Source organism: Gordonibacter pamelaeae (assembly GCF_003340385.1).
In the GTDB taxonomy this organism is placed as follows: domain Bacteria; phylum Actinomycetota; class Coriobacteriia; order Coriobacteriales; family Eggerthellaceae; genus Gordonibacter; species Gordonibacter pamelaeae.
The window spans coordinates 1-55,858 of sequence record NZ_PPTS01000005.1; the positions used below are offsets into that span (position 1 = coordinate 1).

A 55,858-nucleotide genomic window follows, 5' to 3' on the forward strand; every position below is an offset into this window, starting at 1 on the left:
AGGGCCGCGTGCGCAAGATCGACCGCCACAAGCGGATGGCCTACCTCCGCTTCGACGAAGGGGGCGAGGGCGACTGCGTGCTGCAGGCCGCCCTGAACGTCCCGGTGAAGAACTAGCACGACCCCGGGTTGCCACGAGGTTGCGAGAACCTTCTACGCGCAGGGCGCGAAACCCCCGAGGTTTTTGAGCCGTCCCTTGTGCTCCCGTCAGCCGTATGCAGAAAGAGCCCTCGCGGCCGGTACCTGGCCGGCCGTCTACAGGAACAGCTCCGGCTCCTTGCGCTCCAGGCAGTTGCCCTCGAGCATGGCCACGATGGCTGCCGCCTGCTCGCCCTCGAAGCGCTTCGCGTCCTGCGGGCAGCCCTTGACGCAGGCGTTGCACTGCAGGCAGCCGTCCGCCACCTGGGCGGGGTCGTCGGCATCGATGATGCCCATGGGGCACAGCTTCACGCAGATGCCGCACTTCGTGCAGGCGTCCGTGGTCGCGGGGCGCGCGCCCGTGTCGGGCATGCCGTCGCGGTAGGGGCGGTTGCCCTTGATGGCGGGCGTTTCGGTCGCGCCCTGCTCGATGAGGGCGGCCACGTCGTGCCCGAACTGCGCGGCCACGGCCAGATCGTCCGCGTCGGGGCGGCCGGCGCCCACGCGCGGCGCCATGGAGTGCTCGCCGATGAACGCGCCGGCGGCGATGACCTTGAAGCCGCGCTCGCCCAGCAGGTCGGCGGCCTCCAGCAGCGCATCGTCGTAGTGGCGGTTGCCGTACACGCCCACGACCACGGCCTTCGCCCCGTCGCCCTCGAACTGGTCGATGCAGTCTATGAGCACGGCGGGAACGCGCCCGCTGTACACGGGGAAGGCGAACAGGAACACGTCGTTCTCCTGGCCGCCGGCGCGCACGGGGCGGCTCTTCGGCTTCGTCAGGTTGATGGCGATGCTCGTGAGGTCGCGGTCCGCCGCGATGGCGTCGGCCACCTCGTAGGCGATCTTCTGGGTCGCCTTCGTCGGGCTGAAGTACACGTTGTAGATCGAGTTGCGAACCGGATGGTCCTTCATGATTTCCCCCTCATATGCCTCTCTGCCTTTGCTGCTGTCGGCGCAGCTGCCTTGCGGGCCTGCTGCGCTGCGTGTCCGATGGTACCCCTTTCGGCGCTGTCTGGCTATGGTGGGCGCGGCGTTTTGCCCGGCGACTCCGTCTCTGCGCATTGCGCGGGCCCTGTCGGTGCGCTCCGCGCGCCTTCGCGGGCGCCTTGAGCGCCGGGCCGGTTATACTGGTGCCGAAGGCGGGACCCGGCGAGGTCTGCGCGCCCTCGGCGCCGATGCGCCGGTCACGGCGGAGAGGAACCCCATGGGAGAGCAGCGTTATTTCGAATACGACGAGCAGGCGATAGCCTACCTGAAGGCGCGCGATGCGCGGCTGGCCGAGGCTATCGATGCTATCGGGCCGGTGCGCCGCGAGGTGACGCCCGACCTGTTCGCGGCGCTGGTCAACTGCATCGTGGGGCAGCAGATATCCACGAAGGCGCAGGTTACCGTCTGGAAGCGCCTGACCGACGCGTTCGGCGACGTGACGCCCGGGGCCCTGGCCGCCTGCCCCGACGACGAGCTGCAGCAGTTCGGGCTGTCGTTTCGGAAGGTGGGCTACATAAAAGGCGCGGCCGAGCGCGTGCTGGCCGGCGAGCTGGACCTGGAGGAGCTGGCCGACCTGCCCGACGACGAGGTGTGCCGCCGCCTGTCGGCGCTGCCGGGCATCGGCGTATGGACGGCCGAGAGCTCATGACGTTCTCGATGCAGCGGCCCGACATCATGAGCTACGGCGACCTGGCCATCCAGCGGGGCCTGCGCATGCTGCACCACCATCGCCGCATCACGCCCGAGCTGTTCGCGAAGTACCGCCGCCGCTACTCGCCGCATGGCTCCGTGGCGAGCCTCTACCTGTGGGAGATCGCCGGGGGCGCCGTTGCCGGCCTGCGCGACTGGGCGCCGAAGGGCGGCGAGGCGAAGCGACCGCGGCCGGGCGGGGCGAAAGGCGGGCCGCGGGGGGACTAAACGGGCGGTTGACGATCGTAACGGTTTCATTGCTCACGTGCACAAAAGAAGCCGAAAGGGTTCAGTTTGCAGGGAAAAGAGCCTATAATCGGGCTTGTCCGACAGTAGAACCAAACGCAATGGTAAACGGAAAAAGACTATCTTCGCCAAGTACAGTCTCGTGATGATTGCGGCGCCGCAGAGCGGCAGGGCTTGTGGGTGAGCTACGTTGAGGATACGCCAAGCACGCTGTCGGCATTCCTTTCGATGAGGCCGGGGTTTCCCCGGCCTCATTGTGCTCACCTTCGGCCAGCCGCTCGCGACGCCTGCGTTCGAGCCGAGCCGCCCTGCGGCGCTCGTTCACCCGGTTGTTTCCGCGACCGGTCGAGGCCGCGAGGAGCCGGCACTGCTCCCGAGGCGCCGCAGCCTGCGGGGCAACTCGGTAACGCCGGGAAAACGTGGGCGGTTAATCCGACGAAAAGGCTTACACTTGGTGCCTCTAAGATGAAGCCGCCGGCCGTTGCGCTCGAGCGGGGGCCGGTTGACGATACGATGGGAGGGCGCTCATGCAAACCGCGCTTCTCTGGGCTGCGTCGGGCACCGGGTTCACGTTCTTGATGACCACGCTGGGCGCGGCCTCGGTGTTCCTGTTCCGCAAGCGCAACAGCATGGCCATCCAGCGCGCGTTTCTGGGGTTCGCGGCCGGCGTCATGATCGCGGCCTCGGTGTGGTCGCTGCTCATCCCCGCCATCGAGCGCGCCGAGGAGGCGGGCCAGGTGGGCTGGATACCCGCGGCGGGCGGGTTCGTCATCGGCGTGGCGTTCCTCATGGTGCTGCACCAGCTGCTGCCGCATCTGCATCCGGGCGAGAGCAAGCCGGAGGGCCTGCCGAGCAAGTGGGAGCGGCCCACGCTGCTGTTCACGGCCGTGACGCTGCACAACATCCCCGAGGGCATGAGCGTGGGCCTGCTGTTCGCCATGGCCGCGCAGAACGGAGGCGATCCGGGCATGTTCGGCATGGCGGTGGCGCTGGCCATCGGCATCGGCATCCAGAACATACCGGAGGGTGCCGCCGTGGCGCTTCCCATGCTGCAAGAGGGCATGAGCGCGCCGAAGGCGTTCGGGCTGGGGGCGCTGTCGGGCCTGGCCGAGCCGGTGTTCGGCATCCTGGTGGTGCTGTTCGCGGGCCTTATCTCGCCGTACATGCCGTGGATGCTGGCATTCTCGGCCGGCGCCATGATGTACGTGGTGGTGGAGGAGCTGATCCCCGAGGCGCACCTGGGCGAGCATTCGAACGTGGGTACGCTGGGCGTCATGGCGGGGTTTTTGGTCATGATGGTGCTGGACGTGGCGCTGGGATGACAGAATGGCGGGCCTCCTGACGGCTGCGATGCACCCGCGCCTGTGCTCCTAGCAGTGAGGGGCGCGGCACGGCAGGGGCCAAATATATAAGCTATAGAGCCATGGACAAAAACACGCCCTAATCTATAGATTCCATCCCTTGTCCGGCCATATTGAAGAAGACCTTTCCGGAAACTGCTGGTGAGAGTTGCGTAATTCAAATTATCCAATTACAAGGATAAAGAAAAGACGGTGTTTTTGTCCAAGGGAGTGTTGGAAGTGTTTGCCTTCGCCAGGGAATGCGGTTGCGGAATACCTCCTTGTGGAGAACCGCTATAAGTGACAATTACTTCTTTCGCGCGGCGGTTGCGTTTGCTATAATGCAGGCGAGCCGCAGGGAGCTGCTAACTCCCCACGGCTCTCGGATCGTCTTGGCGGTTCGGATGTTATGTGCTGTGCCCCGGATCGTCCTTGTCGGACGACCGGGGCAAATCTTTCGACACGAGCTTGACGACAAGCCCGGCCGCCCCGAGCAGCACGTTCAACAGCGCAACGTGCAGCCCGAGAACCTGCAAGATCGCTCCGGTAAGGGCAAGCAGCATATCATCCATAGAGGGTCACCCCCCCCCCTTCCAAAATCGGAAATGGGTGTGAGGGGTGTCGGTCCTCCCCGCCTGGACGAATCCGTGCGGCTATCTTAGCTCCGCAACCTTGCCGCTCGACCGCAATTCGAACGTTGCGGTACCGCGCCGACCTTGCGCGTTCCTTGCATTCCGGCCGTGCGAACCTTGCGGGGATCTTGCGACGTTCCAGCACCTCCCTTGCGTATTTTCGCCGCCTCCGCTTGCAGCCGCCGCCCGGCCCGGCATCCGGCGAACGTGGCGCATGCGGGGGCGGGGGAGCGGTATACTGGTTGGCCAACGACGAAGGCTTGCGGAAAGGACTGCTGCCATGGAGGATTTCGAGTTCGTATCGCCCACGCATTTCGTGTTCGGCCGCGGGGTGGAGGAGCAGGTGGGTGCGAAGCTGGCCGAGCGCGCCGCGCGCCGCGCCCTCGTGCACTTCGGCGGGCAGAGCGCGGTGAAGAGCGGCCTCATCGACCGCGTGAAGGCGTCGCTCGACGCGGCCGGCATCGAGCACGTGGAGCTGGGCGGCGTGCGGCCGAACCCGGAGATCGGCCTTGCGCGCGAGGGCATCGCTCTGTGCAAGGAGCACGGCATCGACTGGGTGCTGGCCGTGGGCGGCGGTTCGGTCATCGACTCGGCGAAGGCCATCGCCGTGGGCGCGCACTACGACGGCGACGTTTGGGACTTCTTCGAGACGAAGCAGCAGACGGACGACGTGCTGCCCATCGCCGTGGTGCTCACCATCCCGGCCGCCGGCAGCGAGGCATCGAAGAACACCGTGATGAGCAACGACGAGCTGGGCCTGAAGTCGGGCTATCCGAACAACGCGCAGCGCCCGAAGCTCGCGTTCATGAATCCCGAGCTCACGTTCACGCTGCCGGAGTACCAGACGGCGGCCGGCCTCACCGACATGTTCTGCCACCTGCTGGAGCGGTTCTTCGACGACGTGGGCGCCGTGCCCGTGACGGACAACCTGTGCCTGTCGCTCATGAAGACGGTGCGTGCCGAGGCGCCGCGCGTCATGGTTGAGCCGGACAACTACGACGCGCGCGCGAACGTCATGTGGGCGGGCATGCTCTGCCACCAGGGGCTCGCGGGCGTCGGCCGCCACGAGGACTGGGCCACGCACGGCCTGGAGCACGAGCTTTCCGCCCTGAACCCGGGCATCACGCACGGCGCGGGCCTGGCCGTGATGTTCCCCGCGTGGATGGAGTTCGTCTACGACGCGAACCCGTCGCGCTTCGCCCACTACGGCCGCGAGGTGTTCGGCCTGGCGCCCACCGGCGACGTGGAAGCCGACGCGCTGTCGGCCATCGACGAGACGCGCGGCTTCTTCGCCTCGCTCGGCATGCCGGTGACGCTCGACGAGCTGGGCGTGGGCGAGGACGACATCGAGCGCATGATTCCCACCCTCAAGGAGAACAAAGGCGAGCCCTTCGGCAGCTACAAGAAGCTCACCATGGACGACGCGAGAGAAATCTACCGGATCGCGCTTTAGGGTTCCGTCGGCCTGCCGGCCGCCGGAACGACTCGACGCTGCGAAGCCCCCTGGCACCCGATCTTGCCGCGATCCCGGAGGTTCGCGTACCGCAGTACGCTTCACCTCCGCGATCCCGCCAATCTCGGGTGCCAGGGGGCTCCTCGCTGACTTACTACGCCAACCTGCGCGGCCGTTATGCGCCCTCCGGGCGCATGGGCGGGTCGCTTCGCTCCCGCCCGGTCAACTTGGGGGTGGATGCCGTCGCTTGCGTGCCGCTCTGTTCCTTTGGTGAAACCCCCAGCGTGGATGCCGGGGGGAGGGCGGCCTGCGGTACCATGACCCCCATGGAAACCATCAAGCGACATGACACGGGTGCTGCCGTCGAGGACGTGCAGCAGCGCCTGGCCACCATCGGGTTGCTCGACCAGGCCGCCATCGACGGCGCGTTCGGCGAGCAGACTGCCGCCGCCGTGCGGGCGTTCTGCATCCAGGCGGGCCTGCCTGCGGGCGAGGACGTCACCGGCAAGGTGTGGTCGGCGCTCGTGGACGCCTCGTACTTCCTGGGCGACCGCACGCTGTACCTGCGCATGCCCCATTTCCACGGCCATGACGTGGAGGAGCTGCAGCAGGCGCTCGGCGCGCTGGGCTTCGCCTGCGGGGCGAACGACGGCATCTTCGGCGCGTACACGGAGCTGGCGCTGCGCAAGTTCCAGCTGAACCTGGGTCTGCCGTCCGACGGGATCGCCGGCGCGTACACCTACGCGGCCATCCGCAACCTCCACCATTCGTGGGAGGGCAAAGAGGCCGTGCACGAGGCCGTTCACCTGGGCTTCGCGCGTGCGGCCGACGTGCTGGAGAGCAATGCGCTCTGCCTGTTCGGCACGCATGAGTTCACGCGCAGCGTGGCGTCGCGCATGTCGAACCTCGCGCTGGCCACGAGCCCCGCATCGAAGATCGTGAGCGCCGACTCGCTTTTGGTGAAGCCCGACCAGGAGATGCTGCTCGTGCACATCGTGCTGGCCGAGGAGGCTACGGCCGAGGCCGTGCCGCGCGTGAGCTTCGACGACGAGGCCACGCTGCCCCTGCGCCTGGAGACGGCCATCGGCGTGGCCGATGCCGCCGCCTCGTCGCGCATCGCCGTGGAGCTGCCCGGCACCATGTGGGAGGATGCCGGCGAGGGACGCTCCGCCCAGCACTTCGCCATCACCCTGCTTGACGCCCTCTGCTCCGCGCTCTCGTAGGTTTCGTCGGCCTGCCGGCCGCCGGAACGCTGCTGGTGCGGTGGCCTGGCAGCGCTGTCTCGTGCTCCTACACCAGAGGGAGTAGCCAACGTGTCAGTTCGATGACGGATTTGCCGGTCGAAGCGGGGGTGCGCTAGGAGGCTTTTATACTTGCTGGCAAGCAACTTCGATGAAAGCAGGTTCATTATGGCCGATGATACGAACAACACCGATCAGGGCATCCCCACGCCTCCCGCATGCGATGCTCCCGAGCCGGTTCCTCCCGCGCAGCCGCAGCAGCCGCCGACGGGCCAGCAGATGCCGCCGCAGCAGCAGCCCTACCAGGCCCCGCAGCCGGGGTATCAGCCGCAGCCGCAGCCGATGTACATGCCGGCGCCGCTCATGCAGCTCACCGGCGGCATGAAGTTCGGCTGGTTCGTGGTGGGCGCCCTCATGGGCATCCCGGGCATCGTCATCTCGTGGCTTGTGAACGTGGACAAGCTGCCGCAGGTGAAGAGCGAGGCCCTGAAGTGGACCATCATCGGCTTCGTGGTGTGGATCGTGCTGGGAATCCTCATCAGCCTGGCGATAGGCGGCATGATCACGGCATTGGTTGCGGGGGCCATGGGCTCGGCCGGTTACTATGGCTACGACTACCACGGCTCCTGGTAGGCCGGCCTGACGGGCGCCGTCGCGGCGAAACATGGAAAATCGCTTCACAACGAAGAGCCCTTCGGGGCTCTTCTCTTTTGCGTGGTAAAGCGAGTGCTACAATGGTGGGCGTTTTCCACCTGCCCGCGCCTCCGCGCGGGTTCGCACGGCCCACCGCAACCAAGGAGCAGCCCATGCCACGTCCCATGACCATGGCGGAGAAGATCCTCGCCGCCCATGCGGGGCTCGACGAAGTGGAGCCGGGTCAGCTGATCGAATGCGATCTCGACCTCGTGCTGTCCAACGACGTCACCGCCCCCATCGCCGTCAAAGAGTTCCGCAAGATCGGCGTCGAGAAGGTGTTCGATCCCGAGAAGATCGCCCTCGTTCCCGACCATTACGTCCCCAACAAGGACATCAAGAGCGCCGAGCAGGCCAAGATCGTGCGCGACTTCGCGCGCGAGCAGGGCATCACCCACTACTACGAGGTGGGCTGCATGGGCGTCGAGCACGCGCTGCTTCCCGAGCAGGGCGTCGTCGGCGCGGGCGACCTCATCATTGGCGCGGACAGCCATACCTGCACGTACGGCGCGCTGGGCGCGTTCGCCACGGGCGTGGGCTCCACCGACGCCGGCGTGGGCTACGCCACCGGCAAGGCGTGGTTCAAGGTGCCCGAGTCTCTGCTGTTCAAGATCGAGGGCGAGCTCGCCCCCGGCGTCACCGGCAAGGACGTCATCCTGCACATCATCGGCATGATCGGCGTGGACGGCGCGCTCTACCAGGCCATGGAGTTCACCGGCAGCGCCATCCGCACCATGGGCATGGACGAGCGCATGAGCATCTCGAACATGGCCATCGAGGCGGGCGGCAAGGCCGGCCTCATCGAGGTCGACGACGTGACGCGTGCCTACATGGACGGCCGCACCGAGCGCCCCTACACCGAGTACCACTCCGATCCGGACGCGATGTACGCGAAGGTGTACGAGATCGACGCCGCCTCCATCGTGCCCACCGTGTCGTTCCCGCATCTGCCGTCGAACACGCGCCCGGCCGCCGAAGCCCGCGACATCAAGATCGACCAGGCCGTCATCGGCTCCTGCACGAACGGCCGCATCGTCGACATGCGCCAGGCCGCCGACGTGCTGCGCGGGCGGAAGATCCATCCCGACGTGCGCTGCATCGTGATCCCCGCCACGCAGGCGGTGTACCGTCAGTGCATGGAGGAGGGCCTCATGGACGTGTTCCTCGATGCGAACTGCGCCGTGTCCACGCCCACGTGCGGGCCGTGCCTCGGCGGCTACATGGGCATCCTCGCCGCGGGCGAGCGCGCCATCGCCACCACGAACCGCAACTTCGTCGGCCGCATGGGCGATCCCACGAGCGAGGTCTACCTGTCCTCGCCGGCCATCGCCGCGGCAAGCGCCGTGCTCGGCCACATCGGCCTGCCGGAAGACTTGGACTAGGAGGGACTGCGACCATGCAATTCAAAGGAACCGCGCACCGCTACGGGCGCGACATCGATACCGACGTCATCATCCCGGCCCGCTACCTGACCACGTCCGATCCGGCCGAGCTCGCGAAGCACTGCCTGGAGGACCTCGACACGTCGTTCATCGAACGCGTGCAGCCGGGCGACATCATCGTGGCCGACGAGAACTTCGGCTGCGGCTCGTCGCGCGAGCACGCGCCCATCGCCATCAAGGCGGCCGGCGTCGACGTGGTCGTCGCCAAGAGCTTCGCGCGCATCTTCTACCGCAACTCCATCAACACCGGCCTCGCCATCATGGAATGCCCCGAGGCGGTGGACGCCATCAGCCAGGGCGACGTGGTGAGCGTGGACGCCGACGCGGGCGTCATCGTGGACGAGACGACGGGCCAGACCTTCCAGGCGCAGCCCTTCCCCCCGTTCATCAAGGAGATCATCGAAGCCGGCGGCCTCATCAACCGCACGCGTCAGAAGCTGGGCGAGGAGTAGAACCATGGCCAAAACCTACAACATCTGCCTGCTTCCCGGCGACGGCATCGGCCCCGAGATCATCGCCGAGGGGTGCAAGGTGCTGGACGCCGTGGGCGCGAAGTACGACACGGCGTTCTCCTGCACCGAGGCGCTGCTGGGCGGGTGCGCCATCGACGCGACGGGCACCGCGCTGCCGGACGAGACGCTGCGCGCGGCCGAAGCCTCCGACGCGGTGCTGCTGGCGGCCGTCGGCGGCCCGAAGTGGGACACCACCGATCCTGCGAAGCCGCGCCCCGAACAGGGCCTGCTCGGCATCCGCAAGGCGCTCGGCCTGTACACGAACCTGCGTCCCGTGCAGATTTTCGCCGCGCTGGCCGATGCGTCCACGCTCAAGCCCGAGATCGTGGACGGCGTGGACATGATGATCGTGCGCGAGCTGACCGGCGGTTTGTACTTCGGCCGTCGCGAGCGCTTCTACGACGAGGAAGGCTGCGGCATGGACGGCGCCGCCGGCCAGCGCGCCTACGACACGCTCGAGTACCGCGAGTACGAGGTCGAGCGCATCGCGCGTCAAGCCTTCGAAGCCGCGCGCAAGCGCCGCAACAAGGTGACGAGCGTTGACAAGGCCAACGTGCTGGAGACCAGCCGCATGTGGCGCGAGATCGTGCACCGCGTCCACGACGAGGAGTACGCCGACGTGGAGCTCGAGGACCTGCTCGTGGACAACACGGCCATGCAGCTCATCAACCGCCCGGCCGACTTCGACGTCGTGGTGACCGAGAACATGTTCGGCGACATCCTCTCCGACGAGGCGGCCCAGATCACGGGCTCGCTCGGCATGCTGGCCAGCGCCAGCCTCGGCGACGGCACGGCGCTCTACGAGCCCAGCCACGGCAGCGCGCCCGACATCGCGGGGCAGGGCATCGCGAACCCGCTCGCGCAGATCCTGTCCGTCGAGATGATGCTGCGCTACAGCTTCGACATGCAGGATGCGGCCGACGACGTCCGCCGCGCGGTGACCGCCGTCCTCGACGAGGGCTGGCGCACCGGCGACATCAAGGGCCCCGACACCCCGGCCGACAAGGTGGTCGGCACCGTGGCCATGGGCGACCTCGTGGTGGAGTGCCTGTAGAAAAAAGGCGGCCCGGCGGATCGGCAGGTCCGGCGGTACAGCAGGCACGGACAGGGCGGGGCCCGATCTGGCGGCAGATCGGGCCCCGTTTTCCGTTATGCGGGTCGGATGTTTCGTCGGATGTTTCACGTGAAACATCCGTTCGTGTGCTAGCCGCTGGGCTACTCCTTAGGAGCGCGGGTCAGGTCGGTCTTCGTCACGTCGTCGGGGAGGCCCGCCTTCGGCATGTCGAGCGTGCCCGCCTTCTCGCGGCGATGCAGGTCGCGCAGCATGAAGGCCGCCACGACGATGAAGGCGCTGCCGCCGACGACGCCGACGGGCAGGGGGCCCACGAACGGATTGCCGCCCGTCACCGAGAACAGCAGCGCCGCGCTCACGAACCCGTTGATCGCCCCGTGGCCGATGGCCGCCGCCAGGCAGCTGCCCGTGCGCACGGTGACGTACGTGAGGAAGATGCCGACGACGACGCAGAACAGGCACATGGCCGCGATGCCGCCGAGGGGCCAGGTGGGATAGCCGGTGCCGTAGTTATGCCCGATGACGGTGAGCGGCGCGTGCCAGAGTCCCCAGATGACGCCCGTGATCAGCAGCGTGGGGACGATGCGCAGATGCGTGGACACCTTCGGCACGAGGTAGCCGCGCCAGCCCCATTCCTCGCCGAACGTCGTGAAGATGTTGAGCACGGGCGCCAGGAAGACGGCGAACGGCAGCTGTGCGAGCAGCATCATGGTGACGGTGTCGGCGGGCAGCTCCGAGCCGGTCGTCGCCGCTTGCTGCTGCGTCGAGGCGACGAAGGCGCTCATGGAGGGGTCGAAGTCCTGGGGGAACACGAGGAAGTACACGGCCGCCCCGATGACGGACAGGATGGCCGGCCCGAACCAGGCAACCGCGAACCACGGCAGAGACTTCTTGACCCCGCGCGGTTTGATGACGCTGTTCTTGAATCCCTCCCGCGTGACGAGGCGCGTGACGAGCACGCCGATGGCGGGGAAGAACATGGCCGCCCCGGTGATGAACTGCGTGGCGACCGGCGGGATGCCGGTGAGCGCCCCCGACGACGCCGGATACACCACTCCGAACTCATATGCCCACGTTAGGGCAAAGGTGACTGCCAGAAAAATCGCTATGCGCTTCATGGTCGTGCTCCTTCTCTCCTCATCTCCCGATGTTTCACGTGAAACATCGGTTCGCGCAAACAAATGTTTCACGTGAAACATCGGGACCCGTTTGTGATTCCTCCTTGCGTTCTTGTTCCATTTGTTATAGCATAAATATAACAAACAGGCAAGGAAAGGAAGCGACATGGCATCTCCGGTATTGTCAGTCAACCATGTAGTGAAGACGTTCGGCGCGAAGCGCGCGGTGGACGACGCGACCCTCGACGTTATGCCGGGGGACATCTTCGGCTTCGTCGGCCATAACGGCGCGGGCAAGACGACGCTCATCCGCTCCATCGTGGGCGTGACGGGTTTCGACGAGGGCGACATCCGCATCGCCGGGCAATCGGTGCGCACCGACGCGCTCGCCTGCAAGCGCGTCACGGCCTACGTGCCCGACAACCCCGACATCTACGAGTTCCTCACGGGCATCCAGTACTTGAACTACCTCTCCGACATCTTCGAGGTGCCGGCCGACGTGCGCGAGGCCCGCATCCGCCAGTTCGCCGACCGCCTGGGGCTCACCTCGGCGCTCGGCGACCTCGTGTCCTCGTACTCGCACGGCATGCGGCAGAAGCTCGTGCTCATCGGCGCGCTCGTGCACGAGCCGACGCTGCTCGTGCTTGACGAGCCCTTCGTCGGCCTCGACCCCGAGGCGTCCTTCCAGGTGAAGGAGATGCTCCGCGAGCTGGCCGACGGCGGGTCGGCCGTGTTCTTCTCGAGCCACGTGCTGGAAGTGGTGGAGAAGCTGTGCGACAAGGTGGCCATCATCAAGCAAGGGCAGCTGCGGGCGTGCGGGCGCACGGCCGAGGTCGTGGGCGACGAGAGCCTGGAAGACGTGTTCCTCGACATGATAGACCGCGGCGCGACGGCGTCGGCCGCGGGCGCACGATAGGGGGCGGCGAGCATGCGTTCGTTCATCCTTCTTCTGAAAATCCAGCTGCTAGGGCTGTTCGGCATCAACAAGACGCTGCACGCCGATCCGGCGAAGGCGAGGCGCACCCTGGCGCTTGCGGCGTTGGCCGTGGCCGCCATCGTGCTGTTCGCCGCGGCGTACTCGTCGGGCGTCGCGCAGGCGCTCGTGGAGATGGGGCTGCCCGAAGCCGTGCTGCTCGTCGCGGTGCTCGTGGGCGCCGTCGCCGGTGCGGTGGCGGCGTTCCTCAAGACGAACGGCGTGCTGTTCGGCTTCAAGGACTACGACCTGGTGATGTCGCTGCCGGTGCCCACCTCGTCGGTGGTGCTCTCGCGCATCGCGTCGCTGTACGCTATGAGCTTGGCGTTCGGCCTGCTGGCGATGGTTCCGGCGTTCGCCGTGTACGCGGCGAACGCGAGCGTGACCGCGGTCGGCGTCGCGTGCATGGCGCTTTCGGCGGTGCTGGCCCCGCTGCTTCCGCTGGCCGCGGCCATCGTGCTGGCGGTGCTCATCGCGGCGGTGTCGGCGCGCTTCAAGCATGCGAACGTCGTGGTGATCGTGCTCACCCTGGCGGCCATGCTTGCCGCGGTGTTCGGTTCGCTGGCGTTCTCGTCGCAGGCCGACGACATGGCGGCCATGACGGTGCTCGGCACCGAGCTCGTGTCCCAGCTGGCAGCCGTGTTCCCTCCGGCGGCGTGGGCGACGGCCGGCATCGTAAAGGGCGATCTCGCGGCGTTTTTGGCGTTCGCCGCCGTGAACCTCGTGGCGGCGGGTGCGGTGCTCGCGCTCGTCGTGCGCCTGTTCGTGCCGGTGAACTCGCTGCTCATGTCGTCGCGCCCGCGCGGGACGTTCTCCTTCGACGGCAAGGGCGCTGCGGCGGCGAAGGCTGGCTCCCCGCTGCGCGCGCTCATGGCGAAGGAGGCGCGCCTTCTCGTGGCCACGCCCATCTACTTCATGAACGCCTGCATCGGGTACGTGCTCGTGCTGGTGGCGGCTATCGCCGTGGCGGCGGGGACGCTCACGGGCGCGCTGTCGCTCGACCTGCTGCCGCCCGAGCTGGTTCCCGTCATCGGGCTCGTGCTTCCGTGGGGCCTGGCGTTCTTCTGCAGCATCTCGTCCACTACGGCCGCGTCGGTGTCGCTCGAGGGTTCTTCGCGCTGGCTCATGCTGACGGCGCCCGTTCCCGCTTCGACCGTCCTGTGGTCGAAAGCGGCGGTGAACCTGGCCATCGGCCTGCCGTTTCTGCTGGTGTCTGCTGTGCTCGTGGCGGTTTCGCTGCCGCTCGACGCGCTGTCCGTCGCAGCGTTGTTCGCGGTGCCGTCGGCATCGTGCTTGCTGGCCACGAGCTTGGGGCTGGCGCTGGACGCGCGCCGTCCGCGCTACGACTGGACGACCGTGTACGAGCCGGTGAAGCGCGGCATGCCGGTACTCGTGGTGGTCTTCGCCGGCATGGGCCTGGTGGCGGCGGGCATGGCTGCGGCCTTGTTCCTGGGGCAGGCGGGATCGCTGCTGGCGGCGTGCGCGGTGGCTGCGGCGTCGGTCGCGCTCTACCGCAGCACGGCGAAGCGGGGGCTTTCCGCGTAAATCGGGGCGGGAAGCGAAAGCATCATCGGACGGCGAACGAAAGGCGGTATCATGGGAGCAAGAGAGAACGGGACGCGTCGCAACCGGGGCACGGTGCTCGAAGGACGGAGCGGGCTCGTGGCGGCGATCGTGCTGGGAGGTGCGGCGGTCGCGTTGGCCGCGGCCCAGTGGGTGCTGCTGCCTGACCAGGTGGCGACGCATTTCGGCATCACGGGAGAGGTGAACGGCTGGTCGCCGAAGTGGTTCCCCGTCCTCCTTTCGGGAGGCTTGGGGCTGTTCGGCTCGGTGTGGCTGGGCGTCTCGCGCGAGAAGCTGGGGCTGCTGTTGGCCGTCATCGGCGTGTTGATCGGGGTCATCGACCTCGCGGTGAACGGGTTGATGATGTAGCGAAGGAGGATGCTCGTGATCGTCCGCATAGACCAGAAGTCGGAAGAGCCGCTGTACCTGCAGATTCGCAGCCAGATTATCGCGGCCATCGCGCGCGGCGAGCTGGTTCCCGGAACCGCGCTGCCGTCCGTGCGGTCGCTCGCCAGCGATTTGGGGATCAACCTGCATACGGTGAACAAGGCGTACGCGGTGCTGCGCGACGAGGGCTACGTGCTCATGCGTGGCCGCAGCGGCGCCTACATCGCCGACCCGTGCGAGGAAGACCGCGCCGATCGTGCGCAGATCGAGTTGGCGAAGATGGAGGACGCCCTGTTCGAGCTGGCCTTGGCGCATCGCGCCCGCGGTGGGTCGCGCGGCGAGTTCCTGGAGTGCGCGAGCGCCCAGGCCGCCCGCGCCTACGCCGCCCTCGAGCGCGCCGATGCCGACTCTGTGCCATCCACCCAGGCTGCGCGGGCGGCCGGAGCCGGCAGGCTTCCCATCGAGGCCGGCTTCGCCCCTGCTTGCGGAAAGGACGCGTGACGCGCCCATGGAGGGAAACGCAACCGAGTTCGCTGCGACGATGCTCGCCTTCACCGTCGCGCTCGTCCCCTTGACGGGCATCATGACCATCGTAACGCCGTTCCTCATGAGGCGCGGCGAGGTGTTCGCCGTCACCGTGCCCGACACGGCGGCGCACGACCCCTACCTGCGTCGACTCAAGCGGCGTTACGCCCTGCTCATGGCCACGCTCACCGCCGTCCTCACCGCGGTAGGCGCTTTTGGGGCGTTCACGGGCGATGCCGGTTTGGCGTTGGCCGTGCTGTGCGTGGGCATGCTGCTGCTGTGCATCGGGAGCTACGGCCTCATGCTGTATTTCCGGTCAAAGGTGCGGTCCTACAAGAAGGAGCAGGGTTGGCAGGCCAGCGCACGGGAGTCGGTGGCCGTGGTGGGCGACGCGCCCGTGCCGCGCGCGGTCTCGCTCAAGTGGAACCTGCTGTACCTGCCCGTCATTGCCGTGACGCTGGCCATCGGCGCCGTTGGGTACGCGCAGATGCCCGACTTGATCCCGCAGCACATGAACTTTCAGGGCGAGGTGACGGAGTACATGGAGAAAACCCCGTTCACCATACTCGTTCCTGCGCTCATCGTGGCGTTCGTAGCGGCCTGCATGGCGTTTGCGCACTGGACCATCCTGCGCTCGAAGAGGCCGTCGAACCCATCCGCACCTGCCACCTCGGCGCTGGCCTACGGCATGTTCGCCCGTGCCCAGAGCATCTTGCTGGTGGCAGGCGGCCTGGCTCTCAGCGTGTTGGGTCCCGTCATGGAGCTGTCGTTTATCGGCGTGATAGGGTTGGAGCAGGCAGGCGTGTTCGTGGTGGCCTTGGCGCTGGTGATAGTGGTGGGCTCCATCGTTGTCAGCCTGGTTTACGGTCAGGGGGGCTCTCGCGTGTTCTCGCGCATGGCCGCTTCCGAAAGGCTGCTGGCCGACGATGACGAACATTGGAAGCTGGGTGTGTTCTACTACAATCCCGACGACGCCAGCCTGTTTCTACCCGAGCGCTTCGGCATCGGTTGGACCATGAACTGGGCCCGTCCTGCCGTCTGGGCCATCATGCTCGCCGGCCTCGTGCTGACGGTGGCGTTCGTCGCGGCAGTGATGACGCTGATGTAGGAAGCGGGACGGGGCGTTTGGCCGGGGAGGGCGGCGCTCCGTCCGGCGCTCCTACAAATTGTCTTCCAGGTCCATCTGCATGAGGGCCACGTTCTCGCGCAGGCGCTTGTACGAGGCGCGGGGCAGCGATCCGTCCTCGTAGCTTGACTGGATGGCCTCGAGCTCGAGCCGCAGGCCCGCGCGCTTGATGTCCGCCGCCTTGTCCACCGAGGTGGCGAGCGCGGTGATGGAAGGGTTCGCGGCGCGTGCCGTCTGCACGAGGCGCTGGTATTCCAGCAAGAGCGCGCTCAAATGCTCGGCAGGCTCCTCGGACGTCGGGGAGGCCAGCTCCGCCTGCAACTTCTCAATGACGTGCTCGTTGCTGCGCACGCGGAGGTCGCGCTCGGCCAGGACGCGCTCGGTAAGGTCGTCGCCGGGCAGCGCCTCAACGAGCCGGTGCCAGCCCGCATGCGCGAGCGTGCGCAGGCGCAGGTAGACGATCTGCAGCGATATGCGGTCGGCATGGTGCTTCAGCAGGTTCTCCGTGCGCGAGAGGCGCTTGAGGTACCGGTATCCTGCCAGCTCGTCGACCTCCTCGCGCTCCAGCAGGTCGAGCACGAAGTCGTGTTCCCATCGGTTCGCCCGAAGGCGCAGCGGGGTCATGGACTCGTTCGTCACGTCGCCCTTGTTCTTCAAATGCGCGATGCGCTCGTTGTAGGCGCGTATGACCATCTGGGTGGCAGCGCGGTTCTCGCTGGTCTGGCGCGCGGCCAGCTCTTCCACCACCGAGCGGAGCATCTCGATGCTGGCCTGCTCCTCGTCGAACCGCTCCACGTCTTCGGGCTCCTTCTTCGGGGCTATGAGCGGCACCACGAAGGTGGCCAGCAGCATGGTGACCACGATCACGCCGCACGCCAGGAACAGCAGCAGCTCACGTTGGGGGATGGAGAAGGGGATGGTGAACGCCACGGCCAGCGTGATGGTGCCCTTCGGCCCGGCCAGGGTCATGATGGCCGTGGACCGCAGCTCGTCGAGGGTCATGCGGCCGGTGCGCTGCCGGTGGAGCCGTTCCATGGCGAACACCCACACGAAGCGGACGGCGAGCATGAGCGCCGTGATGCCCAGGATGTAGCCGATGAGCACGCCGTTGTCGATGGTGACGTTCTCCCAGGTGCGCTGCATGGCGCGGGGGAGCTGCGTGCCCAGGAGCACGAAGACGATGCCGTTGAGGGCGAAGGCCAGCACGCGCCAGACGCTCGTCGACACGATGTTCATGCGCGACACGGACGGCCCGATGGTGCGCGGCGACACGACGTTCAGGATGCCGGCCGCCACTACGGCGATGATGCCGCTCGTGCCCAGGGCGTTGGCCACGAGGTACACGATGAACGGCACGAACACCTCGAACAGCACGTGGAACGTCGTGTTCTCGAGCCCCCACGACCGCACGCGCCGCACGATGAAGTTGCCCAGGTAGCCCAGCGCCACGCCCACGAGGATGCCGCCCAGGAAGGCGAAGAAGAAGTTCGCGGTGGCGCCAACGAGCGAGAACGTGCCCGTGACGGCGGCGGCGATGGCGAACTGGAACGACACGATGCCCGAGGCGTCGTTGATGATGGACTCGCTTTCCAGGATGTTGCGGGACCGCGCGGGAATCTTCACCTGCTTGGCCAGCGAGGCCACCGACACGGCGTCCGTCGGCCCGAGCGCCGCGCCCAGGGCGAACGCCGCGGCCAGCGGGATGGAGGGCACCAGCCATTTGACGGCGAATCCCACGATGAGCGCCGAGGCGATGACCAGCCCCACGGCCAGCGACAGCACGGGGCGCTTGTTCTCCCAGAGCGCCTGCTTGTTGAGGTTCTTGGCCTCGTCGTACAGAAGCGGGGCTATGAGCAGGACCAGGAACAGGTTCGGGTCGAGGTCGATGTTGATCTGCGTGCCCATCACCACGGCGATGGCCAGGCCCAGCCCGATCTGGATGAGGGGTGACGACACCTTGGGCACGAGCTGGTCGATGACGGACGAGAGCAGCACCGTTGCCAGCATCAGCAGGGAGAGTTCGAGGAGTTCCACGAAAACGCCTCCTTCGGAAATGTTCGGGGGCTTGGTCCTATTGTAACGTAACCGTTGGTTGAGGCCGCCGGCGTCCGTGCAGTTTTGCGAATGGGAACGCCGCGCCCGCGCTGTTTCGCTATCATGGGGAGCGAACGTTGGCGAAGAAGGATGGACACATGGCGTTTCTGCTGGGTTGCGAGAAGGTGCGGGTGGAATTCCCCACGAAGACGGTGTTCGACAGCGTGTCGCTGGGCGTGGAGGAGGGCGACCGCATTGGCATCGTGGGCCGCAACGGCGACGGGAAGTCCACGTTGCTCGCCCTGCTGGCCGGCACCCTGGAGCCCGACGACGGGCGCGTGCTGAAGAACGGCACGGTGCACGTGGGCGTGCTGGGGCAGGCCGATGCGCTCGCCGACGACGACACCGTGGAGCGCGCCGTGGTGGGCGATCTGCCCGAGTACCAGTGGGCGGGCGACGCGCGCGTGCGCGACATCATCGCGGGGCTGGCCGCGGACATCCCCTGGGACGCGCGCGTGGGCACGCTCTCGGGCGGGCAGCGGCGGCGGGTGGACCTCGCGCGGCTGCTCATCGGCGACTGGGACGTGCTGGCGCTCGACGAGCCCACGAACCACCTGGACGTGCGCGCCATCACGTGGCTGGCGGGGCACTTGAAGGCGCGCTGGAAGCAGGGCGCGGGCGCGCTTCTGGTGGTGACGCACGACCGCTGGTTCCTCGACGAGGTGTGCACGCGCATGTGGGAGGTGCACGACCGCGTGGTCGACCCGTTCGAGGGCGGGTTCTCGGCCTACATCATGCAGCGCGTGGAGCGCGACCGGCTGGCGGCGCTGGCCGAGCAGAAGCGCCAGAACGACCTGCGCCGGGAGCTGGCCTGGCTCTCGCGCGGGGCGCGGGCGCGCGCGACGAAGCCGAAGTTCCACGTGGCCTTGGCGCAGGAGCTCATCGCCGACGTGCCGCCCCTGCGCAACGAGCTGGAGCTCAAGCGTATGGCCATGGCGCGCCTGGGCAAGCAGGTGGTGGACTTGGAGCACATGACCGTGCGCTTCGACGGCGAGGACGGCCCCGGCCGCACCGTGCTGGACGACGTGGACTGGATCATCGGCCCGGGTGACCGCTACGGCATCGTGGGCGCGAACGGCGCGGGCAAGACCACGCTTCTACGGGTGATCCAGGGTTTGCAGAAGCCGAGCGCCGGTCTGGTGAAGATAGGGAAGACGGTGCGTTTCGCCGTGCTGTCGCAGCACTTGGACGACCTGGCGCGCTTCGGCGACGACCGCGTGCGGCAGGTGGTGGGCCGCTACAGCCGCCGCACGATGCTGGACGGCAAGGAGGTGACGCCCGGCCAGCTGCTGGAGAAGCTGGGCTTCACGCGTGCCGATCTGAACGAGCCGGTAAGCGACCTGTCGGGCGGTCAGAAGCGCCGGCTGGCGCTCATGCTCATCCTGCTGGACGAGCCGAACGTGCTCATCCTCGACGAGCCGGGCAACGACCTGGACACCGACATGCTGGCCTCGGTGGAGGACCTGCTGGACGGCTGGCCGGGCACGCTGCTTTTGGTCACGCACGACCGCTACCTCATGGAGCGCGTGACCGACCACCAGTTCGCCATCTTGGACGGGAAGGTGCGCCACCTGCCGGGAGGCGTGGACGAGTATTTGAGGTTGTCCGACGCTTCCCCCTCTTCCATGGCGGCCGGCAATCCCGCACGTCAACGACCTGCGCATGCCGCCGATTCGGGCTTATCTGGGACAGAAGCATCCCCCGAAAGCTCCCGCCTCTCCGGCGGCGAGATCCGCACGCTGCGCAAGCTCATGCAGTCGAACGAGCGCAAGACGGAGACGCTCAACGGGAGGATCGAGGACGTGCGCGCGCAGATGGCCGCTGCCGATCCCACCGACTTCAGTGCGCTCGGCGACTTCCAAGCCCAGATCAACGACTTGCAAGCGCAGATCGACGCTCTCGAGGAAGAATGGCTTGAAGCCGCCGAGAAGCTAGGAGAGTAGGGCGCTGCGGGCGCCGAACCCGCAGCTGCCCGCGCAAGCGTCCGCTGCGACTACTTCCAGGCCGGCCGGTCGGGACTGCTTTCCTGCTGCTCGGGGCCGCGGGCCCAGGGGTCTTCCTTGGCATCGCTCTGCGCGTACTTCAGCCAGGCGTCCTCCTGCTTGGCCTCGGCTATCCAGTCGTCCGGCGACTTGAAGGCCACGCTGCCCACCAGGCACACGATGCCGCACAGGATACCGCCCACGGCGAACGCGATCCAGCTGACCGCGAACCCGCCCTGGCCCGAGCGTATGGCCTCCTTCAGCGCGAACTTGTCGATGCCGTCCCAGCCGCCGATCTGGTTGAACAGCGGCACGAAGCCCCACACCAGGAACACGATCAAGGCCAGCAGCATGATAACGCCGCAGGCCACGCCCATGATGCGTTCTGCACGCACCTGCTCGGGCGACTTGACCACAGCCGTGGACGGCAAGTCGGCCCCCAGCTCGCGGCGGTGCCCGATGTAGGTGAGCTCGGACAGGTCGTACTTCGACTTCTGCAGGCAGGCCCACATGATGAGGCCCACGCCCAGGGCGATGGTGAGCATGAACGGCAACAGCAGCAGCTCTTCCAGATGTACGCCGCCTACCAGCGCGTAGGCATCGTCGGGCGAAGCACCCACGAGGAAGATCACGGCCAGCAGAATGAGACCCACGCCGCCCGCGATCATGAGGGGGAAGCGGCGGCCGAAGCGGTCCAGCACGTCGGCGGGGTAGCGCGGCTCGATGGAGGGGTTGCGGCGCTTGAACTCGCCGTGGTTGAGCGCACCCATGATGAGCACCATGACCCCCACCACGACGAACGCCAAGAACACGGCCGCCTGGAAGTTGTCGCCGAATACGTCCACCGCCTCGATGACCGACTGCACGCCCACGCCCGCCAAGATAAACGCCACGCCCGCCACCATGGACAGGCTGTGGCGGTTCATGTGGTGGTCGTAGCGCTCGGTATCGCCCTTGTTCGCCACGTGCACGCTGCCGCGCATGAGATCGTCGAGGTTCGTGTGGAACAGGTCGCAGAGCGCCAGCAGCTTGTCCATCTCGGGATAGTTCGTGCCGGCCTCCCATTTGCTGACGGTCTGGCGCGACACGCCCAGCTGCTCGGCAAGGCCCTCCTGTGTCACGCCGTAATGCTGGCGCAGGTAGACGAGGTTGTCGGCGAAGCTCATGATAGGTTCCTTTCGTTATCGGTAAGCATCATACCCGAACGCGACGGTGCCATGGCTGCGATGCGCGAGCTCGCCGGCCGGCTTGCTTGCAGGCGTGCGGAATAGGTCGCCCCGCGTTCTCCCGCCCCTCCGTTTCGGTGCCCCCATAGTGCCGTTGCGGGGCCGCCCGCTCCACCACCTTGAGGGTGCGTTTCGCTTTTTTTCGCGCACGCTGAGGTTGCGGAAGCCAATGATCTGCGGTTTTATATTTCGGCAGGACAAGCGGCATCTGATTTGGTAAGGTGCGTTGGAGTCGCGCGAGCGAGTGCGGGAAGCGGGGGCGAAAGGAGCGTCGCATGGCGGAGCTGGAGCTGGACGCGCGGCAGGTGCGAAACTTCAGGCTGCAGGCGCACCATCTGGACGCGTTCTACGGCCGCGACGACGCGCTCGCGGCGGTGGGCGCCTGTGGCATGCAGAACTCGCCTCCTGGCGCGTGGGAGGCCGCGCTCTTCAACCGCGTGCCCGCGTGCGGGGCGGCTGACCGCGACCGCATGCTGCTGGAGGAGCGGACGCTTCTGCAGGCGTGGAGCTTCCGCGGCGCGCCCATGGTGTTCCCGACGGCCGACGGCGCCGCGTTCCTGTCGGCGCTCGCAGCGGAAGGCGACGAGCCCTGGATATACACGCGCGGCATCGGCCTGGCGCTCGACTTCCTAGGCGTGGGGTTCGACGAGCTGCTTGCCCTGCTTGAGCAGGTCATGCCCCGGCTGGACGGACGGGCGGTGGTAGGCAAGGCGGCGCTCGACCAAACCCTGGCCGCGTGGATGGAGCCGCTGCTGCCTGCGCGGAAGCGCTCCTTGTGGAACGAGCCGTCGATGTACGGCAGCCCCGACAAGCAGACGGTGGGCGGCGCGGCCGTGTCCTTCCTGCTGCGTCCCTGCTCCTTCAAGGGCCTGGTGGTGTTCGGCGCGCGGGAGGGAACGAGCCCTGCGTTCTCATCGTTTCGCACCTGGCTCGGCCGTCCCCTGGAGCCTGATCCGGAGGCGGCTCGCAAGCTGGTGCGGAAGTTCCTCCACTGCTACGGGCCGACCGCGCCCGGTGGGCTGGCCGCGTGGCTGGGATGCTCCGGCGCCCAGGCGCGCCGCTTGTGGAGGGCGGCCTCGGACGAGATGGAGCCGGTGAGGTTTCTGGGCAAGAAAGCGTACGTCCTGTCCGCCGACCGGGAGCGACTGATGGCTTCCGAGCCGCCGCAACGCGAGCTGTTGCTGCTGGCCGCGCACGATCCCTACCTCGACCAGCGCGACCGCGCCGTTCTGCAGCCGGACAAGGCGCTGCAGCGCCGGATATGGCGCACGGTGGCCAATCCGGGCGCCATCGTGCGCCGCGGCGAGGTGGCGGGCACGTGGACCGCCAAGAAGAAGGGGGCCGGCCTTGAAGTGAGGGCGGACTGGTGGGACAACGCCGTCGGCGAGCAGCAGGTGCGCGCCCTCGCCGAGCAGTACGCTGCCTTCCGCGGCCTCGAGCTGGCAGGATTCGAAAGGGGCTGACGCCCAGAGGCGCCCCATGCGAAGCCAGGCCGTGCCGCGGGGCTGCCTGCCGGCTGCCCAGTTGTCGGCTTGTTCAAATTCCTGCAAAGTATCGGTGGAGAGACGGTACGGGGCGGAGGCGGGCCGTACAATGACCGGGAAAGCGGAGGCTGCGGGGCGAACGGCCCGGACGGTGCGGCTCCGCCCGCAGGCCGCCGCCCGCGTGGCCGCACCCCAACGAAGGAGGAGGCATCATGCTCAAGCTCATCGCCAGCGATATGGACGGCACCATGCTCGACGCGAACGAGTGCGTGCCCGACGGCACGTACGAGCTCATCCTGCGCCTGCGGGAGGAGGGCGTGCGGTTCGCGGCCACGTCGGGCCGGCGCTTCGATACGCTGTGCGAGCTGTTCGAGCCCATCGTGGACTGCATGGACTTCGTGGCGTCGAACGGCGCGCAGGTCATCGTGGAGGGAGAGCTGGTCGACCTGGAGGTGTTCTCGCACGCCGCCGTGAAACGGCTGGCGCGCGTGGTGGACCTCTTCGACACCATGCACCTGGCGCTGTTCGACGAGACGCGCAGCTACCTCTTGGATGACGAGGCGCGGTTCGAGCGCGAGGTGGACAAGAACCTGCCGAATCCCGTGCGCGTTTACGCGGTGCCGTCGCCCCAGGTGAGCATCTTGAAGGCCTCGGTGTACTGCGACGAGGACGTCATGGACATGGCCTATATCCTGTCGCGCGAGCTGGACGACGACTTCGTGTTCGCTCCGTCCGGCCGCAAATGGATCGACGTCATGCAGCGCGGCGTGAGCAAGGCCACCGGCGTGAGCCAGGTTCTCGACGCCCACGGCATACGGGCCGACGAGATGATGGCGTTCGGCGACTCCATGAACGACTACGAGATCCTGCGCATGGCCGGCATGAGTGTGGCCATGGGCAACGCGCGCTACGCCATCAAGCAGATAGCCGACCGCGTGATCGGCACGAACGTCGACCAAAGCGTGCAGGCCGAGCTACGGAGGATGCTGGGGGAGCGGGGCTGAGGGAGTGGCGCTGCTCCATCTTGCCGTTCCCCTTCGGTTCTGCTAGAATGTATTACAAGTAATACCTAAGGAGGTGACGGCATGGGAGAGAAGGGTTTGGAATCGGTTCTGACCGTTCGCTTGGATCGCAAGGTGAAGGAGCAGGGGGCGGCGGTCATGCAGCGTTACGGCTACACGCCCTCATCGGCCGTGCGCCGCTTCTTCGACTACGCGGTGAAGCACGATGCGCTTCCCTTCGAGCAGCAGGACAAGCCGAACCGGGACGAGATCAAGCGCCGCATTGCGGCGTTCGACGCCTGCCACACCAAGCGCTCGTCGGGCATGACGGACGAGGAGATACGCGACGCACGGTTGAGGGACCGCTATGGACTTGGTGCTCGATAACAACATTGTGATCGACCATATCGACCGCCGCGAGCCGTTCTACGAGCTGTCGCGCCGGGTGTGCCTGCTGGGGGTGGTGGGCGAGGCCAACACGTACATCAGCGTCAACATGCTCACCGATATCTACTACCTTCTGCGCAAAGACTACGGAAGCCAGGGCGCGCAGGACCTTATCGAGAACAACTTGTCGTTTCTCCAGCTCATCGGCATATCGGCCGAAGATGCGCAGAAGGCGCTTGCTGCGCGGTGGGGCGATTTCGAGGACTGCCTGGTGGCGCGGTGCGCGGAGAAGATCAAGGCCGACTACATCGTCACGCGCAACGTGAAGGACTTCCGCTCGTCGTCCGTCGAGGCCGTCACCCCCGAAGAGCTGTTCGACCGGTTGGAGAAGCAAGGGTTCGTGTACGAGGAGGTTGACTGGTAAGGCGCTGGCCCTTTCGCCTCCCTTCGCCTACAACCCCGCGTGGCCGTCGCTGCTCACGCGTGCCTCGGGGTCGCGCAGCACTGAGCGGTCGAGGGCGCCCACCGCGTTCGATGCGGTGACGCCGGCCACCATGGAATCGCTCACGTTGAGCGCGGTGCGGCCCATGTCGATGAGCGGCTCCACCGAGGCCAGAAGCCCCACGATCTCGATGGGCAGCCCCATGGTGCCCAGCACGATGAGCGAGGCGAACGTCGCGCCGCCGCCCACGCCTGCCACGCCGAACGAGCTGATCACCACCACGGCTACGAGCCCTGCCACGAACGTGGGCGAGAACACGTCGATGCCCACGGTGGGCGCGATGATGGTGGCGAGCATGGCGGGGTAGATGCCCGCGCACCCGTTCTGCCCGATGGACATGCCGAAGCTGGCGGCGAAGTTGGCCGTGGCCTCGTCCACGCCCAGGGCGCGCGTCTGCGTCTCGATGTTGAGCGGCACCGCGCCCGCGCTCGAGCGCGCCACGAACGCGAAGCTGAGCACGGGGAACGCCTTGCGCACGTAGGCGAGCGGGCTCACGCGGTTCCCCAGCAGGACGAGGCAGTGCACCAGGAACATGAGCACGAGCGCCCCGTAGGACACGGCCACGAACTTACCCAGGTCGAGCACCGCCGCGTAGTCGCTCGTGGCCATGACGTGCGCGATGAGCGCGAGCACGCCGTAGGGAGTGAGGGCGAGCACCATCGCCACGATGCGCATGACGATGCCGTACAGGCTGTCCACGAGCCGCTTGAAGAAGTCGGCCTGGTCGCACGCGGCGGCGGTTGCGGCGGGGGAGACGTCGGCCGCGCCTTCGCCGCGTGCGCGAAGCCTGAGGTAGGCCACGCCCACGATGGCGGCGAAGATGACCACGGCGATGGTGGACGTGGAGCGCGAGCCGGCCAGGTCGGCGAACACGTTCATCGGGATGAACGAGAGGATCATCTGCGGCAGCGTGAGGTTCGCCACCTGCTGCTGGTCGGCCTGCAGCGCCTCGAGGCTCGTGGCGCTCGCGCCCGCTCCCGCATCGGTGAAGCTCGCGCCCGCGAGGCCGGAGAGCGCGACGGCAGCCCAACCCGTGAGCGCCGCCGCGGCCACGGTGCCCAGCAGCACCGCCAGCACGACGGCGCTGATGCGGCCGAGGTTCTCCGTCACCTTCGTGCGGGTGAACGCGCCCACGATGGCCACGAACACGAGCGGCATCACGAGCATCTTCAACAGCGCGATGTAGCCCTGGCCCACGACGGCCATCCAGTCGAGCGCTGCGGAGGCGGCGTCGCTGCCGCGTCCGAGCGCAAGCTGGATGCCCACGCCCAGCGCGATGCCCAGCCCCAGCGCCGTGAACACCCGCGGCGTGAATCCGACGCCGCGGCGCTTCATCAGCCAGAGCGCCGCCAACAGGCCGACGAACACGGCCAGCACGGCGACAGTGGCGAGGATGGAATCGACAGGCATGGGCGATCAGCTTTCTGGACGGCAGCGCCCTCCAGTATGCCGCGCGCGCGAAGCCGCCCGGCCCTCCGCCTGCAACCGTCTCGCCCTTGTTGCCGAACCGATGGCTCGCCGCCTATTCGGGCCTTTCCGCGCCCAGCGCGCACGCGTGGCGTTCGCCGAAGCGCGTCACATGCTGGCGCGCAAGGTCTACCAGGCGTTCGCGGTCGGCCGCGTCGGCCGCGCCGTCGGCGGCCTGGATGAGCAGCATGAGCGGCGCGAAGAACTCCAGCGCCAGCAGCCTCGGGTCGTCGCGCATGAAAGCGCCTGCTTCCATCATGGACGCGAACAGCCCCTCCTGCCATGCGAGCGGCGTCTCGATGAAGTAGCGGCGGTAGAGCGCGCCCAGCTCGGGCGTGCGGTACTGCTCGACGGTGAGCATCTGTCTAAACAGGGTGGCGAACTCGTCCTCGGTCCAGTAGCGGAACATCGCCTCGCCGAGGTCCGCCATCTGCGCGACCGGGGTGGCCGCGTAGCCGCGCGTCTGCTCGTCCATACCGCCCTCGGGCATTCCGATGGCGGCGGCCGTCAAATCGTAGCGCTCGTCCATGCGCTCGACGATGGCGTCCAGTATGGCCTGCTTGCCGGCGAAGTGCTTGTAGACCGAAGCCGGCTGGATGCCCACGGCGGCTGCGATCTCGCGCATCCCGGTCGCCTCGAACCCCGCGCGGGCGAACAGGCGCAGCGATGCCTGCAGGATGTCCTCCTTGGTGTTGCGACGGGGCGTCATGCGGCGTCCTCCCAGGTGCGGAGCGCGTGCCAGCTCGCGGCCGCCTGCAGCACGCCGAGCGCCAGGTAGAATGCGGAGAGGCCGTTCGGCATGAAGGCGAGTTCGAACGCCGTCCAGGCGATGAGCAGGACGCCCGCCGCGATGCCCCACCGGTACGACGCCGCCCGCTTACCGCGGAAGCGCATTGCGAGCGCGACGATGTTCGGCGCGCCGTTCACCAGCGCGAGCGCAACTCCCGGCCAGAACCACGTGGCGATGAGCGGCTCGGGCAAGGGCAGGACGCCCAGGAACTCGATGGGCATGACGTCGTTCCAGCTGACGGGCAGGGCGACGAGCCCGCTCAGCGCCATGAACCCGCCGCACACTATGGAGCATACCCCGTCGAACCAGTTCATCAACAGCGCGAACCCGCGCGAGACCCTTGCGAGGGAAGGCACGTTACGTTCCTGCCGAGCCGTCGTCGTCATGGTGCTCCCCTTCTCTCATAAAGCTAACGAACGTTAGTCAATGAAAGCAGTTTAGCAAACGATCGTTAGCTTTGCAAGATCGATGAAGCCGTTGTTAGCTTGGAAGCACCTCGTCTTCTGCGCTTGGTTGACGGGAGTCGGATTTTGGAAAAGCAGGCAAGCGAAAAGTCTATCAATAACCTCCTCAAAATGTTATCATTTGATAACGATTTGAGGAGGCCGATCGTGCATGAGGTAGCATCTCGCGCAGGGGTAGCCCGCTACCTTATGCTCATGAAAACATATGCGGGCAACTGGCTCGAAGTGGCGCATCGCTCCCAAGGGCCTGACAAGAACTATGGCTTTCTTCGTCGTTACGGCTTGCTTCTCGAAGACGTGCGGGACATCTTGACCAGCCTCGTTGCCGACGATTATTCTGATGGCCCCTGTTGCGACGACAAGCAGCTTGGCCGTCCGGACGTGTGGAAGTTCGGCAAAACGGTTGAGCTGGAAGGCGAGGAGTTGGAGTTGTACATTAAGACCTCGTTTGGCTATCGAGCCGATGGCATGGGCTGCGTCTGCGTGTCAATACATCCTTGCGAGCGTCCGCTTTCCTATCCTCTAAAGGAGGGTCGATCATGACCGAGATTCTCGAAACCTATTGCTCCACCTGCGCGCGCGAGGTTTCGGCGTGCGAGGAGACGAGGGCCGAGCATCTGAAAGTTCGCGATGCCTGGGTCGATGTCGACCAGGTGGTGCTCACCTGTCCTGAGTGCGGAGGGCGCATCGGGGACGAGCGGGTCGAAAGCGCCAATCTGCGCCGCGCGTACGAGGCGTATCGGGAGGGTCAGGGCCTTCTTTCCGCTTCCCAGATTCGAGATGCCTACGATTCTTACGGCCTTTCGCAGGCTTCTTTCGGGAAGCTGCTCGGGCTCGGCGGCGCGACCCTGAGCAGATACGAGAACGGAGGCGTGCAAACCAGGCAGATCGATCAGGCGATTCGCGCCGCGTCCGACCCTCATGCGATGCTCGACCTTCTGGCCGAGAAGGGAGCCGAGATACCTGCGGCGCAGCGCGGACGCGCTGAGCAACGGGCACGGGAGAAGCTCGCTCGAGGTCGGGAGTCTCGCTTCGAGTATGCCGTTGTGCGAGGCGATTTCTCCCTCGTGCTCAACCCGGCGGATGCGTCGGAGCTCACCGGCTTTCGCGCTTTCGATGTGGATCGCGCTCGCGAGATGGCGGTGTTCTTCGCATCTCGTTGCAAGCACTTCTTCAAGCTGCGGTTCTTCAAGACGATGTTCTATGCCGACTTCACGGCGTTCGCGGAAACCTCCCGTTCCATGAGCGGCTTGCGGTACGCCCATGCTCCGAACGGCCCCATTGTCCATGGGCATGAGGCGCTTTTGGCTGCGCTCGTGGACGGGGAGTCGCTCGATGTCGAGGAGCATGAGATCGGGGAAACCTCTGCCGAGAAGATCGTCGCCTTGCGCGATGCCGACCTGGGCGTGTTCTCGGAGAGGGAGAGGATCATCTTGCAGAAGACCGCCGACTTCGTCAACTCCTTCCGGAAGAGCAGCGAGCTGAGCGAGCGATCCCATGACGAACCCGGCTGGCGCGGAACCGAGAACGGGCAGCTGATCAGCTACGAGTACGCCTTCGATCTAACCACGACCGATTGCATCAACGGGGAATGCTCGCGCGGTTGACGCGCCCGGCCCGGCGCGGTATGCTGGCCGGCGTTGCAACCACCTCGTTGGGGGAACCAATGATACTTTGCAGAGCTGCCGCTCTGTGCGTGATCGCCGATGAAGCATCGCACGGAGCAGGGATGGACAGGACCATCGGCATCGGAAGGCGCGCCGCCTAAGGGCACGCCTTGTCGTCGATGCCGGGATGCCGGGAACCTCGAGCGCCGCGGATGACTTCGTCCGCGGCGCTTTTTCATGCGCTGGGCGCATCGCGCGGCTGCGGCCGCCGCGATCCCCTGCCTCCTTCCGTTTCCGCATCCCGATTCTCCGAGGTGAACCTATGGCTTCTTCTGCATCGACCGTTTCCTTCTCCGAGGGGCCGCTGTTCCGGCAGCTGCTCTCGTTCGCCCTGCCGCTCATGGCGGTGAACATCTTGCAGTACGTGTACCAGGCCGTCGACATGGCGGTGGTCGGCCAGGTGGTGGGCGACGTGGGGCTCGTGTCCATGAGCAACGCGGTGAACGCCGTCTTCCTGGTGAACGCGTTCGTCATCGGCCTTTCGGCCGGAGGCGGCGTGGTGGTGGCGCGCGCGGTGGGCGCGGGCGACGTGGGCGCGCAGCGACGGGCCTACGCGGCCACGCTCCTGGTGGCGTTGCTGGCGGCGGCCGGCATCGCGGTTGCCGGCACGCTGCTCGCGCGGCCCGCGTTCACGGCGAACGCGGTGCCGGAGGCGGCGCTCGACGGGGCGGTTGCCTACACGGCCGTGCTCTGCTGCGGCGCGGCAGGCCCGTTCCTCATGAACGCCGCGGCCGCGTTCCTCAAGGCGCAGGGCGACGCGTGGACGCCGCTGGTGCTGGTGGGGGCCGCGACGTTCGTGAACGTGGCGCTCGACCTGGTGCTCGTGGGCCCGGCCGGCCTGGGAGTGCCGGGCGCGGCGGTTGCCACCGTGGCGGCGCAGGGGCTCTCGGCGCTGCTCGCGCTCGCCCTGGTGCGGCGGCGCTTCGCGGCGGGTCGCGTGCTCGGAAGCGGCGTGCTCGCGGCCGGCCTGGGGGCGCACGTGCGCGCGGTGCTTTCGGTCGGGCTGCCCTCCGCCGTGCAGATGGCGGTGGTGAACCTGTCGTACGCGCTGGTCACGGGCATGCTCAACCGTTACGGCGTGGACGTTGCCGCCGCGGCGGGCGTGGGGCTGCAGATAAGCACCATCGCGGGGCTGCCCTGCTGGGCCATCGGGCAGGCCATCACCACGGCGGCCGCCCAGTGCGCCGGAGCCGGCGAGCTCGCGCGCGCCCGCGACGTCGCGCGGTTGGGGGCGCGCCTCAATATCGGCGTGACGCTGGGCATCCAGGTGCTCATCCAGCTGCTCGCGCCGGCCATCGTGGGGCTCTACGGCCTCGCGCAGGGCACGTCGTTCGACATCGCCGTGCTCTACCTGCGTATCACGTGCAGCGTGACCGGCCTGTTCTACGCGGCCATGTACAGCTTCGACTCGTTCGCGCTCGGGGCCGGCTCGCCGCGCCTCGTGCTGGCGAACTCGCTCATCGACGCGTTCGCCGTGCGTTTCGGCCTGGCGTTCCTGCTCTCCGGCGCGCTCGGCTTCGGCTACGTGGGCATCTTCGTCGCGCAAGCCGCCTCGCCCGTGATTCCCGCGCTCATTGGCGGCGCCTACCTGCGCCATTGGACGCGCTCGCACGGGGTGGAGCGGGGCAAGTAGCTGGACTTGGCGAAACGGCGTGCGGCTCGCGCGGCGCTTACGCCTTCGTGACCAGCTCGCTTATCGGGATGCGCTCGGCCGCGTGGCGCTCAGGGCTCTTCCATTCGCCCTCGGCATGGCCCACGGCCAGGATGTTCACCGGCACGAGCGAGGCGGGCAGGTCGAACGCCGCACGCACGCCGGTAGGGTCGAAGGCGCAGATCCACACGCTGCCGAGACCCTGGTCGGCTGCGGCGAGCATCATGTGGTCGCACGCGATGGAGGCGTCGATGTCGGTGGAGGCCATCCCGTCGAAGGAGCGCTTCCAAGCGCGTTCGGCATCGGCGCACACGACGAATGCGAGCGGCGCGCCGTACAGGTTGGCGGACTTCCCGAGCTTTGCGAGCCCTTCCGCGCTTTCCACCTGGATGAGGCGCACGGGCTGGCGGTTCGCGGCGCTCGGGGCAACGTGTGCGGCCTCCACGATGGCGGCGATCTTCTCCGGCTCCACCGGGCGGGGCTCGTAGGCGCGGATCGAGCAACGCTTCTTGGCGAGGTTCGTGAACGACATGGGGTGCTCCTTCTCTCGTGCGGGTTCGTTTCGCCTTCCATGATAGAAGTCGCTACCGAACAAGCAAGTAGGCACTATTTTGGAATATACTACCGAAAAGGAAAGCATGGGCCTCCCACCAAAGGTCCATCGTGAAGGGAGCGCTGCCATGAAAACCTGCCCGGATGCCTACCATTGCCCCGTCGAGGCCACCATCGACATCGTGGGCGGCAAGCACAAGGTGCTCATCCTCTGGCACTTGAGCAAGCACGGCGTGCTGCGCTTCGGCGAGCTGCAGCGGCTCATGCCCCAGGCAACGCCTAAGATGCTCACCCAGCAGCTGCGCGAGCTGGAGGCCGACGGCATGCTGCACCGCGAGCTGTACCACCAGGTGCCGCCCAAGACGGAGTACTCGCTCACCGAGCGCGGCCGCAGCTTCACGCCGGTGCTGAACGCCATGTGCGAATGGGGCGGGAGCGTGCTTGAGGAGATGGGCGCGGAAGCGGGGAGAAAAGTTGTCCGTAAAGATTGATCGGTGCGCGCCTCCAGGCTTTCGTGTCGCAAAAGCGTTGTAAAGTTTTGCGCATCGTGCAATAATCTGTATAAAAAGTTTTGCGCATCGTGCAAGGAGTAGAGCCATGCTGAAGCGAAAGGCGTACGACCGGCTTCTCGAATGGAAGAAAAACCGCAATGGAAAGACTGCGCTGCTTATCGAAGGGGCTCGCCGTGTGGGCAAAAGCACGCTCGTGGAGGAATTTGGGCGCAACGAGTACGCTTCCTGCCTTATCGTGGATTTCTTCCAAGCGCCCGCCGAGGTGAGGCAATACTTCGAAGACTACCGCACCGATTTCGACACGCTGTTCCTCTACCTGTCCACCTACTACGGGGTCGACCTCCATGAACGGGATACGCTCATCGTCTTCGACGAGGTCCAGATGTTCCCGACTGCTCGCGGTCTGCTCAAGTACTTGGTGGCCGACGGCCGTTACGACTATATCGAAACCGGGTCGCTCCTGTCCATCAAGCAGAACGTGGACGGCATCGTGGTTCCGTCGGAGGAGGAATCCTTCGAGCTCAATCCGCTGGATTTCGAGGAATTCCTTTGGGGGATGGGCGAGGAGAAGCTGGTGACCCTCATCCGCAGGCAGTTCGACAGCCTGAAGCCCTTGCCCGACGGGCTGCACCGTCGGGCCATGGGACTTTTGAGAGAGTATATCCTGGTGGGCGGCATGCCCGGTCCGGTGAGCATCTATGTGGCGCAGCGCAGGTTCGAGCCGGTTGATACGGCGAAGCGTCAGATCCTCAGCCTGTATCGCAACGACGTCGCGCGGTTTGCCCGCGGCTACGAATTCAAGGTGGTTTCGGTGCTGGACGGCATTCCCGGCCAGCTGTCGAAGCATGAGAAGAAGTTCACTTTGAGCTCCATTAGCAAGAATGCACGCATGAGAAGCTACGAGGAGGCCTTCTTTTGGCTGGCCGACGCTCGTATTGCCAACATCTGCTTCGCCTGCTCGGATCCGGGCGTGGGCCTCTCGCTCAACATGACGCAGTCTTCTTTGAAGTGCTACCTGGCCGACACGGGTCTGCTCGTCTCGCTTGCTTTCGCCGACAACGCGCATACGGATGAAAGCGTGTACCGCGCCGTGCTTCGCGGCGAGATAGGGTTGAACGAGGGAATGCTCACGGAGAACGTCGTGGCCCAGATGATCCACGCGAACGGGCATCGTCTGTTCTTCTATTCACAGTCTGGAAAGAGGGAGGGCGAAGAGCGGATGGAGGTCGACTTCCTCATCGTGCGCCCGTACGCCGATGCCGCCATGAAGCCTCGCGTCTGTCCTGTGGAGGTGAAGTCGCCTCGGCAATACGGCACGAAATCGCTTGATCGGTTCAAGGAGAAGTTCGGCAAGCGCGTCGGGACCCAGTACGTTCTGCATCCCAAGCAGCTCAAAGTCGACGGCGATCGTGCATACTTGCCGTTGTACATGGGATTCTGCCTGTGAAAGACGGGGCGCGAAGGCGAATGAAAAAAGGAGGGGCGAGCGTGACGGATGCAACGACCGGCGTGACCGTGCTCATCGTGGAGGACGACGCCCACATCAGCGGGATCGTGGCCGACTGCCTGGGGAATGCGGGGTACGTGTGCACGCAGGCGTTCTCGGGCACGGAGGCGCGGCTCGTGTTGGAGGCGGCGGCCGCGCGCGGCGAGCGGTTCGACGTGGTGGTGTGCGACCTCATGCTGCCGGGTCTTCCCGGCGAGGACATCGTGCGGCTCATCCGCACCGCCGACGCCCATACGCCCATCGTGGTGACCTCGGCCCGCACGAGCGCCACCGACAAGGTGAACCTTCTGAAGCTCGGGGCCGACGACTACCTGGCCAAGCCCTTCGACCTGGACGAGCTGCTCGCGCGCATCGAGGTGCAGCTGCGCCACCGCGGCCGCGCCCTCGCGTCGCAGCCGGGCGGCGACGTGCTGTGCGTGGGCGCATGGGCCATCGACCGCGCCGCGCGCACGCTGACGGTGGACGGCGCGGAGGTGCCGCTCACGCGCACCGAGTTCAACATCGTGGAGCTTCTGGCCGCGCATCCGAGGAAGGTCTACACGAAGCAGGAGCTGTTCGAGCTGGCCTGGGGCGAGCCCTACGCCGCCGAGGACAGCACCGTGAGCGTGCACGTGTCCAACATCCGCGCCAAGCTCAAGCCCACCGGCACCGACGGCTACGTCCAAACCGTCTGGGGCCTCGGATTCAAGCTGGCGGTCGACGAGGGCGCATGAGCCCGGCCGCCCCGCTTCTTCAAGCTTTCTTAAAGGTTGGTTCATCCTTCCTGAAACCCTCTTCCGTAAGCTGGAAACACGACGAGAAGGCAAACGGAAAGGGGCGTTCATGAACGTTGTTGAGACACGGGGGCTCACGAAGTCCTACCGCGGTAAGCGCGCGGTCGACCGGCTCGACCTGCACGTGGCGCAGGGCGACATCTACGGGTTCGTCGGTAAGAACGGCGCGGGGAAGTCCACCGTCATGAAGATGGTCTGCGGCCTGGCGACGCCCGACGAGGGCGAGATCGAGCTGTTCGGCAGCCGCGCCGACGAGTGCGGCCGGCCGGAGGGCGCGCCGCGCGTCGGGGCGCTCATCGAGGCGCCGGGGCTCGTGCCCAACCTCTCCGCCTACGAGAACCTCATGGCGAAGGCCCTGGCCATGGGCGTGGCCGACGCCCCTGCACGCTGCCGCGAGACGCTTGCGCTGGTCGGGCTGGACGGCGTGGGCAAGAAGAAGGCCAAGGGCTTCTCGCTCGGCATGAAGCAGCGGCTGGGCCTCGCGCTCGCGCTCGTGGGCTCGCCCGACCTGCTGTTGCTCGACGAGCCGCTGAACGGCCTGGACCCCGAAGGCACGCGCGCCATGCGCAACCTCATCGTGCGGCTGAACCAGACGCTCGGCGTGACGGTGGTCATCAGCTCGCACGTGCTGGACCAGCTCGACCGCGTGGCCACGCGCTTCGGCGTCATCGCCGAGGGCCGCATGGTGCGCGAGATGACCTCCGAGCAGGTGCAGGCCGAATGCGGCGACAGCCTGCGGGTGCGCACCGTCGACCCGGCCCGCTCGCTCGCGCTGATGGAAGAGGCGTTTCCCCAGGCGACGCTTCGTGCGCTGCCCGACGGATCCCTCTCCGTGACCGGCGACTACGACGCGGCGGCCGTGTCGCGCCTGCTGCACGACGCCGACCAGACGGTGCTGGAACTGAACCCCGTGCGCCGGGACATCGAGGACTATTTCGTCGAGCTCATGGAAGGCGGCGCGCGCGGGGCCGCGGGCGTCGTTTCGGGCGAGGAAGGCGGTGCGCGCCATGTTTAACCTGCTGAGATCCGATGTCTACCGGCTCGTGCGCGGTAAGATGCTGTGGGTGGGCCTGTCCTTCCTCGCGCTCGTGGTGGTGGGGGCGGCCGGGCTGGTCTGGTTCGCCACCACGCCCGAGTTCGCCCAGATGGTGAGCGAGCAGGCGCAGCAGAAACCGCCGCAGAGCGGCATGAGCGTGACCATCACGACGCCCAACAACGCCGGCCTCGACGCCGAGGAGGTGCAGGTGCTCAACGAGAAAACCCTCGGCAGCCGCACCTACTCCTACGGCAACACGTTCATGGTGGGCTTCCTCGGGCTGATCGTCGCGGTGCTGGCAGCGCTGCTTGCCTCGTCGGACTTCGACACGGGGTTCGCGAAGAACGTGCTCGCGGGGCGCGGGAACCGCCGGGCGTACTTCGCGGAGAAGCTCGTGCTGATCGCGGCCTTGTGCGGGGCTTTCCTGTTGGCGGGCATGCTTTTGTCAGATGCGGCGTACGCGGTCCTCGGGTTCTCCTACGAGCGCACGGAGACGGTGGCGGAGTACTGGAGCTGGGCTGGCCTCTCGTGGCTCGTGCTGACGTCGTACGCGTTCCTCGCCGCGCTCATTGCGTGGGCGACGCGCAGCAAGGTGGCCGGCGTCGTGTTCGCAGCTCTCGTGCCCACGGGGTTCCTCGAGTCGATGCTGCTCTCGGCGGCCGCCGTGCTCGCGCCGGCCATGCCGCTGGTGGGCGACGCGATGCAGTGGCTGCCGCTGTCCGTGCAGCAGCGGCTGGCGGCGGGAGGAACGGGCCTGTTCGAAGCGGGCGCGTCTGCGGCGGCCGGGTTGTCGCCAGCGGTGCAAGGGCTTATCGTGTTCGGAGCGATCACTGTTGCGTGCGCGGCGCTCGCGCTCACGGTGTGCCGGAGGAGGGACGTGTAGGATGCGGAGGGCGTGCGGATGACGTATGTGCTGGTGGGAATCGCATGCCTCGCCGTAGGAGCGGGAATCGCGGCGCTCTTCTTTCGCAGGGAGCTGCGCCGCATGGCAGGGTTTTTGCGCGGGCGGGAGGCGCGCAGCAACGCGCGGATGACGGTGGAGGCGCCCGGGCGGGCGTTCGCCGAGCTGGCCGAGGCGGTGAACGCCCAGCTGGACGCTGCGCAGCAGGAGCGGCTGGACGGCCAGCGCCGCCAGCAGGAGTTCCAGCGCGACCTGGCCAGCCTCTCGCACGACATCCGCACGCCGCTCATGGGCGCGAAAGGGTACCTGCGCCTCGCGCAGGACGAGGGCGACGAGGCCGGGCGCGACCGCCGGCTGGCCGCCGCCGAGGCGCGGCTCGACGACATGGGCGCGCTCCTGGACCAGCTGTTCGCCTACGCGCAGGCGAACGACCCCGACCTCGCGCTCGACCTCGTTCCCGTGGCCGTGCTGCCGGCGCTGGCCGACGTGCTGGTGGGGCAGTTCCCCGCGTTCGAGCGGCGCGGATGGGAGCCGCGCGTGGACTTCGAGGACGAGGCGCTTTCCGTGGACGCCGACGCCGAGGCCCTCGCGCGCATCTTCGAGAACCTTGTGGCGAACGCGCTGCGCCACGGCTCGGGGCCGCTTGCGGTGGGGCAGCGCGGAGCCTGCGTGACGTTCGCGAACGAGGTGCCCGACCCCGCCGCCCTCGATCCCGAGCGCCTGTTCGAGCGCTTCTACCGCGCCGACGACGCTCGCAGCGCGGCCGGGAGCGGCCTCGGCCTCGCCGTGTCCGCCAGCCTCGCCGCCGCCATGGGAATGCGCCTGTCCGCGCGCCTGGAGGGAAACGTGCTGGTCGTGGAGCTGGGGCTGCCGGAAGGGTGCGCGGTTCCCCGCTAAGCCCCTTCCCCGGCGATCTCGCGTTGCAGCTTCTTGGTCAGCTTGGCGAACACGAGGTTGTAGGAGTGGTCGCACAGCTCGCGAAGCAGCTCTTCGGGCACGTCGCCGTCGAGGTCGACGGAGATCCAATGGCGCTTGTCGGCGTAGAAGCCGGGCAGGATGTCGTCGGGGTGCTCGGCGCGCAGCTGTTCGGCCCAGGCGGGGTCGCATTTGAGCGATACGAGCCGGCGACCGGCGTACTCGTGGTGCTGCGGCCCGGGCTGCATGGTGGCGGCGAACATCTTGCCGCCCACCTGGTAGCGCTGCCACTCCCATTCCACTTTGTAGTCCGTCGTCGCGCCGGGCATGCCCAGCAGGTAGGCGTCCAGCCAATCGTGCGCGGTCATGGTCGTGCTCCTTCCTCGGTTGCGTCGGTTTCGTGCGCGGCTCGCTCGCGAAAGCGCGCATCGGCCGCGTCCATCAGCTCGCGCTCGCCCTCGATCTCGCTCGGGTAGGGGTAGCGCGCCGCTGCGCGGTCGAACTCCTCGCGAATGCGTCGGGCCGCCTCCTCGTCGCGGCCGGCGAGGAGCGCCTGGGCGTAGCGCGTCCTCATCACGGCGGGGAAGCGGCTCATGGCCTTCATGAGCTTGCGCGCGTCGGCGTCGAGGGTGCGCTCGACCTCCGCCGCACGGTTCTCGCCCACGAGCTCGCAGTACGCGAGGTCAACCTTCAGCAGAGAGCGATGCAAGCCGAGCATGCCGGTCTCGCGTTCCAGCAGGTCGCGGATGGCGCCTGCGGCCTCGGGGGTGCGTCCCTCGTCCAGCAGCCGGTTGCAGGCGAGCACCGCCACGGACGCTATGAGGGGGTTGCGCAGCTGCCCGGAATCTGCCGGCACGGCGAACCAGGCGGCGGGCATGTCCTTCACGCGCAAGTCGTCGGCCTGCGCCTCGCCTATCTTGAGGATGACCCAGAACGCCCGCAGCGCGTCCGGCGACTCGCCAGCTGCACGCAGGTTCTTGCCGTCGTTGTTCACGCCCCCGACGGTGAGCGGCAGACCGTTCGTCAGCGCGAACGCAACGCCGACCAGGGCGAGGAACGCGAAGAAGATCGTCGCGAGCCTCTGCGGCAGCGCGAAGGCGAGGGCTGCCGCGACCAGGGCGACCAACGTGTTCGCCAACGCGCCGCCCAGGTTGTAGAGCCGGTAGGGGATGCGCCCGTCCACGAGGTCGGGCGGCCCCATGAGGCACTGCCCGCCCGTCCCTTGAATGGAAAGCCGCTTGAGGTGCAGCCGCCCGTCCTGCTCGACGAGCATGTAGCTGCCCACGCGAAACGAGCGGAACCGGTAGCCGGTCGCCAGTCCGAGTGCGAGGTGCCCCGCTTCGTGGACGACGATCTGCAGGAGGTACGACACGGTCAAGAGCACGACGACCGCTGCGAGCCAGGCGACGGTGCCGAGCGGGTCGCCCGAGGTTCCGCTGGCGTCCATCGAGCGTCCGATAAGGTAGCCGCCTGCGGCACCGGCCGCCATGAACAGCACGATGGCGAACGCCCTCGTTCCCCGCTGGCGCTTCCGTTCGCTTCGCTTTGCTGCCACGCCCCCGCCTTCCTTCGCCGCTTGCTTAAAGCCGCCTCCCAGTATCTCACATCGCTGCGAAGTTCGCCCTTGCTCTCCGGGTCCCGGTGTCGTAAGATACATACCGTCGGTATGTTTTTAAAAAAACGACGCACCGAATTTCGGCACGAAGAAATCGATGCGGCGCGAGTTCCGCCGGATGTTTCACGTGAAACATCCGTTCGGTTGATCGAAGGAGGAGGCGTCCATGGCGCGCAACAAGTACCCCGAGGAGACGGTGAGCCGCATCCTCGACGCGGCCATGCGCCTGTTCCGCGAGAAGGGCTTCGAGCACACCACCATCCAGGACATCGTCGACCAGCTCGACGTGACGAAGGGGGCGGTGTACCACCACTTCAAGTCGAAGGAGGACATCCTCGACGCCGCCATCGACCGCGAGAGCGAGCCCCTCATGCGGCTTTTGGTGGAGATCCGCGACGACCCGCGCATGACCGGCCTCGAGAAGATGCAGGCCCTGTTCGAGGCATCGATGAACGGCCCTCAGCTGCCGCTCAGCGCCGAGGTTGCCATGGCGCCCGACCCGGTGCGCAACAGCCGCTTCTTGGGCATGCAGTACCAGTCGATCGTCGAGGAGGTGGCGCCGCAGTTCGTGGAGCCCATCATCCGCGAGGGCATGGCCGACGGCACCATCCGCACGGAGCACCCGCAGGAGATGGCCGAGGTCATCCTCATGCTGGCAAACCTGTGGGTGAGCCCGGCCTTCCGCATGACCGATGCCGAGAGCCTGCGCCGCCGCATGGACTACTACGTGGAGCTGCTGCACCTCATGGGCCTCGACGTGCAGCCGGGTCATATCGCCGGCATGCTCGAGGAGTTCCGCGACGGCTACGAGCGCAACCTGCAGGAGAAGGGGGAGCGCGCATGATTGTTTGAGCGCAAGATGGGCCGCAGTGGTTGCGGCGCTCTGTTTTCGGCTGCGGTTGTATCGCGCATCTTGGCCGTGGTAGTGCCACGATGCTGGATCGCAGTTGCAATTCGTCCGCTTCCCGATGTTTCACGTGAAACATTTGTACTGAAAAGGCAGGTGCTGTTCGCGGTTGCTTGTCGTTTAATCGCTGCCTCGGCGCAGCGTCTTTTTAACCAAGATACATACCAACCGAAGGTATGAAAGAAAGGAAGAACCTATGGACAAGCTCTTGAACCGGTCGTTCGTCTCGATCGTGATCGTGCAGATCGCCTCGCTGTTCGGCGACGCGGTGCTGCGGTTCGCGCTGCCGCTCTACGTGCTGAACGTGACGGGGTCCGCCGCGCTCATGGGGGCGGTGTCGGCGGCGGCGTGGCTGCCGTACCTCGTGCTCACGCCCATCGGGGGCGTGGCGGCCGATCGCGTGAACAAGCGGCGCATCATGGCCGCGCTCGACACGTTGCTGGCGCTCACGTGCGCGGCGTTCCTCGCGCTCGACGGCGTGATCGATCTCGTGGGACTGTGCATCTGCGCGCTCATCGTGCTGTACGCGGCGCAGAGCGTGTACCAGCCCACCGTGCAGGCAGCGGTGCCCTTCGTGGTGCCGCGCGCCGACGTGGTGCGGGCAACGGCCGTGGTGAGCCAGATCAGCGCGCTGTCGGGTTTGGTGGGTCCCGTGATCGGCGGGCTCGTGTTCGGGCTGTTCGGCATCGAGCCGGTGGTCGTAGTGGCGGGGGCGGCGTTCGCCCTGTCGGCTTTGCTCATCGTGTGCGTGGTGCGCATCCCGACGGCGGACGTCGAGCGCAGTGGCGCGGGCGTCCTGCGCACGGTGGTGGGCGACCTCGCCGAGAGCTTCCGGTTCCTGCGCGGCGAGCGGCCGGTCATCCTCAAGACTATCCTGTTGGTGGCCGGCATCAACGTCACGCTGACGGCGTTCATCATCATCGGCGCGCCGGTCACGGTGACGCAGATCCTCGGGCTGCCGAACCAGTTCATGGGATTCGCGGAGGGCGCTCTCGCGCTCGGCGGCCTGACCGGCGGCATTCTGGTGGGCGTGCTGGCAAAGCGCCTGACCCTGCGCCAGGCGCCCGTGTTCCTCTTCGTGGCGGCCCTCGCCCTCCTGCCCATCGCGGTGGTGCTGGGCACTCCGATGGACCCGCTCGTCGCCTACGGCGTGCTGGTGGCCAGCCTGTTCGCCTGCATGGCCTGCGCCACCATGTTCAGCATCCAGGGCGTCTCGTTCATCCAGCTGGAGACGCCCTCGCACCTGGTGGGGAAGGTGATCGCGCTGGCCATGGCCATGGCGAACTGCGCGCAGCCGCTCGGGCAGCTTGTGTACGGCGGCCTGTTCGACGCGCTGCGGGGCAACCTGGTGCCGGTGGTGCTGGGTACTGCTGCGGCCGCCCTTGTCATCGCGGCGCTCACGAACCGTGTGCTCAAGCGCGGCCTGCCGGCGGGGAATGGGGCGGGGGCGGCAGACGGAGTCGCCGTTGTCGTGCCCGCCGCCCCCGAGGCGCTGGAAGCCGCAAAGCCCGGCGTTTAGGCCTGCTCGAGCGTGACGGCGGTGCCGGAGGCGGTGACCATGAGCATGTTGCCCTGACCGAGCACCTCGTAGTCGATGTCCACGCCCACCACGGCGTGCGCGCCCATGGCGGCGGCGCGCTGCTCGAGCTCGGCGAGGGCCTCGGTGCGCGCCTGCAAAAGCTCCTGCTCGTAGCCCTCGCTGCGGCCGCCCACGATGTTGCGGATGCCCGCGCCGAAGTCGCGCAGGAAGTTGATGCCGGTGATGACCTCGCCGAACACGATGCCGTAGTAGCCGCTTACGCGGTATCCGTCGACGGAGGGGGTGGTGGTGACGATCATGGCGGTTCCTTTCAACGGTTTGACGTTCGACGAAGAGTATAGCCGCCAACCGTTAAGAAACCGTCAGCATCCGCCTTAAGAAAATGTGAAGAGGGCGTGCCAGAAGCCCGGGATGTGCCATTAGTGCCATTAGGACGGGGATAATGGCACATCCCGGCACCGACCCCGGCCGCCGTGACGCCAATGGCACACCCCCGCACCGGCCCCGGCCGCCGTGACGCCCGCCGTCTAGCGCCGGTTGAACGGCACGATGGTGGCGGGGATGCCGCCGTCCATCACCACGCGCGGCTCGCCCTTGATAAGCGGGCGGAAGTAGTCCAGGGCCTCCGGCGCAATGCCTTGGTAGGCGGGCAGGATCCACTCGGAGGGGAAGTGCCGCACGAAGTTCGCGAACTCGCTCGCCGGCGCGGCGAAGAACCACGCGTTGTAAAGGCCCTCCGCAGCCGCTTCCTCGTCGCGGCGCACGCCCACCACCTGGCCGGTGAACGCAGGGTCGGCGCTGCGCATGTGGGCGCTCAAGCCCAGCTCCCAGGCTTCGGTCCGGTCGACGATGCTCTGCGCGAAGTTGCTGGAACGCGCCGCGCGCGACAGGTCCTGCACGATGCCGCGCGGCACGATGCCCGCGTCGACGATCATCTGCTTGATGGCGGCCGCGGCCCCACCCAGCACGGCGTGCGCGAACCCGTCGTCGGCCGCTTTGCCGGCGGAGAGGTAGGTCCCGTCCGCGTAATGCGCGCCCTCGGACGTGACGATGTAGCACTTGCCCGTCTCTTCGAACTTCTTCCGCACCTCGGCCAAGAATGCCTCGCGGTCGAAGTCCACCTCCGGCAACACGAGCAAATCCACGTCGCCGGTGACGCAGCAGCTCGCGGCGAGCCAGCCTGCATCGCGGCCCATCACCTCGAGCACGAACACCTCGGGGCGCGTGTAGGCATCGTAGTCGAGGCGTGTGGCGTGCGTGATCTCGCAGGCCACCTTTGCGGCGCTGGGGAATCCGGGGCAGTGGTCCACGGGCACCAGGTCGTTGTCCACGGTCTTGGGAATGCCGATGAACCGCTTGCCCGGCGCGTTGTCGCGCGCCCACTCGGCCAGCGCGTCCACGGTGTCCATGGAGTCGTTGCCGCCGATGTAGAACATCGTCGTGATATCGTGCGCGTCCATGACCTCCACGAGGCGATGGTAGTCGGCGTCGTTGCCGCGCTTGAGCTTGTAGCGGCACGTGCCGAGCGCCGATGACGGCGTCTGCTGCAAGAGCTCGATGTCGTGGCCCGTGAGGTTCGTGAGGTCGTACAGCTGGTCGTCCAACGTGCCTTCGATGCCGTAGAGGCCGCCGAACACGCGGTCGTACAGCGGGTTCAGCTGGTTGGCGCGCACGACGCCGGCCAGGCTGGAGTTGATGACGGCGGTGGGCCCGCCGGATTGCGCGACGAGGCAGTTGGCCATGATACGCTCCTGTTCTCTTCGGTAGCTGCCGAGTATCGCGCGCCCGGGCCGGTTCGTCAACGATTTGCGCCCGGAGACTTGCGAAAGGCGCAGGGATTCCACGGCGGTGTGCACGCTCGACGTCAGGAGGCGGGACGGTTCGCCGGGCACCTGCGGGCAAGCGGCAGCAGGGGCAACACAGGCCGTTCCGCCCGCCGAATTCCACGAGAAACAGATAGCCGCAGGTGGCCTCTTCCGTACCTTGTTCGCGGGACGCGGCGGGCGGTTTGTTCTGTTGTCGCAGGTCGTCTTTCATAGAGCTTACCGGGATGCTCGTATAAAACCCCAGATGGCAAAACATACCATATCTAGTTGGTTCGCACCTTTAGAACTTCAACATATGGGTGACAGAAGTTGACGAGGAAGCGCGACGCTGGTAGGGTGTGGGCTACCGATTCCCGACCGATCGCAAACCCCATCTGCGTCCGCCGGCGCCATGCTGCACGCGATCGACCAATCGTAGAGGCAACGCGGAAGCAAGCGAAAAAGGAGACCACATGTACGAGGTTCAGAAGCGCGACGGCAAGATCGCGGAATTCGACATCGCCAAGATTTCAAGCGCCATCGCCAAGGCGTTCGACGCCCTGGGCAAGCAGTACCATCCGTCGACCATCGACCTTCTGGCCCTCAACGTGACCGCCCATTTCGAGCCGAAGATCGAAGACGGCATCATCACCGTCGAGGACGTGCAGGACAGCGTGGAGGAGGTGCTCTCCACCGCCGGGTACGCCGACGTGGCGAAGTCCTACATCCTCTACCGCAAGCAGCGCGAGAAGGTGCGCAACGCGGGCGCCACGCTGCTCGACTACAAGGACCTCGTGGACCAGTACGTCAAGGTTGAGGACTGGCGCGTGAAGGAGAACTCCACGGTCACGTACTCCGTGGGCGGCCTCATTTTGTCGAACTCGGGCGCCATCACGGCCAACTACTGGCTCTCCGAGATCTACGACGACGAGGTGGCGCGCGCGCACCGCAGCGCCGACATCCACCTGCACGACCTGTCCATGCTCACGGGTTACTGCGCGGGCTGGTCGCTCAAGCAGCTCATCCAGGAGGGACTGGGCGGCGTGCCTGGCAAGATCACGTCGAAGCCGGCCAGCCACCTGTCGAGCCTGTGCAACCAGATGGTGAACTTCCTCGGCATCATGCAGAACGAGTGGGCCGGCGCGCAGGCGTTCTCGAGCTTCGACACCTACCTCGCGCCGTTCGTGAAGGCGGATGACCTCTCTTACGACGAGACGAAGCAGTGCGTGGAGTCGTTCGTGTTCGGCGTGAACACGCCGTCGCGCTGGGGCACGCAGGCTCCGTTCAGCAACATCACGCTCGACTGGGTGTGCCCGGCCGACCTGCGCGACCAGCCGGCCATCGTGGGTGGGCGCGAGCAAGGCTTCACCTACGGCGACTGCCAGGCCGAGATGGACATGGTGAACAAGGCGTTCATCGAGATCATGATCGAGGGCGACGCGAACGGCCGCGGCTTCCAGTACCCCATCCCCACGTACTCCATCACGAACGACTTCGATTGGAGCGAGACGGAGAACAACCGCCTGCTGTTCGAGATGACCTCCAAGTACGGCACGCCCTACTTCTCCAACTACATCAACTCCGACATGGAGCCCTCCGACGTGCGCTCCATGTGCTGCCGCCTGCGCCTCGACCTGCGCGAACTGCGCAAGAAGTCCGGCGGGTTCTTCGGAAGCGGCGAGTCCACGGGTTCGATCGGCGTCGTGACCATCAACATGCCGCGCATCGCCTACCAGGCGGTGGACGAGGCCGACTTCTACCGCCGCCTCGACCATCTCATGGACGTGTCCGCGCGCTCGCTGCACACGAAGCGGCAGGTCATCACGAAGCTGCTCGACGCGGGCCTCTACCCGTACACGAAGCGCTACCTGGGCACGTTCGAGAACCACTTCTCGACGATCGGCCTCGTGGGCATGAACGAGGCGTGCCTGAACGCAAGCTGGCTGCGCGCCGACATGACGCAGGAGGTGGCGCAGGCGTTCACGAAGGACGTGCTGAACCACATGCGCGACCGCCTGGCCGACTACCAGGAGGAGTACGGCGACCTGTACAACCTGGAAGCCACGCCGGCCGAGAGCACCACGTACCGCTTCGCCAAGCACGACAAAGAGCAGTTCCCGAACATCATCACGGCCAACGAGAACGGCAAGCCGTACTACACGAACTCGTCGCATCTGCCGGTGGGCTTCACCGATGACATCTTCAGCGCGCTCGACGTGCAGGACGAGCTGCAGACGCTGTACACGTCCGGCACCGTGTTCCATGCGTTCTTGGGCGAGAAGCTGCCCGACTGGAAGGCGGCCGCCACGCTCGTGCGCAAGATCGCCGAGAACTACAAGCTGCCGTACTACACCATGTCGCCCACGTATTCCGTGTGCAAGAACCACGGCTACATCGCCGGCGAGGTGTACGAGTGCCCGTGCTGCCACGAGGAGACCGAGGTGTACTCGCGCATCACCGGCTACTACCGCCCGGTGAAGAACTGGAACGACGGCAAGTCGCAGGAGTTCGCCGATCGTGTTGAGTACGACTTGGGGCATTCGCATCTGACGCGCGAGGGCGTGCAGGTCACGGCCGCCGCGGAGCAGGCTGGGCAGGCTGGCTCGCACGTGACGGTTCCGGGCTTCGAAGAGCCGGCGACTGCGCCCGAGCACAGTGCGCTGCCTGCTGGTCTATACCTGGTGGCAACGCGCACGTGCCCGAACTGCAAGTTCGCGGCAGCCGAGATGGATGCCGCCGGCATCGCCTACGAGGAGCTTTTGGCCGAGGATAACGTGGAGCTGGCGCAGCGCTACCGCATCATGCAGGCGCCGACGCTGCTCGAGGTGGGTGCGGACGGCTCCGTGGACATCACGGCCGGTGCGGCAGCGGTGTTCCAGAAAGTCAACGCCATGCGCGCCCAAGTGGTGGCATAAGGCGCGGAGCAAACGCGCAGGTTGAGGGCTGGATCGAAGCGATCCGGCCCTTTTTGACTGAGGCGAATTCGGGGCACAACGTGCCTCGAATTCGGAACACACCGTGTTCCGAATTGTGCGCACAGCGTGTGCGCAATTCGGAGTCGTGCGGGGTCGACGCCATGGTGGAAGCGTACTAGGAGATCGGCCGCCAGATCGTGGAGGCGCAGGGCGACCGCGCCGAGTACGGCAAGCATCTCATGGAGTATCTGTCCGAGCGCCTGACGAAGGAGTTTGGGAAGGGGTTCAGCGTCCCCAATCTTGAAAACATGAGGCAGTTCTACCTTGTGTTTCCAATTCGCTACACACTGTGTAGCGAATTGAGCTGGTCGCATTATCGCCTGATCATGCGTGTAGAGGACGAGAAGAAGCGCTTGTTCTACATGCGGGAGGCTGTCGAGCAGAATTGGACGGTTCGTCAGCTCGACCGCGAGATCCACTCCTTCTACTACGAGCGCCTTCTGGCGACGCGGGAGGAGGGGCGCGAGTCCGTGCGGCAGGAGGTCAAAGTGCTTGAGCCGCCCACCAAGGCGGACGGCTTGCTCAAGGACCCCTACGTGCTCGACTTCCTCGACATGGGCGGCCGCACCGACTATCGCGAAGACGAGCTTGAGCAGGCGCTCATGGATCGGCTGCAGGAGTTCCTCCTGGAGCTCGGCAAGGGCTTCGCATTCGTCGCGCGCCAGCAGCGCATCGCCGCGGAGACGGAGAACTACTACGTCGACCTCGTGTTCTACAACTGCATACTGAAATGCTACGTCCTCATCGACCTCAAGACGGGCAAGATCACGCCGCAGGACGTGGGCCAGATGGACTTCTACGTGCGCCTGTTCGACGACCGCTGCACTCAGCCGGACGATAACCCCACCATCGGCATCATCCTCTGCGCGACGAAGGACGCCACCGTGGCCCGGTACTCGGCGCTCGCCGACGGCAAGGGCCTGTTCGCCTTCCGTTACACGCTGTGCCTTCCCACCGAGGAGGAGCTAGCGCGCGCCCTCGAGCCTACCAGCGCGTTGTTCCTCGAGCGGGATGCAGGAGAGGACATGAATGGACCTGCTTCTGCGCCCGGCGATTTCGCTTCGACTGTCTAGTTGCCGGCTATTTCGGTGAAGGTGTAGCTGGTCGGGTTGCCGAGGTCGGGGGCTTCTATGAGATACGACTTGGTTTGGGTCGAGCCGTCGGCGAACGTGGCCGTCGCGCTGAGCACCGAGCCTGTCAGCTCGCGTGCGGCTCCTTCCTCGATGGCGGCATCCAGCTGTGCGGCCGCCTCGTATGAGTGGCCCTCGGCCATCAGGCGGCGATACGCCTCGAGGCCTGATTCCGAAAGGGGGAACCCGATATAGATTTCCACGATGCGCGTGTCATCGATCGATTCCTGGTGGTTGTAGTCGAACGTGACGGTCTTGGGATAATGAAACACATGGATGCCCTCCGCTCGCTGCTGCTGCGTGACGGTCTTGTCGATGATCTCGAAATATGAGCGCTCGCCTTCTATCTCGTAGGTTATGGTCTCGATGTTGTCGCCCTCGCAGCGTATGTTGAAATGGTACTTGTACCCTGCCCATTCGTAGCTCCAGAACGAGTCGTCGGCGGGGTTGTACCACGGGCCGCTGTAGCCTCCGTCTCCATGAAACTGGCTCGCATTGAGCTCCATAGAGTTCTCTTTCGCTTCTTCGGGCGCTTTTGCGACGTTCTCGTCCGGGGTTGGGGGCTCTGCCATGAGGTCGTTGACGATGCCGAACCCGCCCGGCGAGTTGAGGGCGAGCGCGGTCGTGCCCGCACCGAGCAGCAAGGCAATGCAGGCGGCTATGACGAGCATCCTGGTTCGGTGGTGCCTGAACAACGCAGACGGGCGGCAGGGGCCGTGCCCCGTTGCTGCAGCGCTCGCACTGCCACGACGTGCGCGGGCTTCCTTGAGGACGGCCTCTCTCAACTGCTCGGGAGCGCGCAAATCGCTCATCATGGCTTGGTAGTCGTCGAGGGTGGGGGGATGAGGACGGTTATGCTGTTCGGCCATGGCCCGACTCCTTTCTCGACTCGATGTTGCCAGCTTGCCCAAGCTGCTCGTCCCGCAGCGTTGTCCGGAGGCGTTCGCGTGCCCGGTGGAGGCGGGTGCGGACGGTGCTCGGCTTGCAGCCCGCGATGCGGGCGATCTCCTCGGTCGAATAGCCTTCTGCGTAGTGCAGATGCACGGTGGTGCGCAAGTCGGGCGGCAGCGCGCCGACAACTTCCCAGATGTCCGCCCGGAAGGCATCGGGTGCGGGTATGTCGACGTGCTCCTGCTCCAATCCGCCGGTGCGGCGGTTCCAGCTAAGCCGCGCGAAATCGTGGCAGCGGTTGATGGTGACGCGCAGCAGCCACGCCTTCAGGTGCTCGTCGCTCTCGAAGGCGGCCGTGTGCTCCAGCAGGCGCATGAACACGTCTTGGTACACGTCGTCGGCATCGCTCGGCGACCCCGTCTGCGCGAGCGCCACACGATACACCGTGTCGCCCCACGCATCCATGGCGCGTCTCAAGAACGCGTCCGAGCGAAGCGGGCAAGGATTGTCGGCCGCATCGGTGCGGCCCGTTGTGCGCTTAAACGGAATGTGCATGCATTCACCTCTCTGGAGACAATACGGGAGAGGCGTCCCGATTGTTCCGAAGAAGGCGAAAAATTCGTCGCGTGCGCTCTTCTACACGCCGCGCAGCTGGGTGTTGGGGACGGCCTGGCGCAGTTCGGGAAGGAGGGCCTCGAGGTCGGCGGGATCCCAGGCGTGCAGGGCGCCGGGGCCGGCAAGTACGGTGTCGGCGTCGACGAAGCTCTGCAGGTGCCAGGCATGGGCGCCGGCGATCCAGCGGGAGAGCGCCACAAGGTCGGCCGTCCCGTGCAGCTCGCGCGTGACGGTGGTGCGGAACTCGTAGGGTACCGCGCTGGCGAGCAGGTAGTCGACTGATGCGGCGACGGGTGCCAGGTCGAAGCCGGGCACGCCGACGGTTTCCGCGTAGCGCTCGGGCGCGTTCTTCACGTCCAGCGCCACATAGTCCACGAGTTCGCTTTCGACGAGCTCGCGCAGCCGGTCGGGAAAGCTGCCGTTCGTGTCCAGCTTCACCGCGAAGCCCGCGCCTTTGATGCGGGCGCAGAAATCGGCCAGCTCGGGCTGGAGCAGCGGCTCGCCGCCGGTGATGCACACGCCGTCGAGCAGGCCGTGCCGCTTGTCCAGGAACGCGAAGAACTCCTCGACCGGCGTATCGCCGGTTGCATCGCCCGCGCCCAGCACGAGCGCGGCGTTGTGGCAGAAGGGACAGCGGAAGTTGCATCCCGGGAGAAACACGGTGGCCGCCGTGTGCTCGGGGAAGTCCAACAACGTCAGCTTCTGCAATCCGGCTATTCTCATGGGTCGGCTCCTTGGACAAGAGAACGGGAGCCCGAACACCGTTCGGGCTCCCGACATCATAGGACGCACGGCCGCATTCCGCAAACGCGGCCCGGTTGGACGCGCCGTCTAACCGGTCACTTCCTCGAGCGTGTAGAGGACGGGACGGTTCGGCTCGGCAGCACCATCGGCGGAGAAGCGGTCTGCAAGGTACGCGGAGTACGCCTGCTCGAAGTCGTCCACGGGGACAAGCCGGTAGGTTTTGGTGGCGGTCGTTCCGTCGTTGAACGTGGCGGTGATGGCGATCTTGGCCTGCGAGATTATCTTGGCATCATGCTGGCCGAGCACAAGCTCGAATTTGTCAGATGCCTCGTTCCATGCGGCGATTTCCTCTTCGGTCATGTTGTCGCGCGGAACCCGAGGCTGGGCGGTGCTGGCTTGGAGCTCGTCCCACGCCTGCCTGTCGCTGCCCTCGAGCACGTAGCTCAGGCAGATTTCATGGTGCACGCGATCGATGGCGCTCATGTCCTGGTCGTGGTAATCGACGGTGAACGTACTGTCTTGGTCTGCGGTTGCCACGGCGCTTCCCACCTCGGGTTCGCCGTTCGATTCAAGGTACTCGCTCGTCAGCTGCCAGTTGTTGAAGGAGACCCCTTCGCCCTGAAGCTCGTAGGTGATGGAGGCGATGTTCTCGCCCGAGCAGGTGAGGTTCAGGTTGTAGGCGCGCGATGCCACGATAGGGCCTGGATACGAATCTGTTTCGGCGTCGTAGAGGGGTCCGGTCGACGCGCGCATGAGCATGAAATCCTGGGAGTTCAACGTAACCGGCCCGTTCGCCGGCGTCCCGCCCTCGTCGGCGAAGGCGGCCAGCTGGAACGAGTTGGCGACTGCTGGGACGTCGTCGTTCCCAACCAGGCCGGGCAGTCCCAGCGCGATGGCCGTGCCGCCCAGACCCAGGGCCAGCACGGTGCAGGCGGCCAGGGCGAAGCCCTTCATGCGGCTGCGCTTCACGGAGAACACGGGAGTTGCGGGCGCCTCGCGTGCCGGGGTGGGAGCGCTCGGCTGCGGCGTGCAGGTTGCGTTGGCCGTACGGGTGCCGCAGCTTGCCGCTGCGGTCGATTCGACCTTGTCGGCAGCCAGCCGGGCGCGCGCCTGCTCGAGCACCTGGTCGGGCAGGTGGGCGGGCGCATGGGTGTCGTGCATCATGGACTGGTAGCGGTCCAGAGGGTCGGTGCTCATAAGGTGCCTCCTTTCGAGGGGAGGATGGAGGTGGTCAATCGGGAGGGGGCTATTCAGCGGTCAGGGCTGCGGCGTTGGGCGGCCGCGGCAAGGTCGGCGCGCCGCCGGCTGCGGACGCGTTCCCGCTGTTCGGCAGTGTTGCGGGCGCATCTTCGGCGGCGTCGGCCTCCAGCAGCTCCCTGATGCGTGCTCGGGCGCGGAACAGCCAGGTGCGCGCCGTCGCGGGGCGGCAGTCGAGCGCGCTCGCTATCTCTTCGGTCGAGTAGCCCTCCACGTAGTGCAGGTGCACGGCCGTGCGCTGCTGCTCGGGCAGCTGGCCCACGGCGTCCCAGACGGCGGCGTCCTCGTCGTCGTGCGCGGCGGCGTCGGGTGCGTCCCATTCGGGGTCGAGCGCGACCGTGCGGCGCTTCCAGCCTGATCGTGCCAGGTCGCGGCATCGGTTCACAGTCACGCGCAACAGCCACGCCTTCAGATGCTCGGGGCTCTCGAATGCCGTGCCGCTGTCCAACAGTTGCAGGAACACGTCTTGGTACACGTCCTCCGCGTCGGCGCGCGATCTGGTCTGGCCGAGCGCCAGCCGGTACACCGCATCGCCCCAATCGGCCATGGCCTGCTTAAGGAACGCCTCGGGATGCGGGTTCGCCCCGCTTTGCCGCAGCGCTGCGGGCCTTTGCAACGCCCCGTCTTCCGCTCGTTCATGGTTCGGCATGGTTTCACCTCCTTGAAGAAGCATGCGATCAAGGGAGAGTGAATGTTTCAGAGAAAGGAAAAGCCGCACGAAAAAGAACGCCGCCCCCGTAAAGGGGAGCGGCGTTCGTGAAAAGGCGGGGGCGAGGCCGAATTCGGCCCCCGTTGAGGGCGGTCTGCGCCTACGCGAGTGCGCCGATGCGGAAGGCCAGCACGCCGGACATGCCTTCGTGGCCGTAGTACACGAACGAGAATCCGGAGTCGGCCAGCATCTCGTCGCTTACCACGCTCAAAATCGACACCTCGCGCGTTTCGCCGGGCTCCATCATCTGGAAGTAGTACATCGACTCCCAGGTGGGTCCTTCGTGGCCGCTTCGCCAGATAGGCTCGAAGGATGCTCCGGTGTTGGCGGAGAAGGTTCCATCGTCGTTCGGTCGGAGGGTGGCGAAGAAGCCTCCGGTCAAGTACACGTTGGCCTGTTCGTCGGAGTTGTTCGTCACCGTCTTCGTGAGCAGCACGTACGAGAAGCCGGGCGACAGCGTGCCGTCGGCCGTGATCGAGAACATGCCACGCACGCTGATGCTGCCGGTTTCCTCGTCGCGCTGGCCGCCACTTCCCTCGTAGTACAGGATGAGGTCCTCCACCGCCACGCCCTCGGGCAGCCCGTCCAGGCGTTCGACGCGCTCGAACGTGGTCGTGGTGTTCGCCTCGTGGTACGGCTCCAGGGACGCGAGGTCGGTGACATTGTCCCGCTCGATGGTCGGGCCGGGCGGCACGTTGGACTTGCTGCTGGGCGCAACGCCGTCGGACGAGGTCTCAGGCGGCAGTTCGAGCTTCCGCGGCTGCGTGAGCGGTTCGGTGAGGAAGGGGTACGACGCCTCGCCGCAGGGGAACGGCTCGTCCGTCTCGCTCGCGACCGTGCCGTACAGCGTGTGGATGGAGGCGATGCCCTGGTTGTAGGCCTCCCAGAACTCGTCCGTGGTCTTCTTCGCCTCGGTGGTGATCTGGGGCACCAGCTCCAGTACATGGTTCACGCCGTCGGCGGTCTCTACGATGTTGGCCTTGAAGTCGGCCGCGTGCAGGTCCACTACCTGCGTGGCCGTGCGGCCGTCCGTGAACGTGACGGTGATGGTGAGCTGAGCGCCGTCGAGCGTGTCGAGGGCGGCGTTCATGCTGGCCAGCCCGTCGAACTCCCCGCGATCGTTCTCCACGGCGTCGAACGGCTCGTTCGTCCACAGTCCGAACCGGTACTCGCTTGCGCTCGCTTCGGGCTCGTCCATGACGGAGGTGTCGACCGTGGACCCGAGCCGCTGGTAAAGGTTGGACTTGCCCGTCCTGCTGGGGTCATTGCGGTCTTTCCCCACGTTTTCGTCGCCGGGTTCGATGGTTCCGTAATACAGCACGCCGGCCACGTAGTCGTACTTTCCCAGCAGCTCTCCCTGCCCGATCTTATAAGGTTTCCAACTGCTGACTTCCTTTACGAACTCCGGGTCGCTCTCGCGCGACCATACCTTGCTCGTCACCCGGTACAACTCGCCGCGCGACACGTTCGCCTGGACGCGGGCGATGTTGTCGCCCTCCACGCTGAACACGCAGCCGGTGTAGAAGCCCTCGTTGGCATAATCGTCGCCTTCGGGCGGTATCATGCGCTGCGTCTCCGTCTCGCAGTTGAAGACGATGGTGCCGTTCGAACCGGTGGGAAAAAGGGTGTCGTCCACCGCGCCGTAGGCCTTCACGGCGAATGCGGTGGGGGATATCCCCGCAGGCAGGGAACCGCTTCCCTGCGGCCACGCGAGCGAGAAGCCCACGATCGCCGCCAGCGCGGCCAGGCAGGCGGCCAGGGCGAGCCCGCGGATCGCAGGCCGTTTGGCGCGCGGACGTGCGCTGGGCTTGCGGGCGGGCTCGCCGTGCGAAGACGCGGCGGCTCCCGCGCACTTTCGCGCCTCATTGCAAGCTGCGCCGCTGCCTGCGGGCACCTTCCCGGTCGCGCTGGCAGCCTGCCGTTCGGCCGCCGCCTTCTTCAGCACTTCGTCACGCAGGCGGTCGGAGGTTCTCACCTCCTGTATCTTCGCAGCATAGTCGTCGAAGGGGTCGTGGCTCATGGTCGGCCTCCTTTCCGGAAGACGGGGAATCGGTGGTTGCGGGGTGTACGGAGGCGCAGCGATTGTCCGCGGGTCGGAGGCTCGCAAACGCGCTGCTGGCGGGGCGCGAAAAAGCGGAGCCGTCGTCCGCGCGCGATGCGCCCGCCGGTTGGCAGGGCGCAGGGCGGCCTGCGAGATCCGCGGTCTCGAGGGCGGCCTTCAGGTGCTTGCGGGCGCGGTGCAGGCGCGTGCGCGCGGTGGAGGGGCGGCATCCCACGAGGGCGGCCGCCTCGTCGGTGGAATAGCCCTCCACGTAGTGCAGGTGCACCACGGCGCGCAGGTCGGGCGGGAGGGTGCCGATGGCGTTCCAGATGTCGGATTCCAGCAGGTCGGGCGCCTCGACGGCCAGGGCCGCATGGCGTTCTGCAAGCGGCTCGTTGCGGCGTTTCCATCCCGAGCGCCCGATGTCGCGGCAACGGTTGATGGTCACGCGCAACAGCCACGCCTTCAAGTGCTCGTCGTCGTTGAACGCCGTGCGGTCCTTGAGCAGGCGGACGAACACGTCTTGGAACACGTCCTCGGCGTCGGAGGCGTCGCGCAGCTGGCTCAGCGCCAGCCGCAGCACCGTGTCGCCCCAGCGGTGCATGGCATCCTCGAGGAACGCGTCGGGGCGCAGGCCGTCGGCCTCCGCCGAGTCGCGGCTGCAGGGGATATGTTCGGGCATGGGTTTCACCTCCTCGACCATAACACGAACGAAGCGCCGCGATTGTTCGCGGTGGGGAAAATCGTGTCGGCGCACCCTCCGCGGCCAGGCGCCGATCGTGCAGATGCGGCCGTGACCGCCCGGCGGCAGCGGGGGCACCCTCGGCGAGAACAGCCCGTCGCCCGTCGGCCGAGGGCGCCCTCTCGAACGCCCTCCGTTTTCTTCTCGTGCACGCTTCGTTCCCTGCGGTGACAGCTCGCGCCGATTGTGGGACAATGGGGCGTGAAATATTACTCTTCGCATGTGAGGTATGAGCGCCATGTCTGCCCAGTTCAACATCAAAGCGGCCGACCCCGCCGCCGTCTCGCGCATCGAGCGCGGGCTGGGGCTTCCGCGTTTCGTGGCCGCGACGCTCGTCGCGCGCGGCATCTCCGAGCCTTCCGAGGTCCGCGCCTTCCTGGAGCCCTCGCTCGACCGCGACTGGCTCGACCCCTACACCATACCCGGCCTGTCCGAGGTGGCGGACGCGTTGGAGCAGGTCATGCGCGCCGACGGCCGCATCCTCGTGTTCGGCGACTTCGACCTCGACGGCATCTCGGCCACGTCCGTGCTCACGCGCGGCCTGCGCGCGCTCGGCGCCCACGCCGACCCGTTCATCCCGCGGCGCTTCGAGGAGGGCTACGGCCTGACCGAGGCCGCCTTCGCGCGCGCCCGCACACTCAACCCCGACTTCATCGTCACGGTGGACTGCGGCATCGCCTGCAAGGCGGAGGCGGCCGCCATCGTGGCCGCCGGCGTGGGCCTGGCCGTCACCGACCACCACGAGCCGGTCGACCTCGTGCCCGAGGACGTGCCCGTGGCCGACCCGAAGTGCGACGAGAACTGCGAGAGCGCCATCCTGGCTGGCGTGGGCGTGGCCTTGAAGCTCGTGCAGGTGCTGGGCGGCCGCTTCGGCTACCCGCACCTGTGGCGAAGCTACACCGACCTGGCCACGCTCGGCACGGTGGCCGACCTCATGCCCATGCGCGGCGAGAACCGCGCGCTCGTGTCCGACGGCATCCGCCGCATGAACAGCGCCCCGCGCCCCTGCATCGCGGCGCTGCTGGGCTCGAGCGGCGCGGCCGACAAGCCCGTCTCCGCCACGAACCTCAGCTTCTCGCTCATTCCGCGCCTCAACGCCGCCGGACGCATGGGCGACGCGCAGCTGGCGCTCGACCTGCTCATGACCGACGACTTCGACGCCGCCTGCCGCCTGGCGGCCGAGCTCGAGGCCGTGAACGACCAGCGCCGCACCATCGAGGCCGAGCTCTCCGAGATAGCGAAGGCCCAGGCTGCCGATGTCTACCGTGGCCAGCGCGCGCTCGTGGTGTCGGGCGACGGCTGGCACGAGGGCGTGAAGGGCATCGTGGCCAGCCGCCTGGTGAACACCTACGGCGTGCCCAGCCTGCTGTTCACCATAACCGGCGACGAGGCGCGCGGCTCGGGCCGCAGCGTGGGCCAGGTGAACCTGTTCAAGGCCGTGGAGGCCGCATCCGACCTGGTCACGCGTTTTGGCGGGCATGAGGCCGCCGTGGGCGTCACCCTGCCCACGGCCAACCTGCCGGAGTTCGAGCGCCGCCTGTGCGCCTACATGGACGAGCTGCCCGAGGGCGCGTTCCACCCGCTCATCGAGATCGACGCCTGCGTCGCGCTCGGCGAGCTCACGCTGGAGAACGTGGAGAAGCTGGACACGCTCGCCCCCTTCGGCCAGGAGAACCCCGTGCCGTGCTTCCTCGCGCGCGACGTCACCCTCGCGAACTGCCGCGCGGTGGGCGCGGAGAAGAACCACTTCTCGTGCGCGCTTTCCGACGGACGCAACACGGTGGCCGGCATCATGTTCCACTGCACGGACATCGAGGCGCTCATGCACACCGACAGCGT

The 55,858-nt window shown here is 66.7% G+C and carries 53 protein-coding genes (1 of these 53 cut by a window edge); 33 read left to right on the forward strand and 20 right to left on the reverse strand.

The features are described from left to right. Positions 1-254 precede the first annotated feature (254 nt). Positions 255-1,049 carry a 4Fe-4S dicluster domain-containing protein gene (locus C1877_RS08525; protein ID WP_015539080.1) on the reverse strand — a complete coding sequence of 265 codons (795 nt, stop codon included), beginning with the start codon at positions 1,047-1,049 and terminating at the stop codon, positions 255-257. A gap of 292 nt (positions 1,050-1,341) precedes the next feature. Here C1877_RS08525 and C1877_RS15735 point away from each other — a divergent pair, with 292 nt between their 5' ends. From C1877_RS15735 to C1877_RS08535, 3 genes are all read left to right on the forward strand, one after another. Next, positions 1,342-1,773: a DNA-3-methyladenine glycosylase family protein gene (locus C1877_RS15735; protein WP_015539079.1), complete on the forward strand. Its 432-nt coding sequence runs from the start codon at positions 1,342-1,344 to the stop codon at positions 1,771-1,773. Continuing rightward, complete coding sequence (locus C1877_RS15740) at positions 1,770-2,042, forward strand: DNA glycosylase family protein (RefSeq protein ID WP_244909829.1); 273 nt, start codon at positions 1,770-1,772, stop codon at positions 2,040-2,042. Before C1877_RS15735 ends, C1877_RS15740 begins: the two co-directional genes overlap by 4 nt. Positions 2,043-2,587: 545 nt before the next feature. Beyond that, on the forward strand, positions 2,588-3,382 hold the full coding sequence (locus C1877_RS08535) for a ZIP family metal transporter (protein WP_015539077.1): 795 nt from the start codon (positions 2,588-2,590) through the stop codon (positions 3,380-3,382). Between the two features lie 425 nt (positions 3,383-3,807). Here the strand turns inward: C1877_RS08535 and C1877_RS15345 are convergent, their stop codons facing one another. Further along, positions 3,808-3,972: a hypothetical protein gene (locus tag C1877_RS15345; RefSeq protein ID WP_015539076.1), complete on the reverse strand. Its 165-nt coding sequence runs from the start codon at positions 3,970-3,972 to the stop codon at positions 3,808-3,810. Positions 3,973-4,312: 340 nt separating this feature from the next. Between C1877_RS15345 and C1877_RS08540 the strand changes: the two genes are divergently transcribed. The 6 genes from C1877_RS08540 (at position 4,313) to leuB (ending at position 10,427) form a co-directional block, all read left to right on the forward strand. After that, the gene (locus C1877_RS08540) at positions 4,313-5,485 is read left to right on the forward strand and encodes an iron-containing alcohol dehydrogenase (RefSeq protein ID WP_015539075.1); all 1,173 of its coding nucleotides are present in this window, start codon (positions 4,313-4,315) and stop codon (positions 5,483-5,485) included. A gap of 317 nt (positions 5,486-5,802) precedes the next feature. Next, entirely contained in the window at positions 5,803-6,708 is a 906-nt protein-coding gene (locus C1877_RS08545) for a peptidoglycan-binding domain-containing protein (protein WP_015539074.1), read from the forward strand. Positions 6,709-6,894: 186 nt separating this feature from the next. Further along, complete coding sequence (locus C1877_RS08550) at positions 6,895-7,359, forward strand: hypothetical protein (protein ID WP_041240072.1); 465 nt, start codon at positions 6,895-6,897, stop codon at positions 7,357-7,359. A 173-nt stretch (positions 7,360-7,532) separates the two neighbouring features. Beyond that, entirely contained in the window at positions 7,533-8,801 is a 1,269-nt protein-coding gene (gene leuC / locus C1877_RS08555) for a 3-isopropylmalate dehydratase large subunit (RefSeq protein ID WP_041239088.1), read from the forward strand. 14 nt (positions 8,802-8,815) lie between these two features. Then, on the forward strand, positions 8,816-9,313 hold the full coding sequence (locus tag C1877_RS08560) for a 3-isopropylmalate dehydratase small subunit (RefSeq protein WP_015539072.1): 498 nt from the start codon (positions 8,816-8,818) through the stop codon (positions 9,311-9,313). Between the two features lie 4 nt (positions 9,314-9,317). Beyond that, the gene (gene leuB, locus C1877_RS08565) at positions 9,318-10,427 is read left to right on the forward strand and encodes a 3-isopropylmalate dehydrogenase (RefSeq protein WP_114568951.1); all 1,110 of its coding nucleotides are present in this window, start codon (positions 9,318-9,320) and stop codon (positions 10,425-10,427) included. A 161-nt stretch (positions 10,428-10,588) separates the two neighbouring features. Here leuB and C1877_RS08570 read toward each other — a convergent pair whose 3' ends face one another. Then, positions 10,589-11,563 carry a CPBP family intramembrane glutamic endopeptidase gene (locus tag C1877_RS08570; RefSeq protein ID WP_114568952.1) on the reverse strand — a complete coding sequence of 325 codons (975 nt, stop codon included), beginning with the start codon at positions 11,561-11,563 and terminating at the stop codon, positions 10,589-10,591. 166 nt (positions 11,564-11,729) lie between these two features. On the opposite strand from C1877_RS08570, the gene C1877_RS08575 reads away from it, so the two are divergent. The 5 genes from C1877_RS08575 to C1877_RS08595 are packed head-to-tail and all read left to right on the forward strand — an operon-like array spanning position 11,730 to position 16,119. Then, complete coding sequence (locus tag C1877_RS08575) at positions 11,730-12,479, forward strand: ABC transporter ATP-binding protein (RefSeq protein ID WP_041239080.1); 750 nt, start codon at positions 11,730-11,732, stop codon at positions 12,477-12,479. A gap of 12 nt (positions 12,480-12,491) precedes the next feature. Next, positions 12,492-14,081, forward strand: coding sequence for a putative ABC transporter permease subunit (locus tag C1877_RS08580; RefSeq protein WP_015539071.1), 1,590 nt, complete (start codon positions 12,492-12,494; stop codon positions 14,079-14,081). A 51-nt stretch (positions 14,082-14,132) separates the two neighbouring features. Continuing rightward, positions 14,133-14,468, forward strand: a complete 336-nt coding sequence (locus C1877_RS08585; protein WP_015539070.1) for a DUF1648 domain-containing protein — start codon at positions 14,133-14,135, stop codon at positions 14,466-14,468. A 9-nt stretch (positions 14,469-14,477) separates the two neighbouring features. Next, on the forward strand, positions 14,478-14,987 hold the full coding sequence (locus C1877_RS08590) for a GntR family transcriptional regulator (protein ID WP_244909830.1): 510 nt from the start codon (positions 14,478-14,480) through the stop codon (positions 14,985-14,987). 7 nt (positions 14,988-14,994) lie between these two features. Next, on the forward strand, positions 14,995-16,119 hold the full coding sequence (locus C1877_RS08595) for a DUF1648 domain-containing protein (RefSeq protein ID WP_015539069.1): 1,125 nt from the start codon (positions 14,995-14,997) through the stop codon (positions 16,117-16,119). Between the two features lie 51 nt (positions 16,120-16,170). On the opposite strand, the gene C1877_RS08600 is transcribed toward C1877_RS08595, so the two are convergent. Continuing rightward, complete coding sequence (locus tag C1877_RS08600; RefSeq protein ID WP_041239077.1) at positions 16,171-18,171, reverse strand: cation:proton antiporter; 2,001 nt, start codon at positions 18,169-18,171, stop codon at positions 16,171-16,173. Positions 18,172-18,329: 158 nt separating this feature from the next. Between C1877_RS08600 and C1877_RS08605 the strand changes: the two genes are divergently transcribed. Then, positions 18,330-20,174 carry an ABC-F family ATP-binding cassette domain-containing protein gene (locus C1877_RS08605; protein ID WP_015539067.1) on the forward strand — a complete coding sequence of 615 codons (1,845 nt, stop codon included), beginning with the start codon at positions 18,330-18,332 and terminating at the stop codon, positions 20,172-20,174. Between the two features lie 50 nt (positions 20,175-20,224). On the opposite strand, the gene C1877_RS08610 is transcribed toward C1877_RS08605, so the two are convergent. After that, positions 20,225-21,379 (reverse strand): helix-turn-helix domain-containing protein, encoded by a 1,155-nt coding sequence (locus tag C1877_RS08610; RefSeq protein ID WP_015539066.1) that lies wholly within the window; start codon positions 21,377-21,379, stop codon positions 20,225-20,227. Between the two features lie 335 nt (positions 21,380-21,714). Here C1877_RS08610 and C1877_RS08615 point away from each other — a divergent pair, with 335 nt between their 5' ends. From C1877_RS08615 to C1877_RS08630, 4 genes are all read left to right on the forward strand, one after another. After that, positions 21,715-22,902: a winged helix DNA-binding domain-containing protein gene (locus C1877_RS08615; protein WP_114568953.1), complete on the forward strand. Its 1,188-nt coding sequence runs from the start codon at positions 21,715-21,717 to the stop codon at positions 22,900-22,902. Positions 22,903-23,135: 233 nt separating this feature from the next. Beyond that, positions 23,136-23,927: an HAD family hydrolase gene (locus C1877_RS08620; protein WP_015539064.1), complete on the forward strand. Its 792-nt coding sequence runs from the start codon at positions 23,136-23,138 to the stop codon at positions 23,925-23,927. An 81-nt stretch (positions 23,928-24,008) separates the two neighbouring features. Next, the gene (locus tag C1877_RS08625; protein ID WP_015539063.1) at positions 24,009-24,311 is read left to right on the forward strand and encodes a type II toxin-antitoxin system RelB/DinJ family antitoxin; all 303 of its coding nucleotides are present in this window, start codon (positions 24,009-24,011) and stop codon (positions 24,309-24,311) included. Further along, positions 24,292-24,735, forward strand: a complete 444-nt coding sequence (locus C1877_RS08630) for a type II toxin-antitoxin system VapC family toxin (RefSeq protein WP_015539062.1) — start codon at positions 24,292-24,294, stop codon at positions 24,733-24,735. The genes C1877_RS08625 and C1877_RS08630 overlap by 20 nt, the downstream gene beginning before the upstream one ends. A 27-nt stretch (positions 24,736-24,762) precedes the next feature. Here the strand turns inward: C1877_RS08630 and C1877_RS08635 are convergent, their stop codons facing one another. The 3 genes from C1877_RS08635 to C1877_RS08645 form a co-directional block, all read right to left on the reverse strand. Further along, positions 24,763-26,223 carry an L-cystine transporter gene (locus C1877_RS08635; RefSeq protein WP_114568954.1) on the reverse strand — a complete coding sequence of 487 codons (1,461 nt, stop codon included), beginning with the start codon at positions 26,221-26,223 and terminating at the stop codon, positions 24,763-24,765. A gap of 112 nt (positions 26,224-26,335) precedes the next feature. Continuing rightward, a complete protein-coding gene (locus C1877_RS08640) occupies positions 26,336-26,989 on the reverse strand; it encodes a TetR/AcrR family transcriptional regulator (protein ID WP_114568955.1) in 654 nt (217 codons plus the stop codon). Next, positions 26,986-27,456, reverse strand: coding sequence for a hypothetical protein (locus C1877_RS08645; protein WP_041239070.1), 471 nt, complete (start codon positions 27,454-27,456; stop codon positions 26,986-26,988). The genes C1877_RS08640 and C1877_RS08645 overlap by 4 nt, the downstream gene beginning before the upstream one ends. A 144-nt stretch (positions 27,457-27,600) precedes the next feature. On the opposite strand from C1877_RS08645, the gene C1877_RS08650 reads away from it, so the two are divergent. The 3 genes from C1877_RS08650 (at position 27,601) to C1877_RS08660 (ending at position 30,834) form a co-directional block, all read left to right on the forward strand. Continuing rightward, entirely contained in the window at positions 27,601-28,077 is a 477-nt protein-coding gene (locus C1877_RS08650; RefSeq protein WP_147274536.1) for a hypothetical protein, read from the forward strand. Then, entirely contained in the window at positions 28,074-29,141 is a 1,068-nt protein-coding gene (locus tag C1877_RS08655) for a type II TA system antitoxin MqsA family protein (RefSeq protein ID WP_114568957.1), read from the forward strand. Before C1877_RS08650 ends, C1877_RS08655 begins: the two co-directional genes overlap by 4 nt. Positions 29,142-29,463: 322 nt before the next feature. Further along, a complete protein-coding gene (locus C1877_RS08660; RefSeq protein ID WP_114568958.1) occupies positions 29,464-30,834 on the forward strand; it encodes an MATE family efflux transporter in 1,371 nt (456 codons plus the stop codon). Between the two features lie 37 nt (positions 30,835-30,871). Here the strand turns inward: C1877_RS08660 and C1877_RS08665 are convergent, their stop codons facing one another. Beyond that, positions 30,872-31,384 carry a nitroreductase family protein gene (locus C1877_RS08665; protein ID WP_015539055.1) on the reverse strand — a complete coding sequence of 171 codons (513 nt, stop codon included), beginning with the start codon at positions 31,382-31,384 and terminating at the stop codon, positions 30,872-30,874. A gap of 148 nt (positions 31,385-31,532) precedes the next feature. Between C1877_RS08665 and C1877_RS08670 the strand changes: the two genes are divergently transcribed. The 6 genes from C1877_RS08670 to C1877_RS08695 all read left to right on the forward strand — a co-directional run bounded on the left by C1877_RS08670 (position 31,533) and on the right by C1877_RS08695 (position 37,030). Next, a complete protein-coding gene (locus C1877_RS08670; RefSeq protein ID WP_015539054.1) occupies positions 31,533-31,895 on the forward strand; it encodes a winged helix-turn-helix transcriptional regulator in 363 nt (120 codons plus the stop codon). A gap of 106 nt (positions 31,896-32,001) precedes the next feature. Then, complete coding sequence (locus C1877_RS08675; protein WP_015539053.1) at positions 32,002-33,363, forward strand: ATP-binding protein; 1,362 nt, start codon at positions 32,002-32,004, stop codon at positions 33,361-33,363. A 41-nt stretch (positions 33,364-33,404) separates the two neighbouring features. Further along, positions 33,405-34,136, forward strand: a complete 732-nt coding sequence (locus C1877_RS08680; protein WP_227155587.1) for a response regulator transcription factor — start codon at positions 33,405-33,407, stop codon at positions 34,134-34,136. A 109-nt stretch (positions 34,137-34,245) separates the two neighbouring features. Next, positions 34,246-35,211 (forward strand): ATP-binding cassette domain-containing protein, encoded by a 966-nt coding sequence (locus C1877_RS08685; RefSeq protein ID WP_015539051.1) that lies wholly within the window; start codon positions 34,246-34,248, stop codon positions 35,209-35,211. Beyond that, the gene (locus tag C1877_RS08690) at positions 35,204-36,115 is read left to right on the forward strand and encodes a hypothetical protein (protein WP_147274537.1); all 912 of its coding nucleotides are present in this window, start codon (positions 35,204-35,206) and stop codon (positions 36,113-36,115) included. Before C1877_RS08685 ends, C1877_RS08690 begins: the two co-directional genes overlap by 8 nt. A 102-nt stretch (positions 36,116-36,217) precedes the next feature. Beyond that, entirely contained in the window at positions 36,218-37,030 is an 813-nt protein-coding gene (locus tag C1877_RS08695) for a sensor histidine kinase (RefSeq protein WP_227155581.1), read from the forward strand. On the opposite strand, the gene C1877_RS08700 is transcribed toward C1877_RS08695, so the two are convergent. Both C1877_RS08700 and C1877_RS08705 read right to left on the reverse strand, forming a co-directional pair. Further along, on the reverse strand, positions 37,027-37,416 hold the full coding sequence (locus C1877_RS08700; RefSeq protein WP_015539050.1) for an MmcQ/YjbR family DNA-binding protein: 390 nt from the start codon (positions 37,414-37,416) through the stop codon (positions 37,027-37,029). The two genes, C1877_RS08695 and C1877_RS08700, sit on opposite strands and share 4 nt — an antisense overlap. Then, positions 37,413-38,603 carry a M50 family metallopeptidase gene (locus C1877_RS08705; protein ID WP_181813825.1) on the reverse strand — a complete coding sequence of 397 codons (1,191 nt, stop codon included), beginning with the start codon at positions 38,601-38,603 and terminating at the stop codon, positions 37,413-37,415. The genes C1877_RS08700 and C1877_RS08705 overlap by 4 nt, the downstream gene beginning before the upstream one ends. Positions 38,604-38,829: 226 nt before the next feature. Between C1877_RS08705 and C1877_RS08710 the strand changes: the two genes are divergently transcribed. Further along, positions 38,830-39,507: a TetR/AcrR family transcriptional regulator gene (locus tag C1877_RS08710; RefSeq protein WP_015539049.1), complete on the forward strand. Its 678-nt coding sequence runs from the start codon at positions 38,830-38,832 to the stop codon at positions 39,505-39,507. Between the two features lie 259 nt (positions 39,508-39,766). Beyond that, positions 39,767-41,089, forward strand: coding sequence for an MFS transporter (locus tag C1877_RS08715; RefSeq protein ID WP_114568962.1), 1,323 nt, complete (start codon positions 39,767-39,769; stop codon positions 41,087-41,089). On the opposite strand, the gene C1877_RS08720 is transcribed toward C1877_RS08715, so the two are convergent. Together C1877_RS08720 and C1877_RS08725 are read right to left on the reverse strand one after the other, a co-directional pair. Beyond that, on the reverse strand, positions 41,086-41,409 hold the full coding sequence (locus tag C1877_RS08720; RefSeq protein WP_015539047.1) for a heavy metal-binding domain-containing protein: 324 nt from the start codon (positions 41,407-41,409) through the stop codon (positions 41,086-41,088). The genes C1877_RS08715 and C1877_RS08720 overlap by 4 nt on opposite strands. Before the next feature lie 228 nt (positions 41,410-41,637). Continuing rightward, the gene (locus tag C1877_RS08725; protein WP_015539046.1) at positions 41,638-42,852 is read right to left on the reverse strand and encodes a diphosphate--fructose-6-phosphate 1-phosphotransferase; all 1,215 of its coding nucleotides are present in this window, start codon (positions 42,850-42,852) and stop codon (positions 41,638-41,640) included. 536 nt (positions 42,853-43,388) lie between these two features. On the opposite strand from C1877_RS08725, the gene C1877_RS08730 reads away from it, so the two are divergent. Beyond that, on the forward strand, positions 43,389-45,830 hold the full coding sequence (locus C1877_RS08730; protein WP_015539045.1) for a ribonucleoside triphosphate reductase: 2,442 nt from the start codon (positions 43,389-43,391) through the stop codon (positions 45,828-45,830). Positions 45,831-46,012: 182 nt separating this feature from the next. Then, entirely contained in the window at positions 46,013-46,963 is a 951-nt protein-coding gene (locus C1877_RS08735) for a PDDEXK nuclease domain-containing protein (protein ID WP_315970800.1), read from the forward strand. Here C1877_RS08735 and C1877_RS08740 read toward each other — a convergent pair. From C1877_RS08740 to C1877_RS08770, 7 genes are all read right to left on the reverse strand, one after another. After that, positions 46,960-47,889, reverse strand: a complete 930-nt coding sequence (locus tag C1877_RS08740; protein ID WP_147274538.1) for a hypothetical protein — start codon at positions 47,887-47,889, stop codon at positions 46,960-46,962. The two genes, C1877_RS08735 and C1877_RS08740, sit on opposite strands and share 4 nt — an antisense overlap. Further along, complete coding sequence (locus C1877_RS08745; RefSeq protein ID WP_114568964.1) at positions 47,873-48,466, reverse strand: RNA polymerase sigma factor; 594 nt, start codon at positions 48,464-48,466, stop codon at positions 47,873-47,875. Before C1877_RS08745 ends, C1877_RS08740 begins: the two co-directional genes overlap by 17 nt. 81 nt (positions 48,467-48,547) lie before the next feature. Continuing rightward, positions 48,548-49,249 (reverse strand): anaerobic ribonucleoside-triphosphate reductase activating protein, encoded by a 702-nt coding sequence (locus C1877_RS08750; RefSeq protein ID WP_041239061.1) that lies wholly within the window; start codon positions 49,247-49,249, stop codon positions 48,548-48,550. Positions 49,250-49,357: 108 nt separating this feature from the next. Beyond that, on the reverse strand, positions 49,358-50,467 hold the full coding sequence (locus C1877_RS08755; RefSeq protein WP_114568965.1) for a hypothetical protein: 1,110 nt from the start codon (positions 50,465-50,467) through the stop codon (positions 49,358-49,360). A 49-nt stretch (positions 50,468-50,516) separates the two neighbouring features. Further along, on the reverse strand, positions 50,517-51,176 hold the full coding sequence (locus C1877_RS08760; RefSeq protein WP_244909832.1) for an RNA polymerase sigma factor: 660 nt from the start codon (positions 51,174-51,176) through the stop codon (positions 50,517-50,519). A 160-nt stretch (positions 51,177-51,336) separates the two neighbouring features. Continuing rightward, a complete protein-coding gene (locus C1877_RS08765) occupies positions 51,337-53,256 on the reverse strand; it encodes a hypothetical protein (RefSeq protein WP_114568966.1) in 1,920 nt (639 codons plus the stop codon). Next, positions 53,186-53,959, reverse strand: a complete 774-nt coding sequence (locus C1877_RS08770) for an RNA polymerase sigma factor (protein WP_244909833.1) — start codon at positions 53,957-53,959, stop codon at positions 53,186-53,188. The genes C1877_RS08765 and C1877_RS08770 overlap by 71 nt, the downstream gene beginning before the upstream one ends. Positions 53,960-54,257: 298 nt before the next feature. Between C1877_RS08770 and recJ the strand changes: the two genes are divergently transcribed. Next, a protein-coding gene (recJ, locus tag C1877_RS08775) for a single-stranded-DNA-specific exonuclease RecJ (protein ID WP_114569065.1) crosses the window boundary here: on the forward strand, positions 54,258-55,858 show its 5' portion. The gene runs 1,774 nt beyond the window's last position; 1,601 of the gene's 3,375 nt are visible here — the first part of the coding sequence; its start codon is at positions 54,258-54,260; the stop codon falls past the right edge of the window.

Bases quoted from the DNA above. Each gene is read 5' to 3' on its own strand.
- C1877_RS08525 (WP_015539080.1), bottom strand. From the start codon at position 1,049: ATGAAGGACCATCCGGTTCGCAACTCGATCTACAACGTGTACTTCAGC.
- C1877_RS15735 (WP_015539079.1), top strand. From the start codon at position 1,342: ATGGGAGAGCAGCGTTATTTCGAATACGACGAGCAGGCGATAGCCTAC.
- C1877_RS15740 (WP_244909829.1), top strand. From the start codon at position 1,770: ATGACGTTCTCGATGCAGCGGCCCGACATCATGAGCTACGGCGACCTG.
- C1877_RS08535 (WP_015539077.1), top strand. From the start codon at position 2,588: ATGCAAACCGCGCTTCTCTGGGCTGCGTCGGGCACCGGGTTCACGTTC.
- C1877_RS15345 (WP_015539076.1), bottom strand. From the start codon at position 3,972: ATGGATGATATGCTGCTTGCCCTTACCGGAGCGATCTTGCAGGTTCTC.
- C1877_RS08540 (WP_015539075.1), top strand. From the start codon at position 4,313: ATGGAGGATTTCGAGTTCGTATCGCCCACGCATTTCGTGTTCGGCCGC.
- C1877_RS08545 (WP_015539074.1), top strand. From the start codon at position 5,803: ATGACCCCCATGGAAACCATCAAGCGACATGACACGGGTGCTGCCGTC.
- C1877_RS08550 (WP_041240072.1), top strand. From the start codon at position 6,895: ATGGCCGATGATACGAACAACACCGATCAGGGCATCCCCACGCCTCCC.
- leuC (WP_041239088.1), top strand. From the start codon at position 7,533: ATGCCACGTCCCATGACCATGGCGGAGAAGATCCTCGCCGCCCATGCG.
- C1877_RS08560 (WP_015539072.1), top strand. From the start codon at position 8,816: ATGCAATTCAAAGGAACCGCGCACCGCTACGGGCGCGACATCGATACC.
- leuB (WP_114568951.1), top strand. From the start codon at position 9,318: ATGGCCAAAACCTACAACATCTGCCTGCTTCCCGGCGACGGCATCGGC.
- C1877_RS08570 (WP_114568952.1), bottom strand. From the start codon at position 11,563: ATGAAGCGCATAGCGATTTTTCTGGCAGTCACCTTTGCCCTAACGTGG.
- C1877_RS08575 (WP_041239080.1), top strand. From the start codon at position 11,730: ATGGCATCTCCGGTATTGTCAGTCAACCATGTAGTGAAGACGTTCGGC.
- C1877_RS08580 (WP_015539071.1), top strand. From the start codon at position 12,492: ATGCGTTCGTTCATCCTTCTTCTGAAAATCCAGCTGCTAGGGCTGTTC.
- C1877_RS08585 (WP_015539070.1), top strand. From the start codon at position 14,133: ATGGGAGCAAGAGAGAACGGGACGCGTCGCAACCGGGGCACGGTGCTC.
- C1877_RS08590 (WP_244909830.1), top strand. From the start codon at position 14,478: ATGCTCGTGATCGTCCGCATAGACCAGAAGTCGGAAGAGCCGCTGTAC.
- C1877_RS08595 (WP_015539069.1), top strand. From the start codon at position 14,995: ATGGAGGGAAACGCAACCGAGTTCGCTGCGACGATGCTCGCCTTCACC.
- C1877_RS08605 (WP_015539067.1), top strand. From the start codon at position 18,330: ATGGCGTTTCTGCTGGGTTGCGAGAAGGTGCGGGTGGAATTCCCCACG.
- C1877_RS08610 (WP_015539066.1), bottom strand. From the start codon at position 21,379: ATGAGCTTCGCCGACAACCTCGTCTACCTGCGCCAGCATTACGGCGTG.
- C1877_RS08615 (WP_114568953.1), top strand. From the start codon at position 21,715: ATGGCGGAGCTGGAGCTGGACGCGCGGCAGGTGCGAAACTTCAGGCTG.
- C1877_RS08620 (WP_015539064.1), top strand. From the start codon at position 23,136: ATGCTCAAGCTCATCGCCAGCGATATGGACGGCACCATGCTCGACGCG.
- C1877_RS08625 (WP_015539063.1), top strand. From the start codon at position 24,009: ATGGGAGAGAAGGGTTTGGAATCGGTTCTGACCGTTCGCTTGGATCGC.
- C1877_RS08630 (WP_015539062.1), top strand. From the start codon at position 24,292: ATGGACTTGGTGCTCGATAACAACATTGTGATCGACCATATCGACCGC.
- C1877_RS08635 (WP_114568954.1), bottom strand. From the start codon at position 26,223: ATGCCTGTCGATTCCATCCTCGCCACTGTCGCCGTGCTGGCCGTGTTC.
- C1877_RS08640 (WP_114568955.1), bottom strand. From the start codon at position 26,989: ATGACGCCCCGTCGCAACACCAAGGAGGACATCCTGCAGGCATCGCTG.
- C1877_RS08645 (WP_041239070.1), bottom strand. From the start codon at position 27,456: ATGACGACGACGGCTCGGCAGGAACGTAACGTGCCTTCCCTCGCAAGG.
- C1877_RS08655 (WP_114568957.1), top strand. From the start codon at position 28,074: ATGACCGAGATTCTCGAAACCTATTGCTCCACCTGCGCGCGCGAGGTT.
- C1877_RS08660 (WP_114568958.1), top strand. From the start codon at position 29,464: ATGGCTTCTTCTGCATCGACCGTTTCCTTCTCCGAGGGGCCGCTGTTC.
- C1877_RS08665 (WP_015539055.1), bottom strand. From the start codon at position 31,384: ATGTCGTTCACGAACCTCGCCAAGAAGCGTTGCTCGATCCGCGCCTAC.
- C1877_RS08670 (WP_015539054.1), top strand. From the start codon at position 31,533: ATGAAAACCTGCCCGGATGCCTACCATTGCCCCGTCGAGGCCACCATC.
- C1877_RS08675 (WP_015539053.1), top strand. From the start codon at position 32,002: ATGCTGAAGCGAAAGGCGTACGACCGGCTTCTCGAATGGAAGAAAAAC.
- C1877_RS08685 (WP_015539051.1), top strand. From the start codon at position 34,246: ATGAACGTTGTTGAGACACGGGGGCTCACGAAGTCCTACCGCGGTAAG.
- C1877_RS08690 (WP_147274537.1), top strand. From the start codon at position 35,204: ATGTTTAACCTGCTGAGATCCGATGTCTACCGGCTCGTGCGCGGTAAG.
- C1877_RS08695 (WP_227155581.1), top strand. From the start codon at position 36,218: ATGGCAGGGTTTTTGCGCGGGCGGGAGGCGCGCAGCAACGCGCGGATG.
- C1877_RS08700 (WP_015539050.1), bottom strand. From the start codon at position 37,416: ATGACCGCGCACGATTGGCTGGACGCCTACCTGCTGGGCATGCCCGGC.
- C1877_RS08710 (WP_015539049.1), top strand. From the start codon at position 38,830: ATGGCGCGCAACAAGTACCCCGAGGAGACGGTGAGCCGCATCCTCGAC.
- C1877_RS08715 (WP_114568962.1), top strand. From the start codon at position 39,767: ATGGACAAGCTCTTGAACCGGTCGTTCGTCTCGATCGTGATCGTGCAG.
- C1877_RS08720 (WP_015539047.1), bottom strand. From the start codon at position 41,409: ATGATCGTCACCACCACCCCCTCCGTCGACGGATACCGCGTAAGCGGC.
- C1877_RS08725 (WP_015539046.1), bottom strand. From the start codon at position 42,852: ATGGCCAACTGCCTCGTCGCGCAATCCGGCGGGCCCACCGCCGTCATC.
- C1877_RS08730 (WP_015539045.1), top strand. From the start codon at position 43,389: ATGTACGAGGTTCAGAAGCGCGACGGCAAGATCGCGGAATTCGACATC.
- C1877_RS08740 (WP_147274538.1), bottom strand. From the start codon at position 47,889: ATGGCCGAACAGCATAACCGTCCTCATCCCCCCACCCTCGACGACTAC.
- C1877_RS08745 (WP_114568964.1), bottom strand. From the start codon at position 48,466: ATGCACATTCCGTTTAAGCGCACAACGGGCCGCACCGATGCGGCCGAC.
- C1877_RS08750 (WP_041239061.1), bottom strand. From the start codon at position 49,249: ATGAGAATAGCCGGATTGCAGAAGCTGACGTTGTTGGACTTCCCCGAG.
- C1877_RS08755 (WP_114568965.1), bottom strand. From the start codon at position 50,467: ATGAGCACCGACCCTCTGGACCGCTACCAGTCCATGATGCACGACACC.
- C1877_RS08760 (WP_244909832.1), bottom strand. From the start codon at position 51,176: ATGCCGAACCATGAACGAGCGGAAGACGGGGCGTTGCAAAGGCCCGCA.
- C1877_RS08765 (WP_114568966.1), bottom strand. From the start codon at position 53,256: ATGAGCCACGACCCCTTCGACGACTATGCTGCGAAGATACAGGAGGTG.
- C1877_RS08770 (WP_244909833.1), bottom strand. From the start codon at position 53,959: ATGCCCGAACATATCCCCTGCAGCCGCGACTCGGCGGAGGCCGACGGC.